The organism is Sulfitobacter noctilucicola, from assembly GCF_000622385.1.
Classification (GTDB): domain Bacteria; phylum Pseudomonadota; class Alphaproteobacteria; order Rhodobacterales; family Rhodobacteraceae; genus Sulfitobacter; species Sulfitobacter noctilucicola.
Genome location: NZ_JASD01000006.1, coordinates 108,267 through 162,162, shown reverse-complemented (window position 1 = coordinate 162,162; position 53,896 = coordinate 108,267). Strand labels below are relative to the sequence as shown.

The following is a 53,896-nucleotide window of genomic DNA, read 5'->3' as shown; positions in this document are numbered from 1 at the left end:
GCAGTACCTGCCAGATTGTCACCGCGACCCACTACAGGCGCGGGCGGCAAAAGCGCCGCTGCTACCGCATCGAGGAAACCGGTGGGCTCGTACGCTTGTCGAAGGCCTCGCTTGCGGGCTCGGAGCTGCTCAGCTCCGCGAAAGGTGCGACTAGCCCGGTGCTGGCGGAGTTCCTGGCGGGGCGAAATTAGGTGCTGCGCCGGACGGTTCATCGACCTTCCCGGCGACAGCAGATCCTGCGGCTTGTCTTGACAAGGCAATGCAAATGCATTACCTATCGCGGGCAGCAAAGACCCTTTTCTTCAGGAGACTGCCATGACAGCCCTCGCACAAGATGTCTCGAAACTCACGGATCGGTATCAGACGACCGTGCCGGCGGGTGTGCGCAAACAGCTCAAGCTGGGCAAGGGCGACCAGATTCGTTACTGCACCGAGCCGAGTGGCAGGGTCTATATCGAGCCCGTGCGCAGCGACGAGGAAGATCCCGTGCTCGGAGCCTTTCTCGATTTTGTCGAGGCCGATATCAAGGCGCATCCGGACCGCATTCGGGCGTTCGATGGGGCTTTGCATGACCGTCTTGCAGCACTGGTCGGAGACGTTGACGTCGATCTCGATGCGCCGCTATCGCTCGAGGATGAATGAGCGGCGATAGCGTGCCCGCCCAAGCGCCCCTTGTCGTAAACGGATGGTCGATTTATGCGCATCCGCTCTTTCTGGATCAGCTCGAAGGGCTGACCCTCGAGGTCGAGGCGCGTAAGGCACGCGATCCTAAGAGCTGGCGCAAGAAAAACCCGACGAAACGGCTGGCCGCCATCTTCAAGCTGGTCACCGAGGCCATACCGGCAGATCCGGGTGCCGCCGCCTTCCGGCAAGGCGGCACACTCGGCGATCACCGCAAGCACTGGTTCCGGGCGAAATTCTTCCAGCAGTATCGGCTGTTCTATCGGTTCAACAGCGATGCGAAGGTCATCGTGGTGGCCTGGGTGAACGACGACAAGACCCTGCGCGCCTACGGCAGCAAGACGGATGCCTATGCGACGTTCAAAGGGATGTTGGAAGATGGCAATCCACCTGACAATTTTGACGCGCTCTTGAAAGAAGCAGCGGCGGCGAACAAGCGGTTCGAGACGTCCCTTGAAGCGGTGCCCGATCGGTAAGTGGGGTCGAATGCCCGAAGGGGCGGATTCCCACGCTAAGGCTGCCAGTGAGTGGGCATTATGCGTTTCAATCGCCGTCATACTTGGGCCAAGTGAAATAGGCGACATTGGTGTGTCATATGGCTGGTACGATGAAATTCTCAGAAGTCCCTCCCTATCCGTACACCTGCCGTTCGCTGCATCGTGTACTAACTGGTAAGATGCGGGACTTTTCGGACCTCGCGGTCAGCGCAACCGACGACTGCTTTTCATATGCTGCAGCTGCCGCGAAACGCACCAAGGGCTGAAAGTAGTTGTTCGCTGCGCGATGGTTGGACGTCCGGTTGACGCGTTATAGACATATCGTAACCGCAGCAGCGTGAGGTCGGGGTTTGAAGGAAACCATGTAGTATAAGATCCCGTCGGAGATGGGGAAGTCGTGGAATCAGCTTTCCAATTTGGAACAGCCTGACTGCCTACGCGCTGCTATTTTGCTAAAGCAGAGCAGGTGGGGACAAGCGCCTTTAATTCATACTTACACGATATCATTTCAGCAAAAGGGCGTAGTCGCTCACCAACAGATGTAGTGGGTCAACATCTTCTTCGACATTGGCAAAGCGACCAATTGGCGCTCGGAAAATATTGTCGTGGATGTCGTCGTTCACTGTCGACACTTCGCCGATCAAGACATCACCACCTTCGCCCCAAAAGGCGTGCCAATCGCCCGGCATCAATGTCACGCTTTCACCGGGAGCGAGTTTGAGTTTTTCGCCCGCATGAAAGTCCCGAAAGATGCCGTCGCAAAGCACCTGTCCCCCCCTGTCAGCGCAAAAACCTCCCTTATTGTCAGAGCCGAAAAGCTCGATCACCAAAGTGGCTCCACCTCTGTTGATGATGTCTTCGGCCTTTTCGATGTGGGTATGCATGGGGCTGAGTTGATACTGCCGCGACACCAGAAGTTTCTCGGCGTAGCACATACCTCTGCCCCGCTGCAGATCTGCAAGACGTCCGTTGCGCAGGGTGAAGAGGAACAGACCCATTTGGTCAAAGTCTCCTGCACCGTAGTCTGTAATATCCCATCCGCATCTTGCATCAATCAACGCCGAAGCAGCGCTTTTGCGCGCCTGAAATTCGGAAGGGCTCCAATAGGCGAAGGGCGGGAGCGAAAATCCGAACGAGCGTATCATGTCGTCCGCCTGTGACATGATTTCGTTGATGCGTGATCGCTTCATTTCTTTTCCTTGACGGTGTCTGGATACATTTTCGATGGGCCGGACAATCTAAGACAGACCCGCGTTTGATTTGAGTAGGAAATGGGACCAGATCGGACCGCAAGCGGCACCAATTTCGCGCGCTTTTCGGCCCATCGTGCCTGCCTCGATTTGTGGCGGGATCAAACCACGAGTATCTTGGTTCGCGATATATCTGCGGGTCCGTTCGACCAAAGTCTGTTTGACGTTTGGTGGCAGGCCCCCATCGATCATAACAGCTTCAAAGTCGATGACCGCGCACGTAGAGAGCGCCGCTTTTGCCAGCTCTTGCGCGGTTTGCCTGATCCACGGCTCGACATAGCGGTCATAGGGGGACCAGTCGTCACTGTTCCACAGCCCGCTTGGGTCAAGGCCCACCTCGGCGAGGCGCGCCTCAAGCAGATGGATGGAGGCGATGTCGATCAACTGGCGGCTCTCACCATTGGGGCCCACGCTGCGCAGCGAACCCAGCGCACCTGCATTGCCCTGATGCCCCTCGAAAACCGAGTGATTCAGCACGATGCCCCCTCCGACAAATGCCGCCACAAAGAAGTAGGCGTAATCGCGAAACTCTTTACCGCGGCCATAGATATGTTCCGCACGGCAGGCAGCGGTTGCGTCATTGACGATATGCACGGGCAGGTCAGAGAAATGCGCAATCTCGGCATGAAAGTCGATGTGTTTCCACGCCGAGAATTCTTCCGCACTCGCCCCCACCATTTCATGCCAATTCCAAAGCTCGAACGGGGCGGCGATGCCGATCCCGCACAGGCGCTCTTGCAAGGAGGGGGAGAGGCCTTCGATCAATTCCGCGCTGGCCAGTCTCAGAAATTCGAACACATCAGCGGGGAGGGGGTATTGAAAACGGGTGCTGCGCCCATCGCGCACGGTGCCGTGAAAATCCATCAAGACGATCTTGGCGCTGCGCCGCCCGATGTTCACGCCCAGCGAAAAGGCCCCGTCCGCAGCCAGCGCCATAGGCACCGATGGTTTGCCCACTTTGCCTTTCACCGGTGTCCCACGGGTAAGCAGCCCGTCCTTTTCCAGCTTTCTCAGAATGACGGAAACGGTTTGGGGCGACAGACCTGCAACCCGCGCAAGATCACTGCCCGGCATTGGGCCATTGCGCTGTAGCATAGACAGCAACAGCCTCTCGTTGTGGTCGCGCAACCCTCTCTGGTTCACGCCGCCACTCAAACTTCTGATCTTTGACCCGTCCATACCCAGAGGCCTTACATGCATATCGTGCTGGGATGAAGGTGGCAGATTGAATTAATAAATCAAGTTTATTTATTTATTGACCTGTGCCGAAGAATCGGATTACCTCAGGGCAATTCCGCAGAATGCGGGACCTGTCTCCGGTTAATCGGAAAACGTCTGGGAGGACCTCATGAAGAAACTACTCGCAACAACGGCTGTCGCATTGACCGCATTGTCTGGCGCTGCTTTTGCAGATGGCCACAGCGTCACGGCATGTTTGATCACAAAGACCGACACCAACCCTTTCTTCGTAAAGATGAAAGAGGGCGCAGAAGCCAAAGCAGCCGAGCTGGGTATGACGCTGAAGTCCTTTGCGGGCAAAGTTGACGGCGACCACGAAACACAGGTCGCAGCCATTGAGACATGCATCGCTGACGGCGCAAAGGGCATTCTGCTCACGCCGTCCGACACATCGTCCATCGTCTCTTCGGTTCAGCAGGCGCGCGATGCGGGGCTGGTTGTCATCGCTCTCGACACGCCCTTGTCCCCGATTGATGCCGCCGATGCGACATTCGCCACAGACAACTTCCTCGCGGGGGAGCTCATCGGCAAGTGGGCCGCAGCCAAACTCGGTGACGACGCCGCAAACGCCAAGATCGCCTTGCTTGACCTTGCCGTATCCCAGCCCACAGTTGGCGTGCTGCGCGATCAGGGTTTCTTGCAAGGCTTTGGCATTAATCTGGTCGACCCGAACGTAAACGGGGACGAGACAGATCCGCGTATCGTTGGCAACGACGTAACCGCAGGCAACGAAGAGGGCGGCCGCAAGGCGATGGAGAACCTTCTGGCAAAAGACCCGATGATCAACGTGGTCTATACCATCAACGAGCCTGCCGCTGCGGGGGCCTATGAGGCGCTGAAATCCATCGGGCGCGAAAATGACGTGCTGATCGTTTCTGTCGATGGCGGCTGCCCCGGTGTCGCGAACATCAAGGACGGCATCATCGGTGCCACATCCCAGCAATATCCGCTGCTGATGGCGTCCAAAGGGATCGAAGCGATTGCCGCATGGGCCAAAGACGGCACCAAGCCCGCCTTGACCCCTGGCAAGGACTTCTTTGACACGGGCGTTGCACTGGTCACGGACGAGCCTGCCGAAGGTGTTGAAAGCATCGACACCGCAGAGGGCACCAACCTCTGCTGGGGCTAATTGCCCATCGGCCCTGAACGGGTTTTGATCAAAGAAAAGGGGCGGCGGTGTTCGCCCCTTTTTCAACGGTAAGGGAGGGATAAGATGTCCAATACAGATACCAAGACGGACGGGGTCGCAAAATTCGAGGATCCGCATCGCGGGTTGATCGGGACGGTTCAGCACGTCTTGCATACCAACCCTGCGCTGGTGCCATTGATCGTGCTTGTTGCCTCTATCGTCGTCTTTGGCCTTTTGCTGGGGTCGAAATTCTTCTCTCCCTTCGCGCTGACGCTTATCCTTCAGCAGGTGCAGATTGTCGGCATTGTGGCCGCTGCGCAGTCATTGATCATCCTGACCGCAGGTATTGATCTAAGTGTGGGGGCAATCGCGGTTATCTCCTCTGTTGTGATGGGGCAGTTCACCTTTCGCTACGGCCTTCCTGTTGAGGTGGCGGTGGCCTGCGGTCTGCTGGCTGGTACGGCCATCGGGTACGTCAACGGCTGGCTTGTGGCGGTGATGAAACTGCCGCCGTTCATTGTCACCTTGGGCATGTGGCAGATCGTGCTGGCCGCCAATTTCCTCTATTCCCAGAACGAAACCATCCGCAGTCAAGACATCGCCAACAACGCACCTCTCCTGCAACTGCTGGGGGCCAAGTTCAACATCGGCGGCGCAGTGTTTACGGTGGGTGTTGTCTTCCTCGTGGTGCTTGTGGCGATACTGGCTTACGTCTTGCGCCATACGGCATGGGGTCGCCATGTTTATGCTGTGGGCGATGATGCGGACGCGGCGGAACTGTCTGGTGTGAATGTCAAAGGCACGATCATCTCCGTCTATGCGGTTGCAGGCATGATTTGCGCCTTTGCCGGCTGGGCTTTGATCGGGCGGATCGGCTCTGTCTCTCCCACATCAGGGCAGCTTTTGAATATCGAGAGTATCACCGCTGTGGTGATCGGGGGCATTTCGCTTTTTGGCGGGCGCGGTTCGATCCTCGGCACATTCTTCGGCGCGCTTATCGTGGGGGTGTTCACGCTGGGGCTGCGCCTCATGGGGGCGGACGCGCAATGGACTTATCTGCTCATCGGCGTGCTCATCATTGCGGCGGTCGCCGTTGACCAGTGGATCAGAAAGGTAGCAGCATAATGGAACCTGTTCTCAAAGGCCGCGGCCTCGTCAAACGCTATGGCAAAGTAACGGCACTGGATCACTGTGACTTTGACCTGATGCCGGGTGAAATCCTTGCCGTGATCGGTGACAACGGCGCGGGGAAGTCTTCGCTGATCAAAGCGGTGTCGGGTGCGGTGATCCCCGACGAGGGGCAGGTTTACCTCGAAGGCAAAGAGATCAATTTCAAATCTCCCATTCAGGCCCGCGATGCCGGTATCGAGACCGTCTATCAGACGCTCGCCATGTCGCCCGCACTGTCGATTGCGGATAACATGTTCATGGGTCGAGAAATCCGCCGCCCAGGCATCCGCGGCTCGCTGTTCCGCCAGCTTGATCGACCGGAGATGGAGCGTCTGGCCCGTGAAAAACTGACCGAGTTGGGATTGATGACGATCCAGAATATCAACCAAGCGGTCGAGACATTATCGGGCGGCCAACGCCAAGGTGTTGCCGTGGCTCGCGCCGCTGCGTTTGGGTCAAAAGTGATCATTCTGGATGAGCCGACGGCGGCTCTGGGGGTCAAGGAATCGCGCAAAGTGCTGGAACTCATTCAGGACGTAAAATCACGCGGTATCCCGATCATTCTGATCAGCCACAACATGCCCCATGTTTTTGAAGTCGCCGACCGCATCCACGTCCACCGTTTGGGCAAACGTCTGTGTGTAATCAATCCAAAGGATTACACCATGTCGGACGCAGTCGCCTTCATGACGGGCGCAAAGGAAGCACCGACCGAGGCCGTAAAGGCTTGATCGACTATGCTGACATAACGCGACGGAATATCAGCATTCAAAAGTGCATGAGCGCATCGGTCTGCGGGCTATCAAGTTAACTTCCCAGTTCCAGGCCATATCCCATCGCTGCAGACCTCTGCCAACCTCCGCTTCGGTGAAACTGCGACATACCGACACCAAGCTCAGTCAGTGTCCTTTAAGGGCCGTGATCACTGGGCCAAATCTGCCTGCTTTCCGAAAGCGGACCTTAGCTGCGGCACAGAAACCCGTCAAAGTGGGCTCAGTCTTGCCGACTGCTGCGAGGTGTACGAAGAGCTGGTTTGAATTGGCGGACGGCAGTAGCCGCACGCCAACTTCGTTCAAATGTCGATTCGTTCGGCAATGCTTAGCGCATCTTCCAGCTCAACACCCAGATAACGTACTGTGCTATCGACCTTCGTTTGGCCCAACAAAAGTTGCACGGCGCGAAGGTTGCCCGTCTTGCGGTAAATTTCCGCAGCTTTGGTTCGACGCATCGAATGTGTACCGTAACCGCTGGGTTCCAGACCAATCGCTGTCACCCAGTCTCGCACAAGTCGACCATATTGACGCGTTGAGATATGCGGACGGTCATGAAAGCGGCTTGGGAACATAAAGCGGCATCCGATCATCTCGGGTGATCTTGCCCATGCAATGACGCTATCCCTCGTGTTTTCAGTCAGTTCGAACTGAACTGGCTTCTTGGTTTTGCTTTGGATCACTGACACCCGTTCACGCACACGATCCTCCTTGACCAAGTCTGTGACGGCGAGAGTGACCAGATCGCAACCACGCAGTTTGCTATCAATTGCGACGTTAAACAACGCAAGGTTGCGAAGATAACCTGCAAGTTCAAGCCGGGCACGTATAGCCCAAACTTGTTTGGGAAGTAGCGGTCGTTTCTGACCTATTATCCGCCCTTTGTTCCATGCTTTGTGTTTTGGGGTGACTGCGGGAAGTTGGACTCTTGGCATAATATGCCCTCCAATCCTCCCTCCAAACCCAGACATCAGCACAGCGCCGACAACAATAGCATAGCATCCTGCTGAACGGCTGGTGTCCGAAGTCGCTGGCAAGCGATGTTTCTGCAAATGCATTGGGCCGGTTCGAGCCCATTGTGCTCAATGCTTCGCCACTCTCCAGCGGCAGCTTCTCCAGATTAGCTGAAGCCTTCGGCTATGAGTGTTTGAAAATTTCGGTCTAGGCGTTCTTTCCACTTTTGTCTTTCTGACTTTGGCAATGTACGCAAATACCTTTGAATTTGGCGATAGCGCGCAGCACGTAGTGGATTACCTGCCATCCATAGCAAACCGTAAGCCATTGCAGCCAAGAGAAGTATAATTGTTAGGAACCCGAAACTGGACCAGAGCACGTTTCCCGAAAACAAAACCGATCCGACTATTATGAGTGGTGTTGCGAACAAGGCGAACAATTGACCAGGTGGTCCCAGTTTTCTCCATACAGGCTCTATACCGTCCGAAAAAAGGCCCAAACCCCCCAGAACTCCAAGAAATATAAGTGCACGGTCAACTGTGCCAGACCAAAAGCCAATTTGGAAAAGCTGTAAGACACAGACACACAAAGCAATGACAACGAAGCACAAACGAAGCGCAGCAAAGCACCTCAAAATCAAAAGTCCTTCTATTGGGACAGTACGATCAATTTCATCAAATTCAGGTGTCGTGTTCATGAAGAGCTAGCCTATATCCGGTATCCCAGTATTGATGGAAAATATGGCAACTTATTGTCAGTGCTTTGACAATTTATCTCTTCGATCACAACTCTGCTTGGCTTCTGGCATTGGTACAGCTCTGCTCATGCAGACCTTGAGCGGACAACATCGAAGGATCACTAAGTCCCGCAACTTGTAAATTCGACGCCTGATCTATGCTGCGACATCCACGAATGGCCGGTTGAACCGCTGCGCGGCAGCACGAACTTTTTCGCTCATGCTGCATTTTTCACGCTGCGAGCGCACGCAGCAGAAAATCACAATGGCCGAGTCGGGCTCGAAGGAGACTTTCACTGCACCCGTCCCCAAAGTCGGCTTTGCGGGACAATGCCGTCATTCGTTTTTCATATTTCGCTGACGCAGCATGGCTCCGCCCATGCGGCAGGCTTGTCGCTGCGTTGCAGCTCATGTTGCCAATGCGGTCATTCAATCTAGCTAAAATGTCGCAAAATCCAAACTCCACCTTTGCTGTCTCTTCGCAGCATGTTTCTGAGAACAGTGAGGCGCACAACAATTTGAACCACCTACAACATTGCACCAGTCCCCAAAATAATGACGGGATCTTTATCCACAGTTTACCGACGATCTTGAATTGATTCCTCGAGGGTCCAATTGTTGCGCTCTTGATCTTAAGATTTCACGATTTCGAAGCCCTAGTGACCAGGTTGGTTGGCTGCGACATTCTCGCGCAGCGATAAACCTCCAAGGCTAGAATTATCCGTTTGCGGGGTTCTAAGGGTAGGTCGGAATATTGACTTTCGCCGCCATGGAACCGACTTGTCGCTATGGTCCTGAAGATTACCTTGCGGCAGACGGTATACCTACTTCGACACCAACAACGGTTGTCCCTGCCAAGTTGCCCTGTGCAGACCCGGTCCAAGCAACGACAACGCCGGCTGCTGATCGCGTCATCCTTGGAAATCCTACCGACTCTCGCCCACGATTGATGCGGAGTGCTTGTGGCGAAGTACACCCGCTCTCCGGCGACACCTGACACATGACGATTGCTTCACCGCCATTCGCATACTCCAACCAAAGAGCAAGTGCTTTGCCGTCACCCATCTGCAAGACATCTACGCGACCTGCGGGTGTGCCGAGATCGAGTTGCAACGAGTCCTCAAACGATGCGCCCCCATCCCTGGAAAACGCAATTCGAGCCTTTGCCTCGCCATTGGCACCGGTGAACCACACGACTACCGCGTTCGTTCTCAACGCATCGATGGCAGGTCCGTTGACAGGGCATCCTGAGATTTCCCAGCCGTCAGCGTAGATTGTTTCGGGGTCGGTCCATTCTTCTTCAACCAACCTGACAACCGAAATATCGCGAATTTCTTCGACTGTTCGGTCCCTGTAGACCGCGATGATACTACCTGCTTCGTTGCGGACAGCCGATGTTTGACAGCACGTACAAGCGCGTGGGTCGAGCAAGCTTTCCGGTCCCATTGAACCGTCCGGCGCAATGTGACGTGCGCGGACCTGCATGGCATTCTCATAACTGTCGTCAGTGGCTTGAATATCGTATGCACGTCCATCCAGCCAAAGGGCTGTCAGACCCCCGCTGTCATCCGGGACAAGTGATACGAAGCCATGCTCGCGCTGTGACCGATCATCGTGAGGAATGAGCGGTGCTGTCCAGTTCCGGCCCTCATCGAAGGAGAAAGCGATCTTTACGTCGTATTGATAGCTGTCTGGACCATTCAATTCCAACCAATGCGCTGCAAGCGTCCCATCGCTAAGCCCAACGACGGACGGAAAGTCGGCCCAGTTTACAAACAGTGTCTCAGATTGATGAATTGTGCGCGCCTCCGTCCAAGACGTGCCATCGAACAGGGCCATCCGAACGGAGTTGTTACCTTCGGTCCAACTCATCACGATCCGACCATCGGGCAGTGTTGAAAGCGAGGGTTCACGTGCGTGATCCCCAACCGGTGCAACCAGTGGTGTGACTGCAAACACAGGGGCATCTTCAGCCGTTACAAAGGGTGCACCGAGCAGAAAAAGAGCTGTGCATGCGAACAAAAATCTAATCGGCCTCAACCTCCGATCCAACCGAAACGAGATAAGCCCAGACTGCCTTGGCATCCGTTTCTTTCTTCAATTTGAATGACATGCCAGATTTCGCCTTGCTGTCGTTCAGAAAAGTCGCGAGGAACTTCTTTGGATCTGCGATATAGGCTACGAAATCGCTCTCGTTCCAGACCAAGCCATTCTCGCCCGCTTCACGAATAGAGTCCCGAAATTTATTCCCAAACATTTCTTCGGTCCCTGCTGTTCGGTTGTACACACCATAAAGATTTGGCCCAACCGCGCCACCCTTTCGGATAACTTCACCATCCGTCCTGACGATTGAGTGGCAGGCCTTGCACTTGTTGAATACCTTGTCTCCGGCCGATGCGTCGCCGGTTACATGTCCATCGGCGAGAACACCTGTTCCAGACAATGCCAGTGCTAGCGCTGCGATAAATTTAGGTTTCATTCGTATCTCTCCACTTTGATGAATGTTACTGTCTACTCGATGGCTGTTATTGTCTTTGCCTCAGGTCGATAGCTCTCTGAGTTAATCCCGTTTTCCCTTTGAAGGGCGCGTATATATGCCACGATATGCAATACTTCTGCGCGTGTTACGCCCTCGACGGGTGGCATGTTACCGAACTTCCAATGATGCGCCCGAACGCCATTTTGCGCCGCAAGGACAAACGTCATGTCACCGTGGTGGCCCGGCTCATAAATTTTGTGTACGAGCGGTGGCGCAACGCCGTCCTGACCTTGCCCATTGACTCCGTGGCAGGCCGCGCAGGCTGCATCATAACCACGTTTGCCGATTTGCTCTTGCTCGGTGAAACTTGGGGGCAGCTTAACAGTTGCAAGCGCACCAGCAGGAAGTGCCATGCTTTCGTCCGTCTGAGTGCCCGTCTGGGAGTGGGTTGGCTGCAGGATGTACCATCCTGCCGCAGCAACGGCGATCAGAGCAAAAAATATTGCTGCCCATTTCATTCTATCAAACTCCTTCATTGTGTAGCGAGGGCTCCTGGCCCCTCGAAAGACAAAGTCGTTTTTCTGAGGGGCGATTGCTCGGATTGGCTGGCCTTTTCCAGCGCACTGTCATCTGCTTGGACCTTGCCGGATGACTGGCTCGAATTTGCGAAAAAGCCATTGATTTCCTTGTACCGGATCCGTGTATCCTCCAAGGTTTGGTAGTATCGGAAAAGCTCCTTCAACGGCGCAGAAAAGTCCTTGTGCGCCGCAAGCACGGCCACCAACGCGCCAAGTGTGATCCGACCCTCGATGACGAAATACCCGCCCAGAGAATAGAACAGGAACGGCGTGAGTGCGGTCAGGAAGTTATTGAGCGCCTTAATGAAGAATTTCAGGCGGAAGATTTTTCTGCGCACGTGCTCAAGTTCTCGAAAACGCGCGCTCGTAGGCAGCAATCCGATTGAATTTGAGTGCTGATCACGCAAATGGTCGCTGAGCTGTCTGCCGAGCAGCCGGACCTCCTTGATCCTTGTGCGCGACAGGGCGTTGACCTTCCGTTGCAGCTTGGGAAGCAGCACGAGTTGAATTGGCAGCACAGTCAGAGCAGCGGCACCCAATACGGGGTCTTGAACGAACATAAACAACAGAATCGTCAGAAGCGTACCACCTTGGAGTATCGGCAGGGTCAGCATATCGGCCGCGAAGCCGCCCACAGGTTCGACTTCTTGTGCGAGGATCGGGATGATTTCACTTTTGTCGGAGGAATCCGGGTCGCTGCGCCATTGCCGATACACCAGCAACCGGAAACGCCTTAGAAAACGCTCTGCCACATACCCTTTAAAGACGTTGAGACCATATTTGTTGAGCCCATTCAAAAGAATAGCCAGCAGATAAAGGCCGCAAAGAAGCATTAAGAAAACGAGCTGATCAACGTTCTGTCCCAGAACGACAACGGGGAAACGATCAGAATCCAGTGCGTTGTTCACAATCTGTTTTGGCAATTCTAGAGTCAGATAGAGAATTGGCATTGCAATGAGGCTAAGCATGATCATAAGTGCCTGCTGCTTTTTGGAGTAACGCAGGACGGAGCTGAAGAGGCTGCTATCAAGCCCCCGTATGGGCTCAGGATGAACCTTGGTCCCGCGTCGGCGTCTCCAGAGCTTCAGAATGCCGCGTAGTGCAAAGTAGGTGCCAACAAGGATCAGAAGCGCCGGAGCCAAGATCAGGATGAGATGGATAAATGGATGAACCCAGTCTGGAGTGGCATCGTTGTAATCGTAGCCGAAACCAGCAGCCACCTCGTGAACTAGCACATGATATCTATCCTTGAGCGACACCGGAATTCTTCAGCCCTCTGACTTGGGGGCAAGGTGATCGTGCACCATGATCACACCCCACATGCCCGCTTCGCGATGTCCGGGGAGAAGGCAGACAAACTCCAGATTCAAAATGTCTGTGAATTCCCATATTAGTTCGGCGCTTTGTCCGCTTTGTACCGTTACCGCGTTTGGATCGTCATGGCGCATGTCAGGATGGTCACGCATCCATTGCTTATGCTCTGCGACCTCGCTGAATGAGCCGAGAAAGAATTCGTGATCCAATGCACCCAAGTTGCTGATTACAAACCGGACGACCGTTCCACTTTCAATGTGTATGGCGTCCGGCTCAAAGATCATGTACCCGCTGGCGGTTTCCTTGATGGTCATCTCAACAGTCCTGTCGAACAAGGAACCATCACTGGGTTTCCCAATTGGTTCATGGCCCGGCATTTCGAATGCTCGCGTATGAGGCACTTGGCCTTTGCCGTTGGCGGCATCCACTGAAATGGCCGGGAACGCCAGCGACACGATAAAGGCACAGGTTCTGATGAACCGCTTCATAGTCAATTCCTCTACATTTCTTAGTTCTCTGGAATTGGTTTGCCTGCTTGGACCAGGCTGAGAAGCACAAGGGACCAGGGCGTGTGCCTCCGGCCCCTTGCGCAGTCATCACTTCATCTGTGTGACGGTCAGCTTGCCTTTGAGCCGTTCAGCGACGAACTCAATGTCCTGCCCTTCGGACATGTTGGCGATCGTCGCCTCATCGGCACGGAACACCATCGTCATCGCGGGCATATCGAGGTTGACCAGAGGGCCGTGGATGATTGTGACCTTGCCGGCCTTTGCGTCGATTTTCTTGATTTTACCAGTAGTGTATTCGATATCCGCCTGAGCCATTTGTTGACCGACTGTGATCGGGCCGTGCATGCCGGATTCGTAGTGGCCGGGGATCAGGCAGGCAAACTCGAACGTGCCTTCATTTGCAAACTTCCAAATGACCTCACCTGTGCCACCCTCGTCAAGGCGCACTGAGTTTGGGTCGTCATGTTCCATGTCCATCTTGGCCATGGCTTCCTTGTGCTCGGCATTGCCTTCCATGGTGTCGATGACGAATTCGTGCTCCAACTCCCCCTTGTTCATCACGTTAAAGCGGATGGTTTCGCCCTTCGCGATCTCAAGTGACGCGGGTTCGAAGATCATGTCGCCATCGTCGGTCTCCCGCATGGTGACGTCGATTGTCCGGTCGACCTTGGCAGGATCACCCGGCATGCCGATCATCATTTCCGCGTGCTTGTCGGCATGATCGTCGTCATGTCCACCGTCATGTGTGCCTGCGGCGAATGCCGGGGCGGAAAGCGTGAATGCCAGTGCGGATGTCAAAAGTAGGTTTTTCATTGTATTTCCTGTAGTTTTGGTTGATTTCAGTCTCGCAGGGCCGATCAGCCCTTCGACGTTGGTTTTGGTGTTAGCAGTGTCTTTGGACTGTTGTTTGAGGCAAACTCGGGCAATTCACCCGTCCATTCGTAAGCCTGCTCGCCCGGAGGGTTTTCATACCAACCGGGATCGGAGTAATCGTCCGCATCGATGCCGTCCCGCACCTTTACGACCGAAAACATGCCGCCCATTTCGATGGGTCCATGCGGACCCCACCCTGTCATCATCGGGATGGTGTTGTCGGGCAACGGCATTTCCATCACGCCCATATCCGCCATGCCTGCCGTGCCCATAGGCATGTATTCTGGCTGGAACTGGCGGATTGTCCGGGTGAGAGGTTTCTTGTTCACACCGATGAATGTGGGCACGTCATGTCCCATTGCGTTCATGGTATGGTGTGATTTGTGACAATGGATCGCCCAGTCACCAAGGTGGTCGGCCACGAACTCGTAGGCGCGCATCGCACCCACAGGGATGTCGATGCTGACTTCGGGCCATTGCGCTTCGGGAGGCACCCAGCCGCCGTCAGTACAGGTGACTTTGAAATCGTAACCGTGCATGTGGATCGGGTGGTTTGTCATCGTCAAGTTGCCGACGCGCACACGCACCTTGTCGCCCTTGTTCACGACCAAAGGGTCGATGTCGGGGAAGATCCGGCTGTTCCAGGTCCAAAGGTTGAAATCCGTCATCGTCATGATGCGCGGTACATAAGTGCCGGGATCAATATCGAAAGCGTTCAGCATGATCAGAAAATCGCGGTCCACCGGCATGAAGGTCGGATCCTTGGGATGGATAACAAACATGCCCATCATCCCCATCGCCATCTGCACCATTTCATCTGCGTGGGGGTGGTACATGAATGTACCTGATTTGATCAGGTCGAATTCATAGACAAAGGTTTTGCCAGGCGGGATACCCGGATGGCTCAAGCCCCCAACCCCATCCATGCCGGATGGCAGGATCAGGCCATGCCAATGCACGGATGTGTGCTCGGGCAACCTGTTGGTGACGTAGATGCGAACCCGATCGCCTTCGACTGCTTCGATGGTCGGACCGGTGGACTGGCCATTGTAGCCCCACAAATGGGCGATCATTCCATCGGCCAGTTCACGCTCTACAGGTTCGGCAACGAGATGGAATTCCTTAACCCCGTTGTTCATCCGGTGTGGCAGCGTCCAACCATTGAGCGTGACGACTGGGGTGTAGTCAGGCCCTGAATCGGGTCGCGGAGTGTAGGCAGTTTGCGCACTCTCCATCTGTGCTGCTTCTGGCAAACCCATGTTCGTGGTCTTGCCCCAGGCTTTCGAAGAAACCATGGCCGCACCCGCAGCGCCGGCTCCAAGTAATTGACGTCTATTCAACATATCAGTTCCTTTCAGTGTCCTGCGCCGCCACCAGCGGCAAGTGTTGCGCCTTCACCACCGGCACCACCGCTGCCTGCGCCGCCGCCGTAAATGGCTGCGGTCAGATCGGCTTGAGCCATGTAAAATTCGCGTTTTGCATTGGCTGCTTCCAGCGATGCGCCAAGTTTTTCGCGCACGTCCGTCAGCAGTTCGAAGGTGTTGGTGATCATGCCGTTGTAAGACAGCAACCCTTCCTCCTCGACGGTCTGGCGCAATGGAACCAGAACGTCTCGGTAGTGTCGTGCGATCTTGTAAGAAGCGTGATAGGCAGTTTCAGCACCTCTCGCTTCTGACCGAACATTGACCGCCTTCTCGGCAAGGACGTTTGCAGCTTGCAAATAGGCGAGTTCGGCCTTGCGCATCCGGGCCTTACCTGTGTCGTAAATCGGGATCGCAAATTCGAGTTCGACCTGCGGGGTGGTCTCAGTTTCCGTTTCGCCGTCCTCAGCTTCACGCTCGGTTTCAAACCCTGCGATGATTTCAAGGTCAGTGACCAAGCGCGTTTGGTCTGTCAGACCGAAAGCCGCTGCTTGTGCCTCAAGCCCCAGCTTTGCGACCCTCAAGTCCAAACGATTACGAAGCGCTCGTCCTTCAATATTGGTCACGCGACCTACAGAGCGCGGCAATGCTGGAAGCGCATCGGGTACGAAATAGTTAACCTCAGTCCCCCATAGACCCATGAGTTTTGTAAGGTCTTCTTTCGCCCTGGTGGCGTCGAGACGGGCCTGTGCAAGCTGCCCGGCCAGCTCAGCATTGAACGCCTGCTCACGAGCTTGGCCTGCTTTGTTGAGCGCGCCTGTTTCTCCCAACTTTCGGGCGAGTTCTGATCCGGCATCAGACGTGGCCTTGGCCCGCTTGAGATAGCTGACAGCCTCGAAAGCGGCGACAGCATTGATCCATGCTTGTCGCGTTTCATTTGCCAACGTCAAAGTATCATTTACCGCTGATAGCTGTGCCGCACGGAAGTTGACATCAGCCAATGCGACCCGTTGTCTACGCGTTTTGGCATCGAGAATATTCGTCGCAATCATGCCTTCGATAGCCCGGTAGACACCAAGTTCTGCGGCTCCAATGCCCAGCACACCAATCGAAACTACCGGGTTCTCCGGCGTTGATTGCTGCCAAGCTTCAGCAGCAGAAAGCCCTACATTCGCGTAGGAGGCTTGCAGCCCCTTGTTGTTGAGCAACGCGACCTGAACCGCCGTATCGGCCGAAATTGTTTTTCGATGAACCATGCCGTGAACCTGCTTTTTCAAAGCAACGTTCTCAGCTTGGGTTTGAGCGAACGCGGTGCGTTTGCCGATTGCGGCTGACGTCTGACTCGACACGGCGGCAAACCCAGCTTTCGGTTCAGTGTAAATACCCGGAATCGCAGTCGCACAGGCTCCCAATAATAGAGGAAAGCTGACGGCCATCGGAATTTTCAAAACGCGCATCAGTTGTCCTCCGATTGCTCTTGATTGACGCTTCGCCAATCGCGCGGGCCGGTGGGGCCGCGGTACGTGTAGCCAGCCAACGGATTCTGATAGCTGATGGGGGACGCAATGGCCGTGTTCGTAGCGGCTTGCTGCGCGGTGATATCGGGGAGAGGCGTTGGCTCGGACGCGCACGCGCCTAATCCGAGGGCCGAAGCCCCTAGGAAGAGTTGGATTTTCATGAATTTTACCTGACTGATGAACTTCGGGCTCGCGCATACTTAAACGCGAAACGAAGACCCTTAAGGGGTCTTAAATCAGATCAGGAATTGGGGAGGACGCAGAAAGCCAGCGGGCTCAATCGAGTCGGCCTGTGCATGCAGCGTAAGGTATTTTCCATCTGTCGGCTGGATTGCCGCGTCACCGGTGGTTTCGTCCAGAACGACCGAAAAACAAATGCCACTACAACATTGACCAGTCGATTCATCGTCACTGGTCGACGCCGAGGTGGATCCGCAACTGGAGTACGTTGTATGTGATGATATATCGCGGCTCGACCCATCGACTGCATCATTGTCATGCTGAGTGGCCGAAGCGTGGTGATCGCCGTGCATACCGGCACCCGCATGGGAAGCCGAAGGAGGCGCAAATACCAAAGTCAACACAAGTGCGAGGCACGTGAGTGCCTTGTACAATGCAGAAATGGGAAGGCCTCGATACATAGGGGGGGTATCCAACATAGGGAACCGTTTGTCAATACAGCCTGAAATTCGGTTGCCACTATGTGTCAACGGTTTGCTATCCATAGATAGGGATTTTGGAAACGTGTGCTTGAAACGCATCCTCACCCACCGTGCACTACGAACTCTAACCTTCATCCGGCCACCGCGAAACCACCGCCAGCCAGCAGTGACCTTCGCTTCCAGTTTGTCTCCGATGCCATCAACCTACGATCTGGATCAGCATGACAATGGCCATGCCCATCATCATCAGGTTTTCGGTCAGGCTGACGAAGCCAAGGGGGACGTTTGAGTTGCCGCCAACGCAGGCGCACTTAAGCTCCCGTTTGTCGATATATACGGCCTTGAACACGCTGATTGCGCCCACCGTGGCGATAAAGAGCGCTGCAGGAGCAGCAAGTGGGGTCAGCAACATGCCTGTCATCAGAATGCCTGCGCCCGTCTCTACCCACGGGTAGACATATGCATATGGCACCCATTTGCGTGCCAGCAGGTCGTAGTTGAGGAACATTGTCGTGAAGCTCTCAATATCGCGGAGCTTTTGCATGCCCAACAGGATCATCGAGACGGAGATAAACCAGCCGAGCGTCTGCCATGTAATCGCGCCCCGGAACCCGATGGAGAGTGCAAGTGCTGTCGCTGCGGCCACGGCGAATAGGTAGATCACAGGTTTGTAGGTCGTCGCATCCGGATCGTAGTCGGTCAGCTTCTGGCGAAGGGCATCATAGCCACCGACGCGCTCGCCTTCGATCCAGACCTGTGGCGTGGTGGGAACGTCGTATTCCTCCTTGAACGCATCCACCTCTGACCGTTCGCGGAAAACGCGATCATCAATATCGTACCCCTTTGACTTCAATAGCCAGCGCGCTTTCTGCCCGGACGGACACAGATGATCTGGCAAGGCCATGCGGTAAAGCACGGCCGTCTTTCCGGCCGCAGCGGCGGCGGGGTCGGTTGTGACGTCTGCGGCGTCGCGGGTGTCTTTTGGCATGATAATCTCCTTGCGATCAGCGTCCGCGAGAGTTGCGGACAAAATAGACGATACCGGCGATCAAAAAGGCGATAACAAGCAGGGCAATCAGCCCCATGCCGCCCATCATCCAGCCTGCGCCTTCGTGCATTTCACCATTCATCATCGCTCAGTTTCCTTCTTGGTTGCGGGGGGTGCCGGCGGGCGCATCCCCATTGGCTTCGATATCCGCGATGTAGATTTTCATTTCCTCGATCTCGCTGCGCTGCGCCTCGATGATCGCATCGGCCAGCGCACGCACGCGCGGATCGGATATATTCGCCCGTTCACTAGTCAGGATCGCGATGGAGTGGTGCGGAATCATCGCTTTCATCCAGGCGATATCGCCTACTGTGTCTTGCGACCGGACGAGGTAAACTCCGGCGGCAAAAGCGAGGGCTCCACCGACGAAGATCGCGATGTTGGTTTTCCGGTTGGAGTACATGCCGAGCATGAAGGCGAGCATGATGATCGCCATCATCCCGCCCATATAGAGCGCCATCCACATTCGTGTCTGCGAGAAGAAGACGCGATCCAGCGCGTAGGTGTTGAGATACATCAACCCATACATCACGACCGTCGAAGTGCCGATCATGGCGAAGAACCGGACATATCCGCCACCTTTGCCGGTATGGCTATCGTGGTGCGCGCCGTGAGAATCCATTGTAGTGTTATCCTTGCGTGCCATTGTCTGTCTCTCCTATATACCCATATGGGGTATATAACTAGAATGTCAGCTACTGGTTCCAAAAAAGTAAGGAGCGCCGTCGGATGAAGGCCAACAAAGAAAAGACACTTGACCGCCTGTCGCGGCTCGCAGGACAAGTGCGCGGTGTAGCGAAGATGGTTGAGAGCGACCGTTACTGCATGGACATTCTGGCGCAGACAGCCGCGATCCGGTCCGCCGTGCTAGGGGTCGAGAAGCTGATCCTCGAACACCACGCGCAGCATTGCGTCTCTTCCGCCATCGAGAGCGGCGACCCCGAGGAACAGCGGGCTAAGTTCGACGAGTTGATCGGGCTTTTGCAGAAAGCGTCCCGATAGGGTTTATCAATCAAGCGCTTTCCTGTGCCAGAGCATCGTGGCAAGCGCCAACGCCAGCACCACGTCGATCCCGAGACAGAACGGTCCCCACCATCTTGGCGCGGGGTTTGCGATCATCGATTCGGCAACCACGTCGAAAATTCCATGCGAAAGCAGCGCGGTGGCCAGTAACCACGATGAGGTACGTGCGCCGATAATCGCCAGTGCTGAGAATCCGGCCGCTAAGCCCGTATGAGCGACGATTTCCAGAGTGTCGCCGGATTGGATTGCGAAGACGTAACCGTCCGGTCTGCCCGCTCTGACGCCGTTTGAAAGAGAGTGATAGTGTCCATTTTCGATAATGGACATCTTGAGGCGGTTTATGGCTGGGAAGAAGGGTCAGAAGAAGCGGTTTTGGTCGGATGATGAGAAGCGCTCGATTTGTGCGCAGACGACGGTGCCGGGCGTGTCTGTGGCGCAAGTTGCGCGGCGGTACGCGATGAACGCCAATCTGATCCACAATTGGTTGAAAGACCCACGGTTTGCCCCGGAAGCCGACATTGCTGAAGCTGATTGCCACGGCGGCTTTCTACCAGTTGAGATCGAAGGATTGGTGTCTGTTCCAACGATCAATGACGAGTCCGGAGCTGATGCCGTGGTGTCGGCGCAGCGGGTTGATATCACGTTGTCGGATGGTCGGCGGATTTTGGTGGAAGGTCCGACGGCCTTGTCTGGCGTTCTGGCGTTGGTCGAGGGGTTGATGGCGTGATCCCGGTTCCGGTCAACACGCGGGTTTGGCTTGCAGCTGGTGCCACCGACATGCGCAAGCAGTTCAACGGTTTGTCGGCTCTGGCCGAGAGTGTTCTGAAGCAGGATCCCTACTCTGGACATCTTTTTGTGTTTCGCGGCCGCCGGGGCGATCTGGTGAAGATCGTGTGGTGGGATGGTCAAGGGGCTTGCATGTTTTCCAAGCGACTGGAGAAGGGCAAATACGTTTGGCCCGCTGCATCAGATGGCAAGGTGACAGTTAGTCCGGCGCAATTGTCGATGCTGTTGGAGGGAATTGATTGGCGCGCGCCGCAGCGGACTTGGCGGCCACTGACGGTCGGCAATTTGGAAGCAAATCCAGTATCATAGGATTCCCATCCGGTGTGCGCTCGGCTATAAGCCGAGGCATGTTCGATGCGCTAAAATCCCTGCCATCTGATCCTGGCCAGCTGCGTGTCGCGGCGGAGGGTTTGGTCGCTTTGGCCAAAGCCCAGGCTTTGGAGATTGAGAAGCTGAAGCATCAGCTGGCGGGGCACAATCGGCACTGTTTTGGATCAAAATCCGAGTCAGCCGACCAACTCAACTTGCAGCTTCGACTGGAAGAGGAAGAGACCGCCGCAGCCAGTGTCGTTGCCAGCGAAGACACCAGTGCTCCATCCGAGCCAAAGCAAAAACCGAAGCGCAAGCCATTGCCGCCAGAACTGCCACGCAGTGAGCAAGTATTGACCCCCGGCGAGACGTGCAAATGCGGCGGATCGTTGCGGGCCATCGGTGAGGATGTGACCGAAGAACTGGAGTATGTTCCCGGTCGCTTTGTCGTGAACCGGATTGTGCGCCCACGCATGGCCTGCAAATGCTGTGACAAGATCGTTCAGGCGGCTCTGCCCTCACGCCCCATTGAGCGCGGTCGCCCCGGTGCTGGCCTCTTGGCGCATGTGCTGGTCTCGAAGTATGCGGATCATTGCCCCTTATATCGCCAAAGCCAGATCATGGAACGCGACGGGATTGATCTCGATCGCTCCACTTTAGCCGGTTGGGTCGGGCAGTCCACAAAGCTTCTGGAACCGTTGGCTGATGCCATCGGTCGACACGTCCGTACGGGCGCAGCCATCTTCGCAGATGACACCCCGATTAAAATGCAGGCCAGAAAGAAATGCGCAACGGCGCGCATTTGGACCTATGTCCGGGATGAAAGACCCTGGGATAGCCAGGCGCCACCGGCGGCGTGGTACAAGTTCAGTACAGATCGGGAAGGCAGGCATCCTACCGAACATCTGGCCAACTACCAAGGCTGGGTCCACGCGGATGGCTATACCGGGTTCAACGATATCTTCGCCAAGGAGGCTGTTTATGAGATGGCCTGCATGGCTCATGTGCGCCGCAAGTTCGTCGATATTTTCCAGTCGCAGGGATCGCAGATCGCCGAAGAGGCCATCCGCCGGATTGCAGTTCTTTACGCGGTCGAAAAGACCGTGCGTGGCATATCGCCGAATGAACGGGTCGCGCTGCGCCAGCAGGACGCCAAACCCGTGTTCAACGAACTGGAAGCCTGGCTTGCCGCGCAACTGGACCGTATCTCGGGCAAATCTGAACTGGCCAAGGCGATCCGGTATGCCTTGGGTCGCATGAAGAAGATGCGCGGATATCTGGAAAACGGTTCCCTCGAACTCGACAATAATTGTGCGGAGCGCTCAATCCGCTGCGTGGCTCTCGGGCGCAAAAATTATCTCTTCGTTGGCTCCGAAGGCGGCGGCAAAGCCGCGGCAATTGCCTACACCCTCATCGAAACGGCCAAGCTCAACGGCGTCGATCCGCAAGCCTGGCTCACATGGGTTCTTGCGCGCATCGCTGATCACAAGATCACTCGACTGGACGAGCTACTGCCCTGGCGTTACGCTGCATCCGCAGCGTAACAGACGACGCTTAAACCCCGCCAGAGCGGCCAGACCAAACGGCTACCAATTAGGACCATGCCACGCGATTTGAACGAAGTTTTGGCGCGGAAGAAAGTTTTTGTCGCGGACCAAGAGCCGCTGAACCAGGAACGAACCGGGATGAAAGTTGGAAGCGGTTTGACCACGTGGGGAGCGTTCTTGAGCAGCAAATTACGTTCAAGAGTGGATTCAGCAACAAGCCTGAATTCACCGGTTTCGAGATACTTGATACCGCCGTGGATAAGCCGTGATGGCGCTGCGCTCGTCCCGGATCCGAAATCATCTTTGTCGATGATCAGGCACTTCAAACCTTGTAGGCAAAGATCCCTAAACACCCCCGCCCCATTAATACCCGCACCAACGATGAGGACGTCGTAGTGACCGGAGACATCCATTCTTACGGCGCGATTGGTCAATGTTTGGCGTCCTCTTCGATACTGGCCCAGACTGGCGCCATCTGCTCCGTACCTTTTTGGAAAACCTTATACTTGCGTTGCAGATAGGACGTACCATCCGCAGTAGGAGAATACTTCTTGCCCTCTGACGTCATGGCAAGCGAGGCCTCTTCCACACAATCATATGTTCCAACCGCCACTGCGGCGCACATTGCGGCTCCGAGTGCCGCCGCTTCATTAGTTGCGGCTACTTCTAGTGGCCGGGCGAGCGCGTCCGCAAAAAGTTGAGGCACGATTGGATTTCGGGTGACGCCCCCACCGATAACCCCACCATAGCAATCCCGGTCGCATGACTTGAAGCTCTTTGCAGAACGGCCAGCCTGACCGACGCGCGTCTGCTGTGCAGCCACTCTGGGTCAAGGGTTCAAATCCCTTATCACCCACCATAGCCTCACCGTTCCACACGAGTTGCGATGCGGTTTACACAACACCTGACCGGCGCGTGCGGTACGCCCGGACAGGCATGAAATCCGTGTCACACATCAACGCCCCGCCAGTGCGTCAGGCGGCGAGGTCTTTCTTGATCGAGGCGAGCGTGCCTGTGAGCAGTCTGGATGCCTGTACCTTCACAAAGGGATTGTCGTCGAGGCTCTTGAACATCGGCGAGCTGCCCAGCACCTTCTCAACCTGATCAACCGCGCCCATTGCCTTTTTCCGGGCAAGTTCGTGTACCTTGGCGTCATCGGTGGCGGTACCGGCCGTCAATGGCCCGGCCAGCGCCTTTTCCAGACTGTCGAGCGCGGACAGCAGTGTTTTGAACGCACCGTCCAGGCGGGTCGCGCCGGGCAGATCGGCACAATCGGTCTTTACCTTGGATTCGAGCTTTGTCACCTCACTGCGTGCGGCCGCAACGGCCTTGCCCCAGTTGGTGTTGCTCTTGACCAGTGTTTTCTTGATTTCCGAGCCTTCGCCTGTGTCGTCCGCAGTAAAGGCGAACTTGCGCGCGGCGGCGATCAGTTTCTTGGCGCCGTCCACGTCCGGCGGATCGCTTTCCATGGCGCGATCAAAGAGGTGCTGCAAACCGTCGATCTGTTTGAGACGCGCCGCATCACCGTTTGCGGCCTGGCGCGCGCCGTCGATCAGCCTTCCGAAGGATTTGACGATTTCGCCCGTGCCATCGTCCGCGCCGTCGTCCTCGACCGTTCCATCAGGCAAGACAAAGCGGAATTTGGCCCCGACCTTGTATTTCTTGAAATAGGCCTTGAGGCTGCGCATCATGTTGCCCGGTGGGTTGACCTGACAATAAAGCGTCAGTGCCCCTTTCTCGAATTCCAGGTTGCCGTAGGTCAGTTTGCTCGATTTGGCTTCGGTCTTGGCTTTTTGGGCCAGAACGTCAGGTTTTTTCACCTTGTCGACAAGAAAGGCAGGGTCCTCCTTGCCCAGTGCGACCGCAAAAAACGGCCCCTTCTTGGCCATGGCGAGGATGTCTTTCAACTCCTTGGTGATATCGTCGGGTGACTTGGCGTCGTCCTTTGGCATGTGAATATCTCCCAGGATTTTGCGATGGCCTGTATGTTGACTGGTGTCATTTCCTCATACTTGCACATTTATGTCTATTGAAAATTTGTTGAGAGGATCGTCTATTGCGATGGTAATTTCCTCGGCCGCCACACGATTGTGTCGGCGGTTTTGATTGAGCCGCGAGCAGCTATTTGGGAGGGACTGTCATGATTACACCGGATCAGGACGCCTGGTTGAAGGCAACATTCAACATCAACGTCAAACATGCCGAAGTCGATACAGACGTGACCACCGAGCAGGGAATGAAACCCAAGGCGCGCCTGGACGAGTACGAAGGGGAGTTCGAAAAGGCGGGCTGGCGCAACAAAGCGAACCCGGACAGCACGGTTTCCATGACCCGCAAGCTCACGGATGAGGAGGCGGAAAAGCAGACCTATTCCACGAACGCAGAAGGCAAGCTGGTCGACAAAGACGGGAATGAGATCAAGGACGACAAAAAGCGCCTGATGACGATGTCGCCCGACTCCGGCGACATCACGATCGGCAATGACGAGCATGTCATCTTGCGGGAGTTGAACCCCGACGGATCGCCGACGGATCGTTATCAGACCATGCCCAGAGCGCAAGCGCTGCAAATGGCCAAGGCGTCCGGCGGCACCAAACGGGTCGAATATCAGCACCACTCGACCGGGGCGCAGGGCAAGGATGTCGCTTCGGCCGGGCACATAGACACCAAAGACGGGAAGGTGACGCGCATCGACAACTCGTCGGGGCACTACCGCCCGGCCTTCGAACACCTGTTGCAGGCGGTCGAACACCTGCTCAAGACAGGCGCCATGCTGGATACGACCATCGTCGACAAGGATGGAAATGAGTTGGAAGACTCCAACCCCAAGGCGTTCAAGTTGTACCAGAAAACGCAAATCCTGATTCAGGGCCTCAATGCCGACAAGGCCGTACTGGTGAAACTGGCCGACGCCGCCGACAAGGGCGGTGACCCCGCCAAGCTGCAAGCCGCCAAGGAAACCTATGACAAGAAGGTCAAGACGATCACAGCCGCGCTGGATGCGATGAAGAAGATGGGGATCGGTCCGGCCAACAAGATCACGGGCGAGGTCGAATTCACTTATGCGGACGCCTCGGGTACCGCTTTGGAGTTTATCACTTCCGTCGAGGAAGAGAAACTGTCGACGAAGGAATTCCTGATGGGCAAGGGGGCGGAGCAGGGGATCGAGCGCCTGAACGAGGATGACGACGAAGAAGACGAGGACGACGTTCTGGGACGACTGGGGATCGAAGCCTATGGCGACAAGGGCTCCGGGATTGATGACACCACGACGAAGCCCGACCCCTCGTACCCCTACCAGAACGAACCCACCCCGCCACCATCCGAAGGCGTTGGGCAAGACGACAATCCCTATCCATATCTTACGTCCGGTCCCAATTCGCCTGACCATGAGGGCGGGAACGACACCCCTAAACCTGATCAGCCGGAAGAGCCGGCCCTTGGTGGGACTTCGTCCGATCCATCCGGTGGCCAGGATAATGCGGTCAGGCAAACACCCTTCCGCGACTTCGATGACAAAGAAGACATGCTGGAAGAGTTGAAGAGAGTGGCCGCAGAAAAGAAACTGCGCCCGGAAGATCGCGAGAACGCCGCCGAGTTGATCAAGGAGGGCGTCGCGCCCGACATCGACGAGGACAAATGGCAAGAAAGTGTCGAAGAGCTGTTGTCCACCGCCAAGGGTTTGCTGCGCGATGACGATGATGACGACGACGATGATGACGATGAGGAAGAGGACTTCTTCAAAATCGAGAACGGCAAGGTCGTCCGCGTCGATGCCGAAACCCTCTACACCACGGAAATCTGTGACGCCGAACCCGACATGGAGATCAGGGACGGTAAAGTGGTCCGCATCAGCGATAGCGGGGTGGCTTACATGGTGGATCCGGACGACCTATAGGTCGTGACGGCATCCCGCTCGATGCGCAAGCTGTGCGCATCGGGCCGACTGCCTGGCGGGATGTCTCTTGCCCTGTGCCGTTGCCACCGCTAACCAGACATCCCGCCAATTCTCGTCATAAAAGCCACCATTGCTTTCCATCAGATCGGTATCTTCAACCCAATAATTCTCGTTGGCGGCGTCCACCGCTATCTTTTCTGATGAGAATAGGTGTGCTCATTTTCGCAGAATCTGCGGCCAGACTTTCGGATCGACCCACTGTTTGCCGTCCTTCGGTGCGCCCCAAGGATTGCCGAATGCTTTCTCCGCTGGCGGGTCTTCGACGCTCAGGTCGCTTGCTTTGACCGCCCGCCTTGCGCGCTTGTGTTCCGCCTTTTTGAACGGCTTGTCGCTCTCTTTTGTGGTCATTCCGCAGATGGGTGTTTTGCGATAGGATCGGGACATCTCAGGTCTCCACGAGGTGCGGCATGAAACGGTGCCGTCCGGTTTCAATGAGCAGTTTTGCGAATGCCTCCCAGTCATGCAGATAGACGAGGTGGGTATCAGTCTTGGGGTCGACCAGAGCGGCGGAGCCTCGGCTGCTGTCACGCCAGAAGTCATAGAATGGGAGGCGCGCAATATCCGCTTCGCGCACCATTTTGTCGCCAGTGATTTCCAGCCCGAAATATGTCCGCTCCGGCTCACCCTCGTCCCGATCAAACCACGCCACCTGTTTCGGCTGCGGCATGTTGCGATGCCGTCCAGTCTCAATGAACATGCTGGCGAAGTTCTCCCAGTCGCGCAGGTTCACCAGCCACTCGCCAGTGGCGGTGTCCTGTATCTGCGAAGATCGCACGGCGCTGTCGCACCAGAACTGAGCGAAGGGCAGGCGCGCGATATCGGCAGGGCGTACACCGCGCCTGCTGATGACCGGGAGGCCGAAATAGGTTCTTTGGGTCATGGTGCGTGTGCCTCGTTTCCAGATAGGCGGTCGTAATGGACCGCTGACATCAGCACGAAGGCGGGTTTGCCATAGCTGGTGATCAGGATCGGGTGGGTTTTCGCCAGCTTGAGCAGCGTGCCTGTCTTGTGACGAAGCGTGCTGATCGTTGCTTTTGGCATGTCGTCCATCATCTCAGATCTCCTTTGCGTTGTGCTCGACGTCTTGCCAGTGCTTGTTCACAGGCAGCGTCTTCGCGCGACGGGCGATGTCCTCGAAGCGCACTGGCATGAAGTCCCAGACATCGACGCCTGCGTTGACGCTGTTGCGTGAGCCCTTCCAATTGTTGTGGACATGGCCGAAGATCTGGAGCGCGTCGCGACGGGCGTGGTTCCAGGTGATCATGGGGTAGTGGCACAGCGTATGCGCTTGCTTTTGCGGACCGTCCCGGACCTCGGCCAGATGTGTCACGCTTGTCCACGGCAATGCCTGCGTCGGCTCCAGATCGTGGTTGCCGACAATGAGGTGCTTTTCTGCGCCGGGCAGCTTGTCGAACAGCTTGCGTAGCCAGTCGGTGTCTTTGGCTCTTGGACCATGGGCAAAGTCTCCGATGATCCAGAGGGCATCTTTAGGTCCGACCATGGCCCAGAGGTTTTGCATTAAAACCGCGTCCATGTGGTTTGCGGAGCGGAAGGGGCGGTTGCTCCGAAAGACCAATGAAGATCGAGATATCTGGATGGTTGTCGGTGACAGCGCTTCTGCTATGCGCCATGCTCTGCTTCATCCTTCTGAGGTACTAGCTGGACACCCTAAAAGCGATGTTAGTTGGCAAAAACGGTCGTTATCGCCGGTGACAAAACCGTATGTGTTTTGACCTATGGCCTGCATGCAGTTTGTTTCATGGACACCCGATTAAGGCTGCAAACCGGGCCGCTATCTGATGATATTGGCCCAGTCTGATAGCACACTTCTTATGCTAAAGACTGCGCACCTATCAGGTGCATAGACGGTAACGCGAAGACTACGTAGAACGACGCGATTGCGACTATTGTGGTCGCCCAGGTTCCGCGTTGGCGCATGACGCCACCGACAGCCAAAAGCGCCACGGAGATAACGCCAAGTCCGGTCCCGGCCAGAAGCGGCACCCAGAACATCATCCGGGATGATCCTGCTCCATTTCGTCGTGCCGTTCGCGGATTTCCTGCGGCCAAGTCGACTTGATGTAACTGAGAACGGCGATGATCTCGTTGTCCGTTAGAACGCCATCATAGATGGGCATGTTTGATGCGTATTCAGGATCACCGATCAGAGCGCCCGTCCCATATTTTGTGAGACGGAACAGAGTGTCGCCGTCATGGTGCCACGTATGTCCGGTGTTATCGTGAGGTGGTGCCGGGAGCCGCCCATCCGAGCCAGGCGAGCGCCAGTTCGACTGGCCTTCAAGGTTGGCCCCGTGACAGGATGCACAGTTCGAGGCGTACACCGCCTCACCCGCCGCCACGATCCTAAGGTCGGTGTCCTTTAGGATGATACGGTCTTCAGCGGCCATGCTCATTACAGCTACGAACAGGGCCGACGCCAGAAGCATGCCGACGCAGCCTGCGATTACGAGGGACTTTTTCACAGACCCACCTGACGTGCGAAGTATGCTGCAGAAAAGAATTTTGAGGATGCAGGACAGCGTTGTATGCAGTCAATCCTGTCGTTTCCCACCCTTAGGTCTCCGGTTACTGCTGAAATCACAGCGACCAACGTCATGGGCATTAAGCAAAAGATGAACGATACGGCCATGTGAGATATACCTATATGGGGTATATGGTGCATTGCAAGCTTATGGGGTGCTACAACCTGTCGCGGTAGCTCAGTGCGCGTGCACATCGTTGCCGCGTGCCATCATCAGGTGATGTTTGCGGTGATGATCCTGGCTTGCCATCAACCCGAAGAAACCGAGCCCCTTGATCCTAGCGACAACAGCAGGATCGTCACTGGTGACACGCAGCTCCATTCCGTTTTCCAAAACCGAGACTTCTACTGCCCAACGACCGTCCCGCATGAGCTGCGCGGCGTGGGCCGGAACCATCCGGCGGAGCGTGGCGCGCGTTTCAATATCTCCTGTTGCCAACGCGGAAATGCCATCCGGCAATTCGGTTTCTGAGACGACGGTGTCAGTGATCAGCCGATCCATATCCACCAGATGCGCCCGCAGGCCCGTCAGATCGACTCGTGACCAGGCCGTTTCGGGATCGGCCTCCAGAAAGCGCACAACTTCAGACAGGGCTGCGAAAGCACCTTGACCTGGTTCAGTCAATCCAAAGGCGTCCGCCGGTTTATCCTGACCATGTGTCACATGATCCATGCCGTCGCCGTGATTGGACTGCATCGTTTGCGCCAGGGCGATGGCCGAACCACCGACAATACCCAAGACGGCCAAGACAATCTTCAATTGCATTTTCAATCCTCGCATATATTTCAATGCACCCTATCGAATGTGTTCGGAAACCCGTATGATTTCTATCATGTCTGATTGGCAAAGCATATTTGACGACGCGCCATTTCGCTCCCTTCAGCAAGGGGAATTTTTGTTCAGGCGGGAAGATTGCATCAGGTCAATGTATCTTGTCCGTACAGGCGCGGTCGCGCTGGAACGACCATTGGAAGATGGAACTACTCTGACCCTACACGTTGCTACGGCTGGCACTGCATTAGCCGAGGCGTCCCTGTTTGCTGAAACCTACCACTGCGACGCGATAGCGCTCTCGCCTTCCCAGATTGCAACCATGCCACGTGCAAATTTTCTGTCTGCATTGCGCGATCGACCAGATGCGGCTCTGAGCCTGATCAAAACCCATGCCCGAGAGGTTCAGGCACAGAGGGGGCGCATCGAAATACTGCGCCTGCGCCGCGTATCCGACCGACTGGATGCTTGGCTGGACGTGCATGGGAAACCTGAGAAAGGTGAATGGATCAGAGTCGCTGACCAGATCGGTGTGTCACCACCGGCCCTATATCGTGAACTGGCCCTACGAAGGCGATTACTCAAAGAGGCGTGAAATTTTTCGAAAGCAGTTATTCACTGCACGATCGCGGATTAATTGTATGGGCTCCGGGCTACTATTTGGCGGCGTCGAGATGCATGAGCACTATGTGATGGTGAGCGGCAAAGTGTGACTGAAATTTGGATAACCCCGGCTACCCGTAAACCCGCTTGTTCTAACGTTTCAGGCGGAGCGGGTTTTCTGGAATGGAGAGTGACAGCACAGTCTGCATCTTAACCACCTAATCCTCGGCTTCTGCCGCGCTGAACATGAATGGCAGATTTTCATACGGCATGGCGGCAAAGGAAATTGTGCTACCCCGACAAGTTGCATGCTACGAACTCACGCAGCGAGAAACCGCAAGGACCGGGTTGGGCTCGTTTGAGACCTTCGCGGCATCCCGCCCCAACGTCGGCAATGGTGTGAAGGGGCGTCTGTGCGCAGATGTTTTGGTCATCCCCATAATGTAGAGATCTCAAGAGTCTTATCGTCCGGGAAGTTTTGCTGTAACGTTCGATCATCGCGTGAACGGGGAATCCGAGTTGAAACAGCCTTCAGACCGCAAACAGGCTTGCGACAAAGTCAATCTGTCCAAGGTCCATTCTCCCTACCGCCGATCTCGGGTCGCTCTGAGCGTTGCAGCTATGCCGAGAGACCTAGGCGAATTTCTGGATAGGCGCCTCGAGGACCATTGCCGTGACCGCTGAGATGACGTCCCATGATGCCTGGTTTCGGTCCAAGGTGAAGGAGGCGCTGAATGACCAGCAGGCCGCGACACCGCATTCCTACGTGATGAATCTTGTGCAGGCGGTGATTGATGAGAAGCGCCGCCAACAGTCTTGAACAGTGCGTTCTGGTCTTACCTGGTACCTTTGTGCGTTTCGGGGTGTTTTGGTGGGTTGCCGCCGCTTCTTCTGTCAAAAAAGTGTTTGCCGATCGGCTGCGTGACTTAGCCTTTGATTCGGACAAGGGCGGGTCGCGCTCGTGATCTGAAATTCTGCACTCACTCTCGTTGCCCAACCTCCGTCATAGCTTTCGGCGGAAACCACAAAAAGTGTAGAGCGGGCTTTTTGTCCTTTGGAACTCAGACCCTGATCCAAAGGAAAATCCCCATGTCCAAACCCAGAACGGCCAACCCGGCTCTCGCAATCTCCGAAGCCGATCTCGCCTCTGCCCTCGCGCAAATCGGCGCGGAGGTCGACCACCAGCCCCTGCGCAGTTCAGCGCTCGCGCGCATCATGCGCGAGACGTTCCATGGCAGCGATGCCGGCGGTGCCTGGGACTGGCGCATGGCATATGACCTGATGCAGGCCGCGTCTGTTCAGGTGCTGCTGCGTGGGGATGGCGCGGTAGGTGATATCGCCGCTGCAAAGCTGCTTGCCTCACGGCTGCTGACGGAAACCCGCCGCTCCGAGCAGCAGATCCGGCTACAGCAGTTTTCCACGCCGCTGCCAATTGCGGCGCTGGCCTTGCGGGCCACGGCGATCCGCAAGGGCGAGACCGTTCTGGAGCCCTCGGCTGGCACCGGTGCACTGGCCGCTATCGCCGCCCGGGCCGGTGCCATGCTTTTGCTCAACGAGATCGACCCCTTTCGCCAGAGCCTTTTGCGCGCGGTCTTTGGTGGCGATGTGACGGGCCATGACGGCGAGCATATCGACGATCTGCTTCAGACGCCGGTTCTACCCGACGTCGTGGTGATGAACCCGCCCTTCGCCTCCTCGGTCGATCGCTCCCGAGACAAGCACATCGCCGCCAAGCATCTCATCGCGGCTGCAAAGCGTCTCGCGCCCGGCGGGCGGCTTGTGGCGATCATGCCGCAGGGGTTCACGCCCGAACGCGATGCTGCGCATTGGTCCCGCGCCTGCGGTCTCCTGACGCCGCGACTGGCGCTGACGATGCCGGGGCAGGTCTACCGCAAGCTTGGCACCTCTGTCGAAACCCAGCTCATGGTCTTCGACAAGGTGCAGGAGGACGGCGAGATGATCCGCGCCCCTGTGCGGGATCTGGAGGAAGCCCTTCCTTTCGTTGACGCCGTGGCCGCACCCCGGACCGAGATGCGCCCCGTACAACAGGCAGCGGCGATCCCTAACGGGCGGCCGACCGGTCCATCTTCTGCTCCGCGCAAGAACGCCGCTGCGCCTGTTGCCGCCTCCAAACCCCGAGCCAATGCCGTCCGTCCGCTCAGCTTCACAAGCTTTGAGGCCCCGCGCGACAACACGCCCATCTCGGACATCTATGCGCGTTACCGGCCGCAACGGATCGAGATCGCGGGTGCTCAGGAACATCCCACGCCGCTGGTCGAAAGCATCGCTATGGCCTCGGTTGCCCCGCCCATTCCCTCAAACACGGGCAGTGATGACTTGCGCCTGCCCGCCAGGCTGATCGAGGAGGGACATCTCTCCGAGGCGCAGCTGGAAACCATCATCATGGCGCATGATGCCTATGGGCGTGATCTGCCCGGTCGGTTCACCATCGATGACGACCAGACCAAGCTGACGCGCGCCGATGATGACCCGGACGCACGTGCCTATCGCCTCGGCTATTTCCTCGGCGATGGCACGGGCTGCGGCAAAGGCCGCGAATGCGCAGGGCTCATTCTCGTGAACTGGCTTGCCGGGCGCAGGAAGGCGATCTGGGTCTCCAAATCCGCCACGCTCATCGAGGACGCCATCCGCGACTGGACCGATCTCGGCGGCTCGCCAGCCGACATTCAGCCGCTTTCCAAATGGAAACCGGACCAGCCCATCACCGTGACCTGTGGCATCCTCTTCGTCACCTACGCCACGCTGCGGTCCGCGGGCAAATGCGGCACCACGCGGCTCAGCCAGATCCTCGACTGGATGGGCGCGGAGTTCGAAGGCGTGCTGGCTTTTGATGAGGCCCATGCCATGCAGAATGCGGCAGGGTCCGAGCAGGGCAGGGGGGCCAAACCCTCCCAGCAGGGCCTCGCGGGCCTGCGGCTGCAACTGGCCGCACCCCGCGCTCGCGTCTTCTATATCTCGGCCACGGGCGCCACGAGCGTGCACAACCTGGCCTATGCCGCGCGTCTCGGTCTCTGGGGGCAAGGCCCCGAATACCCCTTCCCGAGCCGCGAGAGCTTTGTGTCGGCGATGGAAGCTGGCGGTGTCGCCGCCATGGAGGTGGTCGCGCGCGATCTCAAGACGCTCGGGTTCTACACGGCCCGCGCCCTCAGCTTTGATGGCGTGGAATACGATGTGCTGGAACACGCGCTGACCCCGGCCCAGATCGAGGTCTATGACGCCTACGCCGGAGCGTTTCGCACCATCCACCACAATCTCGAGGCCGCGCTGACCGCGACCGGCGTCAACGACGCCTCGGGAGAGACCAATGCCTCGGCCGCACGCGCCTCGGCCAAATCTCGCTTCGAGAGCACGAAACAGCGCTTCTTCAACCATCTCCTGATGGGCATGAAAGCCCCGACCATCATCCACGCCATCAAGGACGATCTGGCGGCAGGCAAGGCTTCCGTCATCCAGGTGGTCTCGACGTGTGAGAGCCTGCTGAAACGCCGACTTGAGACAATGGACCCGGAGGATGAACTCGTCGAGGGTGCCTTGACGCCGCGCGATTATGTTCTGGGATACCTCGAACAGGCCTTCCCGATTCATGCGCAAAAGCTGGTCGAGATCGACGGCAATATGGTCGCGGAACCTTTGCGGGATGAGACCGGCGCGCTCGTTGTCTCGCGCGAGGCGCTCGCTCTGCGTGACGCGGCCATGATGGAGTTGATGACGCTGGCCCCGATCCCCTCGGCGCTCGATCAGATCCTCTGGGCCTTTGGCGACGAGGCCGTGGCTGAAGTCACCGGGCGCTCCATCCGCCCTTTGAAGGCCGAGGACGGCCATCTCTTCATCGAAAAGCGCGCCGCCAGCAGCAACTCATCCGAGACCCAAGCCTTTATGGATGGTGAGAAGGATATCCTGATCTTCTCCGATGCGGGCGGGACGGGCCGGTCCTATCACGCGGCGCAAACGGCGAAGAACCAGAAACGGCGGCGGCACTACCTGCTGGAGCCCGGCTGGCGCGCCGATGCGGCCATCCAGGGGCTGGGCCGCACGCATCGCTCGGCTCAGGTCAGCGCGCCCTTCTTCCGGGTCTGCACCTCGGATGTGCATGGCGAAAAGCGTTTCACCTCGACTATAGCCAAGCGCCTCGACCAGCTGGGGGCCTTGACCAAGGGTCAGCGCGAGACCGGCTCGCAGGGCATGTTCCGCGAGGAGGACAATCTCGAAAGCCCGATCGCGCGGGCGGCGCTGCGTGGGTATTTCGCCGATCTTGCTGCCGGGCGGGCCGAGGCGATGAGCTACGAGAGCTTCACCGACTGGACGGCCCTGCGGCTGATCGACAAGGACGGGGTGCTCCTTGAGGAGCTTCCCCCGATCCAGCGGTTTCTCAACCGGGTGCTTGCCCTTCCCATCCACATGCAGAACGCGCTCTTTGCAGAGTTCATGAAGCGGATTGCCGATCAGTCTGAGCGGGCGCGCGCGGCGGGCACGCTCGATTTCGGCGTGGAAACCCTACGCGGCGACAAGATAGAACAGGTCTCCACGGAAGATCTCTGGACCTGCCCGAAATCCGGCGCGGTGACGCGGATCATCGGGCTCGAGGTCACGGATCCGGTGCATGTGCTGTCGGCGGATGACGCCCTGTCGCGCAACCCTGACAAGCTGCCGATGGTCAACAGAGCGTCTGGACGCGCGGCGCTCATCTCGGCGCGGCCCATGCAGATGTATGACGAAGACATCGTCACGCTGATGCGCAAGGTTGTGCGGCCAAACGGGTCGAGCTACCTGGAGGAGGCGCGGTTTGAGTCATCGGCCTGGGAAGAGATCGACAGGCCCGAGTTCGCACGGCTTTGGGATGCCGAGGCTGCGTCCTTGCCGAAAACCACCACGACCAAGCTCTACCTGCTGACCGGGCTGCTGTTGCCGATCTGGAAGGACATTCCGACCACCAATGAGCGCATCTACCGCGTCACGCCGGACGGAGCGACCGCCATGATCGGGCGCACGCTCAGTGAGGAAGGCGCAGCCGCGTTGCGTGCCCGCTTCCTCGTCTCCAACCCGCAAACACCGCAAGAGATGCTGACCGCCGCATTGGGCACCACCGCGCCGGTCGATCTTGGCCGGGGGATGACCCTGACCCGTCGCCGGGTCGCAGGCGAGATGCGCCTCGAGCTGGGCGGTGCCGATCGGGGTATGATTGATGGACTGAAAGCGCTTGGCTGCTTCACGGAGATCATCGCTTTCCAGCTGAGGGTGTTCCTGCCGCACGGGGAGGGGATCGACACGGTTAGCATTCTGGCCCGGATCGTGGGGCAGGGGCCTGCCATCACGGCAGAACAAGCCGCCTGAAAAGTCAAAGCGGGCTTTGGGTCGGGCGTCGCAGATCTGGATTTGACCGGTCTGCGCTTTCCGGGCGCGGGCAGACCAATGCCACGCCCGGTCCCCCCCCAACTTCAGACAAGAGGACGGACCCATGACCAATCCCCAGATCGACTATGCCGCAATGGCGGCTCAGTGGCGTGCAGAGCGCGAAACCACCTTGACGGCATCCCGAACGGAGCTGCTTGCGCAACTACGCGCGCTTGGCATCAGCGAGGTCACCGCCGAATACGAAGGCTATGGCGACTCCGGCAATGTCGAGGATGTGACGGTGCAGCCTGCGGACGTCAAACTGCCGGAACCGCTTGCCACAGAGGTGGGCGATTTCGCCTGGTCGCTCGCCTATCACCATCACCCGGGGTTCGAGAACAACGAGGGCGGCTATGGCACGCTGACCTGGGACATCACCGCCGACAGTGTCACCTTGGATCATGCCGACCGCTATGTCGAATGCTCGCACAGCTATGACGAGGGGCTGTGAGATGGCCCATCCGCTTCATCATGCCGAAAGCTCTGCCCGGAAATTCGGCGGGGTGCCGTCTGACTATCAGGCTGTGCACGATTGGTTTGACGCCTCAAAAGAGCACCTCGCGCTCTTTACGCACCGAGCCTTGCGCCATCATGCCCAAGGCCTGTTCGAGGCCGAACGGGTTTTCGGCCTGACCCTGACCAATAGCGCGGGTCGGGACATACCCGTGCGCTGGATCGGCGAGCAGCATGTCCGCGAAGACTGTCAGGGCCGTATCCCGAGCATGGCGGACTGGCTGCGACGGATACAGCCCGAGCCATGGATGGCCAATGGCCACATCGACCGGCATTCCGGCGATGAGCCCTGCGGCGACCCAAGGGTCGCCTGGGCATCTGAAGTCGCCGCCGGACGAACCGTTCTTGGCCTGAAGGATTGGATGGCGGCGCGCGTGATGCAAGCGGCGCAGAGTGCCTGACAGGACCCGGCTTTTTGCCAATTGAATGCCGCACGGAAGCCCGGTTGGAAGATCGGGCTTCTTGAGTCGTTTCCCCACCATTCTTTGTAAGGAGGTTCGCATGACACTCGAAGACATCAAGGCGGCCGTCGATGCCGGCCAGACCGTGCACTGGGCCAATACCGGCTACGTTGTCCACAAGGACCGGCTCGGTCAGTACCTCATCACCTATCAGCCGAATAGGAGCTGCATCGGCCTGACCGACCGGAGCGGGCACCGGTTGAACGGAGAAGAGGCGGAGTTCTTCATCGCGCGATCAGAGGACAGCGCGGAAAATCCGGGCAGCCAATCAAGACCAGACGTGCAGGGGAGGGGCGTAGCACCCGGAGGCGCGGGGGCATTCCCACTCGGACGGCAGATCTGACCCGTGGGCGGGGCTGAAAGGAAAGCAGGCTTTCTGATTGGTGATCCCTCAAGGGGTCGAGAAAGCAATCCCGGATGCGCTGGCAAGAACGTCAGGCACCGGCCAATCCAAAAGGAACCATCCCATGTTCGCAGGAACCCTCACCCGCAATGTCGAGACCGCAGCCGCTCAGTACACCGGCATGATCCACTCGACGCGCTTTGACATCGCCATCCAGTTGGAGGCGCGGGCCAAGATGTCCGAACGTAGCCCGGATTTTGATGTGACGGCAGTCAACAAATCAGGCCGCAAGGTGCGCATCGGCACGGCCTGGAACGAGACCGGCAATACCAGCGGTAACCCCTACATCTCGATGCAGATCGATGTCGGCTTGGGCCCGTTCCGGGTCAACGCGGTGCAGACGAAAGAGGCGCGCGCGGCCCAAAGCGGCGAATTCGAGATCATCCCGCTGGTCTCGAACGGCCTGATGAAATCCGGCTCGCTCTCGGGAGAGCTCACCGCCATGGACGCCGACAACGCCTTCACCGGCTACATCGCCAACATGATGTTCGATCTGGAGTTCATGCTGATCGAGAACAGCTACAAATCCGAGGAGACCCACCCGGATTACCACATCGAGGTCAGCTCGCCCCGGGGCACACCGATCCGCGTCGGCTCGGCGTGGATGGCGAAAAGCAGCCGCACGGGCAATGACTACCTGTCGCTGCTGATCAACACGCCCGATGGCGATCTGCGCGTCAACGCCGTGCAGAACGAAGAACAGCTCGGCGGGCAGACCTTCTCGATCATCCCGTTCATCGACAGCGGTGAGCAGCCGCAGGACGCAGGCACGGGGCTGTCGTTGGTCGCCTAATTGGCACGCGAGGGCGAGCCGATCTGAACCCAAAGGGGAGCCGTGGGACCACGGTTCCCCTTTTGCTGTGCTGGTGTGGTTGAATGAACCCTGCCTACATTGCAGACGTTCGTGTCGCCTGCAGCTAATGCTACCGAAGAGCCCAGACTCACCGATGCTGCGGGGCGCGCGAATGTCGGCTTTCGTCCGGCGCGTCGCACCATGATGGAGTTAGTCAGCTTCCACCAAGTCACTCCGGGCATCGCGGATGATCATCCACGACGAATGCAGGAAAAGCCCCGCGATCGCGAACGCGACGATCAGGTCGGGCCATGCACTGCCAAGCCACGCGACCAGCCCGGCGGCGATGACCACGGCGAGGTTGCCGATGGCGTCGTTGCGAGAGAACAGCCAGACGGCTCGCATATTGGCATCACCCTTGCGGTGCTTTAGCAGCGGCAGCACCGCGAGGATGTTTACGATCAGCGCACCTACCGCGAAGGCTCCCATCAACCCGGCTTCTGGCGTGGTCTGGTTGAGGACACGCCAGAGCGTGCTGCCGACAACGCCAAGGCCCAGAAGGCCCAGAAACACGCCTTGGATCATCGCCGACCGCGCCCGCCATGTCAGGCTCCAGCCGATGGCGAGCAGGCCCAGAAACGTGATCGCACCATCGCCCAGAAAATCGAGCGCGTCTGCCTTCAGCGCCTGCGAACCGGACAGGAACCCGCCGAACATTTCGACTACGCCGTATCCGAGATTGAGCGCGACCACGATCCAGAGCGCGCGGCGATAGCTCGGGTCCTTGTAGGCCGGATCGGACGATGTATCGCCGTCCTCGATCTTCTCGAAACCGTAGCCGGTCGCGTCGAGCGCGGGCCGCACTTTCGGCAGATCGCCGTCCGCGATCCGCAATGTCATGATGTGGGTGGCGGCGGACACTTTCACGTCGCCTTCGGCCACGCCCGCAGACCGGGCCGCGCGCTCGATCTCGGCGGCATCTTTCGCGCAGTCCATGCCTTGCACCCGCATTCGGATCGGGGAGGAGGCTGTCGCCAACTTGCTGTTATCGGGCTGGCTCATGTGCGATCCTTTTTGTGGTAGCGGGCGAAAAGGTACGCTGCTAACGTATCAGTGGATAATGATATGACAGCGCAAAACATTCAAGACGATCTTTCGGCACCCGATACACTGGAACTGCGGGCAAAGCTCTTCCGGGGCCTAAGCGATCCCAGCCGTCTGACGATCCTCGATGCGCTGGTGTCGGACGAACGCAACGTGCAGGAAATCGTCGGGCATACGGGTTTGGGTCAGCCCAACGTCTCGAACCATCTGCGCTGTCTGCTGGAATGCGGGCTGGTCAGTCGCCGCAGCAAAGGCCGCTTCGTTCGGTATCGTCTGGCGGACAGGCGGGTCGCCGATCTCATCCGTGATGCAGGTCAGCTACTTGCCTCGACAGCCAACGGAGTTGATGCCTGCCAAAGCTATACGGACTAACCGGCGCGACCTGCTGCAATGTCCTATCGGTGCGCCAAACCTGAAGCAGCCATCTGCGCATCCGCAGCGAATGCACCCTTTGTCCCGCAAAGCCGACTTTGGGGACGGGTGCAGTGAAAGTCTCCTTCGAGCCCACTTTGACCTATGCTGCAGCGCGCCTGAAAGTCGGCTTTCGTTGTTCTTTTCACTCAACCGACAGCAAAGTTATGGGGGTTAGGTTTCGAGCGCGAGTCTTGAGAATGGCTGAGGTGTTCGAAATGGATCAGCCAAAGGTTCACAACGGCCTTCTCATAAATCACCGTTTGTGAGAAATGTTGGGTTGGGATTACTCAACTTCTTAAATGCAGCATTCCAACTTTCCGTGTGCCAGTTGACCAATTCTTGTTTTAATGCATCTTAGCGTGAATAATGCGGAGGGTATTAAGCGTGATTGACAAGTCAATTATTGATGAAGTGTCATCTTATATGACCGAAGAACGAGTAAATCGATACACTGGATTTTGCACCGCCGTTGTTGATCAATGCAATAGCATCAAGCAAGAACTTGGTCCTAATGTAGTTAGTCGCGTTTATTCACGCCTAGACAAGCAAGGTGGCGCTCAACTTAAATCCAGCCTGAAGATCGCGAAAAAGGTGATGGAGCGTCGCGCCGAGGGGCTTGATTTCAACCCTTGTGACGTAACTGATATCGTCGGCGCAACCATCGTCGTTCAGTATCCCGATCAGATCAACCAAGTGATTGGCAAACTGCGGGAAAGGGTAAACGCAGACGATATCACCATGAAGGTCGAGGTGATTGAACGGCCTGGATACTATGCCACCCATGTCGACCTCTATTCCGTGTTAGACTTCCGTGCTGCCTATTGTGAACTTCAGATCAAGACGATGCTGCATGACTCTTGGTCAGCCAAGATGCATGATCTTAACTATAAGCCTCAGGGTTCACTGGATAATAGGCTGGATCGCCTAATGTCTTCGCTTGGCAGCACCTTGCAGGCCATAGAAGTTCAAAGTGAAACCTTGCGCAACTTGATCCAAGAAAGGTGGCAGCAGGAAAAATTCTGGCGGCAACTTGTCGGTAAGCACACGATAGGCCAGTTGCGAGAGTTTTCTACAGATGCTGGTCTGTTCGGTGACGGAGCAAGGGCAGTTTTTGAAGAGATTGATCGACTTGAAGAAGAGGTAATCAACTGGAGGCATAACGATGATCCACTGGTGGCGATAACGCGGAAAGTAAGCTTATTGTCAAAGCCATCTGCCCGTGAGGCTTGGTGGATTGCGACCTACTTGGCGGTGTTGTCAAGGCGACCAAATAGCGAAGACTTTGCCATTGAACTTATTCAAGACTGGTTAGAAGAGGCTTCCAGATTGCTTACCGTAGACCCAAGCAATATTCATCATGCTGAAGTCTTTTTCGCTCCGTTGTCTTGCCAAGCCCTAGGCCACAACGAGGTCGCCATTGACCTAAGTGAAAAGATCATTGAACTCTTCGATGCCCTCGGCTTAGAGGACATCAAGTACGCGAAATTCAATTTAATACACTTCTTACTAGAAAGAGAGTACTTTCTGCCATCCAAGCCTGACTTACGAATGCGAACTGCTGAACGAGTGCGTAGCCTGGCAGAGGATTGCGAGACGATGCGAGCTGAAGACCCGTCGTCGTTTCATGACATGGAGGGAATGGAAAAAGTCGTGTTCGGCACTAGTGCTGAGGAAGTCCGACAAGGTATCGACCTCATCGAAATGGGCAAGGATACCTTGAACGAACGAGAGGCAGAGTATGCCTCTGAAACCTACGAACTTCACGCTAGGTTGGCGTGGAGACGACTAGGTGAAATAGAAAACGCTATCGGGTAACCCGCTGGGGATTCTTCCTGGTCCGCTTTTTGATGATCGGCGGAATGTATACTCGATTTGCCATGTAGTCTGCCTCATTTTTGGTGAACCTTACGGCTCTATACATTAATATTTAGTATACTCACCGTGGTGACGCAAGGGTGTCGCGCAACAGCGGCGGTTCCGTGAAGAATTGATATCATGATAGCGTAGCTTCGGAACATGGCAACAAAAGGGCAGGAAATGTCAGTCACTTACAAACTGCTTGCTGAAGATGGAAGCATTGCAGAGGCTACTTTGGAGCGGGAGTTTGTGCAGGGGCTGGTTTCTCTTCCTGATAATCCAACAGACTTCTTCAGGTTGGAGGGCGACGTGATCTTCCTTGAGCTTGCTGCACTGGTTAATTCACGAGCAAGGCAGCGGGGTATACTGAATGCAAACGAGTATATGCGCCAAGCAGCAAATGGTGACATGGAAAAGAGACAACCTATTTCGGTAAGCCCGCTCAGTGAAAATCTTTGGCAAGTTGTTGATGGCAATTCGACCGTGTTGAACGCACTCCTATCGGGGTGGAGTAAGGTTCCTTGCATTGTGAACAACGAGTAAGCTTGATCGATATTGGCGTGTCTTATGAAATCAGTTAAGAAAACTGCTACAGATTACTTTGTATTTAGCCATATATCGTTGATAGTATTTATTTTTTGAACTGTTATAAACTCCCTTCGTCGCCGCCATTCTGGCAACTATTTGTGGAGTTTTCTGGCATTTCGCAGCCAAGTGATATTTGGCATAGTTGCTTAAAGCAGACATCGGCACAACCGCAGCGAATTCACGTTTTGTCCCGCAATGTGGACATCTGACGAGCTTAAATGCTGCATGAACGACGAACGGCCGCTTTGGGGAAGCTGCAATGTAGCGCCTTGAGCCTCTGCGAACGGCAGCAATGGGCCGCGAAATCTCGATTGGTTATTCGTGGCTAATTTTCTTCGCGAAACCTTGCCTCGAGCAGGAGATCGACATGGTTAAAGTTCGGCATCAAGCGCCAGTCTGATATTTCAAAACCGCTAGTCCCAGCCATTTCTCCGAAACGTTGAATGGATGCTTCTAACATTGGGCAGTTTTCTTGCTTCGCTTCATTCAAGGTGAGAAGTCGGGTGAGGCGAACGCTCATAGAATTGAAGCGGCCAAGGGACGCTGTGAACTCAGCTTGACTTAGCAGAAAGAAGGCTGGCCCATCGATTATGAGGCGGGTCATAGCAGGCTCCGAGACAAGTTAATATCCCATCTTGTAGGGACTTCATTAACAAAGAGTTAACGCTATGGTCTTGCTTTAATGCATCTGTTTCGTTGAACGTTGTCCAACCACCCCATCGACCTCATCAAAATATTCAGCAATCTCCCTCACCGGATTCGCGAATGATTGGCGGGGATGCAACGTTCCAGCATCGATGCGCACATACTCCCGCCAGTTGTCAGTTTGTAGGTTGCTCCAGATGCGGTCCAACTCCGGCTTCATAGCTTCAGCGTTTACGACCTGATCATTGCTGAGCGGACTAAAGCGTGTGCGTACCTGCTCTTCGCGAAACTGCTCAGCGAAATGACCATATGTATTGCTGACGGTATTACTGCTTGCGTGCCCTAACTGTTTTGCCACAATGTCGAGAGGCACCCCACGTCGCACAAGGTCGCTCGCATAGGTGTGCCTCAGGCCATGGAACACCAGGTCACTGGGTAGGCCCGCTCTCGCAACGGCTCGCCGGAATAATTGGGTATGCTGCCTGCGCCATGGTTTACCCATGTCAGACATGAGAACAAAGTCCTGTGATCCCTTATCTCGGCAAAGACCGAGGAAAAATGCCATGCCTTCGTCTGGAAGAAAGACAAAGCGAGCAGGTGAACGTTTGAAAGCAGCGACACGCAATCCATAACCTTGCTGCGCGACATCACCAACCACGAGATTTCCGAGTTCTCCAACGCGACAGCCACTGTAAAGAGCAGCAAGTACGAGGTTGCGCAGAGCGGGCGTACACTCCGCTAGCAACCGTTGGCATTCAGAACGATCAAGGAAAATAGTTCTTGGCGTATGGTTGACGGCGACCCTCTTCAGACATCGCCATGGGCGTTCCGAGTTAATCTCCGAATTGTCCCAAGCGTGTTTGAAGGCCATCTTGAGGATCGTTACGAGAGAATTAAACGTCCGCTTCCGGCGTCTAAGTTCGTCTGGCGATAATTCCTCGACGCGCTGGCGTGGTTGTTTATTCCGAAACCCGTACTTAGGTGGTGTTTCCAAAACTTGTTTTGCCAGTTCCCTTAGATGGCGTGCGTTAAATTGCTCCAGTGGTATATGCGCATAACTCGGGACGATATGGTAATTAATCAGAACAAGGTTGTTGTAATGGCCCCCAGCGGATCGGGCTAAGCGTGTCCAGTCACAATAGTCCTTCATTGCGTGGCCAACAGTATAGATATCACCGATAGGGCAAATATTGACGTCACTGACCCGTCCAACTGGTCGTGAGGTGGCCGCCAGCGCCTTGACCTCGTCGGTGTCAAACCACTCAATAGCCCGTTCCAGCGCTTCGCGATATGTGAGCGAACCATTGCCGAACTCGAGTGCCGAACCAAGGCATCTTTGACGGTACTGCTTGTCCTTCGACAGTATTCGAGCCGTCCAGTTGCAAATCTTTGCATCAGGACGATGGATGCCAATGTGCCTCCCAGTGGAAAGAGTGTGCCAGTGAGGCGTGCTTCTTATTGCGAGCGCCAGCACTTTCTCAGCTGTCATAAAGCGGCAAGGATTGTCTAAGCCATCGCACTTGAGAAACCGAGTTACTTGGCGGGAATAGTTCATGAGTTGCTCCTTCATCTAAAGGAGGCAAATCTAACAGATTTCAAATCACACTGTGCACGAACCAAATGGAGCCAATGAAATATGCTGTGAGCGCAAATTCTTCATCAAGCGAATGACCGCTTTGGGCCGTTCGTGTCGTCGCGCCGACGCTAAGATGAGCAGATGCTGCGCCGCATCCGATGGCGGCAGTGAGCCCAGACTCACCGATGCTGCGAGTTGAACCAATGTCGGCTTTTTGAACTGCACGGCATATCACGGCATGTTGTTCAGACGAGCATCGTGGTCAAAGCTGGTTCGCGAGGCAGGACGATAGTCAGAAGGAAGCGACTGGCATCGCTCATTCGTGCCGCTCTTCGCCATGCCCCCGCCCGCCGAACTCGGACAGGTCGTCGCAAGCGTGGCGCGCGCATTCCAGCTCAAGCGTGGTGTGCTCGATGTCGAAGTGGTCGGTCAGTGCAGCTTTGATCCGCTCCTTCACGGCGTCTGCGTCGGACCAACGCCCCTCGGCGATGACGACATGCGCGTCCAGTGCTGCACAGTGTTCATCCATCTGCCAGAAATGCGCGTGGTGGATACCTGTCACTCCGTCGATCCCGCGCATGGCTTCAAGAACCGCATCCGTTTCGATCTCGGGCGGCGAGCCGAGCATCAGGATACGGATCACGGGTCCGATTTCCCGGAACGATTGCCACAGGATATAGCTTGCGATCAGCACCGTCACGAGCGGGTCGATCAGCCGCCAGTCGTAGAGCAGGATCAGCGTGCCCGCGACGATCACGGCGACAGAGCCGAGCGCGTCGGCCACGTTGTGCAGGAAGGCCGCACGGATGTTCACGCTGGATTTGGACATGGCGTAGGTAAGCGCCGCCGTCACCGCGTCCACGATCAGCGCGATGCCTGCGATGATGACGATCAGCCAGCCTTCGACCGGCTGCGGATCAACAAAGCGCATCGCGGCCTCGTAGAGCAGATAGAGACCGATCACGATCAGCGTGGTGTAGTTGATGAGCGCCGCCACGACCTCGACCCGGCCATAGCCAAAGGTCATCTCCGCATCCCTCGGTCGCCGCGCGATCTTCCGGGCCGCGAAGGCGATGATGAGCGAGATCGCATCGGAAAAGTTGTGCAGCGCGTCCGCGATAAGCGCCAGCGAGCCGGAAACCATGCCGCCCACGATCTGCGCGACCGTCAGGCCCATATTGACCGCGATGGCAGCGAAAACCCTGCGGTCCCCTGCCTCGGGATCGATGTGATGGTGATGGCCGTGCCCCATAGCGGTAACTCCTTTCGATTCGTATCGTTTCAGGATAGATACGATCTACAGCGACTGTAGGTTCAAGGGGCGACATGAAAGAATACTCAATCGGGCAGATGTCGCGCCATGCCGGTGTGAAGGTGACAACGATCCGCTACTACGAAAACCGGGGTCTAATACCGTCGCCTGCGCGCACGAGGGGCGGGCAGAGGCGCTACGACGAAGCGGCGCTCGAACGGCTTGCCTTCCTACGTCACGCGCGGGAACTGGGCTTCGGTCTCGATGACATCGCCGATCTCATGGCGCTGGCTGAAGCTCCGTCAGAGGATTGCGAACCGGCCCACGAGATCGCACGGAAGCAGCTCGCGGCTGTGGACAGAAGGTTGACCATTCTCGCGCAGCTTCGGGAAGAGCTGGTGCGGATGGCTGACGCGGATGATCCCGGCCATGCCGGAAAGTGTCGCGTCATTGAGGTTCTCGGCGATCACAGGCTCTGTATCGGTGCGCACGACCTGCCTGACGACGCTTCTCAAATGCTGTGAGTTACCGCCGCCGCGCCAGCTCGCGATAAAGCGCAGGCGGCGACACACCGATCTGATCCGCGACCCTGATCCACTCGCCCTTCTCCGGCTCTCCGCGAAGCTCAAGCCAAGCATCCAGCCTGTCGGAGACGCGCCGCAGGCGCAGGATCTCGATGCGCGCACGCTGTGCCTGAACCTCTCGGGCATGGATTTCGATGAGGCTCAGGGTCGCATCCGGCTTGTCTCGTAACGCATTCAGAAAATCTTTGCGTCTTACGGCGGCCACCTCGGCAGTCGTTCGCGCAACCGCATCGCAATGGTAGGTTTCAGCGAACAGCGACGCCTCGGCCAGCGCCCCGCCCGCCGTCGCGATATGTAAGGTCAGTGAGGTTCCGTCTGTCATCGCACGTTCCAGCGCTACCGCGCCCTTGCGTACCAGATACACGCGGCTGACCCGATCCTCCCGCCGGAACAGGGTCTCTCCTTGCTCAAGGGCCCGCACCGGCACGCTGTCGAATATGTACCGCCATTCAGACATGATAGAAATCATACGCGCATTCGGACACATCCAGTAGGGTACGATGAAACTCAAGTGAGGAACGGGAATGAAATTGAACGTGATCCTGGCGGCAACGGCCGTTTTGGGCGGCGCGGCCATTGCATTGGCACAAACGATGCACACCGATCATGATGCAGGGATGGATCATGCCGCACATGGTCAGGCTGAAACTGCCGACCGTGGAGTTCTGACCGAACCGGGTCAAGGCGCTTTCGCGGCGCTCTCTGAAGTGGTGCGTGTGCTGGAAGCCGCTGCCGACACGGACTGGTCTCGGGTCGAGCTCGCGGGGCTACGGGCACATCTGGTCGATATGGATCGGCTCGTGTCGGATGCTGTCGTGACGGAAACGGACCTGCCGGACGGGTTGTTGATGATGGCGACCGGCGATTTGGAAACGATTGCCACGCTTCGCCGCATGGTTCCTGCCCATGCCGCGCAGCTCGCACGGGATGATCGCTGGACAGTGGACGCAGCCGAAGTCGAAAACGGCGTCGAGCTGCGCGTTACCAGCGTTGATCCCGGCGTCGTTGCCCGGATCAAGGGATTGGGCTTCTTCGGCCTGATGGCGAGCCAGGATCATCATCGCGAACATCATCTGATGATGGCGTTCGGGGTCGATGCGCACGCGCATTGACGCTCGCGACAGGATGTATCGCGGCTTACGGCTTGCAAACATCCACATACCCCATGTAGGTATGCGGTATGGGTTTGATCCGGCTACTTCTTGTTGTCTTGGTTGCGCTGTCCGCTTCGATCTCCGGGGCGATGGATGCGGGCCATGCGGCTGTCGTGGAGCATAGTCACGTTGCGATGGATGAAGTGGCCGACGATCAGCCGGTCTGCTGTTCGGGAAGCTCTGAGCGCTCCCAGACCTGCCATGCGCTTCCCGCGCTGCTTCCCGGTGCAGGCCACCATAATGACGCCCCCGCGACCTGTGAGGATGTCTTCACCGCCGCACGTCTGATGATGACGGGCATCGAGCCGTCCAGCCTTCTCGATCCTCCGCGCGCGGCGTGATGCCTGCCGCGTCCCCCGTGTCGCGGCCATTTCGTTACAATCACACCTGAACGGGCTCTGCTCGTGCGTATTCCTGTCGAGAGGAAAAGACATGAAACCGATCAAGACACTACTCGCCTTCACCCTTGCCGCCGCCCTTTCGCTTGGCCTCGCCTCCTTCGGCGCGGTTAGTATGGCCCACGCGGATGACCATTCCAGCATCGCCGATCATGGCACGATGCACGTGACCAAAAGCCCGACCTGCGGCTGTTGTGGTGCCTGGGTCGCCTTGGCCCGCGAGGAAGGCTACGACATCGATGTCACGGACACCCGTGATGTCACCAGTGTGAAGCTGGACAACGAAGTGCCCGGCACGATGTGGTCCTGCCATACCGCGATGATCGACGGCTATGTGGTCGAAGGTCATGTGCCGTTCGCCGCCCTTGCGAAACTGCTGGAAGAACGCCCCGAGATTGACGGGATCGCGGTTCCCGGAATGCCCGGCGGATCGCCCGGCATGGGCGATGATCCGACCGCGCGCTATGAAGTGCTGGCCTTCGGTGGCGACGCCGGTGAGGGCGAGGTCTTCTACGAGGCCGGTCTGTGAACCGGACTATCGGGCTCGGTTTGGGGGCAGTGGTTCTTGCAGGAGCCGCTGTCCTCGCCTTCGGGTGGGGCACCTCGGCACCGGCCCAGACCATGCTGATGCCATCCGACCCGGACGTGGTGGCCCTTGGACAGACGGTTTATGCCGAGAACTGCGCCTCATGCCACGGTGCGAACCTCGAAGGTCAGCCTGACTGGCGCTCACCCGGTGCGGACGGACGGCTTCCCGCGCCGCCCCACGATGAGACCGGACATACGTGGCACCATGACGGCGACACGCTGTTCCGGCTAACTAAATACGGCACCGGCGCTCTAATCGGAGATCCTGGCTACGAATCCAACATGCCCATCTATGATGGCGTTCTGACCGACGACGAGATCATCGCCGTGCTCAGCTACATCAAATCGACCTGGCCGCAGGACATCCGCGCACGCCATGACGACATGGAGAACAGACAATGAAGCAGATTATTCTAGCCCTTGTAGCCGCATTGGCGATGGCGACAGCCGCGCTCGCACACTCGAAAGCCGAAGACACGACCCCGGCGGGCGGGGCAACAGTCGAGGCTGTCGAGGTCATCGAGCTGCGGTTCGATGATCCGATGCGTGTCACCGCGATCGCCCTGACCGGCCCTGACGGGGAACTGGACATCACCCGCGAAACCGGCCTCGATCCAGTGACGGAGTTTCGGGCCATGCCGCCCGAAGATATGCCTGCCGGAGCCTACACCGTGGATTGGCGCGGCCTGTCGTCCGACGGCCACCCGATGCAGGGCAGTTTCGACTTTACGGTCGCGGACTGACCGTTGGACGGGCTGGCCCCCATAGACACTTGGACTCTTCTGGCGATCCTTGCGAAATCCGCCGGATATGCGGCGGCGCTAGTCGCTATCGGAGGGCCGCTCTTCGTCGCGATCTTTAGATTTGCGCCGGATGACGTGCTGCGCCTGGCCCGGCAACTCGCCGTAGGGGCGGCGCTACTCGGTCTGGCGGTGTTGGCGCTCCGCTTCGGTATTCGGTCTGCCCGTATTTCCGGCATGGGTTTCGAAGGTGCTGTCGATCCCATGATGCTCGGCCTTGTCTGGGACAGTCCGCTCGGCACGGCGGCGCTCTGGCGCGGGGCGGGTGAACTGCTGATCCTTGCCGTGCTGATCGAGGGGACCATCGGTCTTGCAGCAAGCCTTCTGGGCGCATTGCTGGTGGCAGTGTCCTACACGCTGGTGGGCCATTCCCTTGGCGATCCGCGCTGGCTTCTTGCAGGTCTTGTTGGTGTGCATCTGCTGGCCGGGGCCTTCTGGATCGGCGCTCTGGCACCCTTGCATCGCGCGGCGGGCCGGACCGGGGGCGCTGCCCTGCTTCACCGCTTCGGCAGGATTGCCAGCGGGACCGTCGCGGTCCTCGTTTTCGCTGGCCTGACCTTTGCCTGGCTGATGATCGGATCGTTCAACGGTTTGTTCGGGACCGCCTATGGTTGGACGCTGATTGCCAAGATTGGCGTCGTTACCGCGCTTCTGGGGCTGGCCGCGAAGAACAAGCTCCAGCTCGTGCCTGCTCTCTCTTCCGGCGAGCCTTCTGCCTCTGGCAGGCTGCGCCGCTCGATCCGCATGGAAATCATTGCCGTTGCCCTGATCCTGCTGGCGACAGCCACACTCACCTCGATTACCACGCCCCCGGTGAACCTTTGATTGGAGCCCGTTCGATGACACAACCTTCACGACGTACCTTTCTGACAGGTACCGCTTCACTGGCTGGGGCAGCATTGCTGCCGAAGGCACTGTTCGCGGGGGCGGACCTGCCGGTTCTACGGGCTGCTGAGTCCACAGCGCAGCTCGCCCCAGCCGGATACCCGCGCACGCCGGTCTGGACCTACGCGACAGAAGGCGCAGGAACGGTGCCCGGCCCCGAAATCCGCGTCGCCGCTGGAAGCCGGGTCCAGCACCGGCTGGTCAACGACCTGCCGCAACCGACCGCCGTTCATTGGCACGGTATCCGCATTGAAAATGCGATGGACGGGGCGGCCCCCCTGACGCAAGCACCGGTCCCACCAGGCCAAAGCTTTGACTATGATTTCGTGGCCCCCGCTCCCGGTACATACTGGTATCATGCCCACAATCGCAGCACGGAACAGGTCGCGCGCGGGCTGGCCGGTCCGTTGATTGTGGAAGACCGGGAACCGTGGCTTGGTGAGCCGGGCGCTGCGAGCCGCGAGCTGACGCTGGTTCTCGATGACTGGTTGCTCGATGCGGACGCCGCGATTGTCGAAGACAGGTGGGATGATCTTCATGCCGCTGCCCATGGCGGGCGCATGGGAAATACCGTGACGGTCAATGGCAATGCTTATCCGGAGCTCACCCTGCGACCCGGCGAACGGGTTCGGCTGCGCCTGATCAACACCGCCACGGCGCGGATCATGCAGCTGGATTTGCCAGGGCTGTCACCGCGCCTGATTGCCTTGGACGGGCATCCCGTTCCGCCACGCGCGATGGAAACGATCCTTCTTGGACCGGCTCAACGCGCGGACGTTGTGATTGACGCACCTCTGGACCCGGACTGGCAAACCACGCTTCTGCTTGATCCCGGAAACGATGAGTGGGTGGACATCGCGACTTTCGCCGTTTCCGGTGAATCGCTCACTCCGGCCAAGGCTGACGTAAGACCTCTGCCCGCTTGGCGCACGCTTCCGGCACCAGTTCTTGCCAATCCCCAACGCGAAACGCTGCTGATGGAAGGTGGCGCGATGCGGGGGATGCGCGAGGCTGTCTATCGCGGGGACACCATGGACTTCCGCGAGTTGGCGTCGAATGGTATGGTGTGGGCTTTCAACGGCATCGCGCATGGCATGGATGCGCCGATGTTCCGCGCCGCCTTAGGCAGGACGGTGCATCTGGAAATGACCAACCGCTCCATGTTCCCGCACGCCATCCATCTGCACGGGCATCATTTTGAGGTCTTGCGCCGCAGCGGCGCGTTCAACATGCCGGGCGATGTTCGGGATACGGTTCTGATCGGCGCAGACGAAACGTTGGAAATTGCTTTCGTTGCGGACAATCCCGGCGTCTGGATGCTGCACTGTCACATGCTCTCGCATCAGGCGTCAGGCATGATGGGCTGGTTCGAGGTCGCGTAGTGTTCTGGATGCCGCTTCTGGCCGGAGTCGGTGTCGGTGGTGGGAGAGTTGCGCTTATGGCAATCGGCGGTGTGATGAACCAGCGGGGCACCTGGGCCACGACAATGGTCGCCATCGCGTCCTTCCACGTGGTATTTGCCATCCAGACCGGGAACACATTGGAAATCGTCGTTCATACCGGCCTTGCGGCAGGCTTCGCGGCTCTGGCAATAATCGGCGCGCTCACCTCGTCCTGGATACTAGCCGCAGCTCTGCTCGGGCATGGAATTTTCGATGTGTTCGCCGGATCGGTCGTCGCCAACCCCGCGCCCGGATGGTGGGGGCCGTTCTGCCTCGGGATAGACGTGGTTCTGGCACTGGCGCTCGCCGCGATACTCTGGCGCGGGCGGACGCTAGACTGAGAAAATCTACCGCGATGCTTTCTGCAAAAGCCCGATCAGTTCGTCGAATTTCGCACGCTGTTCCTCAGCATCGCCGCTCGCAATCGCGGATTCGACACAGTGTTCGGCGTGGTTCTCCAAGACCAGTTTTTCTACACCCAGAACGGCCGACCGGATCGCGGCGGTCTGTGCCAGGATATCCATGCAGTAGCGGTCGCTCTCGACCATCTTGGCGACACCGCGCACCTGTCCTTCTAGCCGCGACAGGCGGTCCAGCGTCTTTTCCTTGTTGGCCTTCATACGGCGTCGCTCCTTTTTTGGAACCTTTGGCTGACATTTTGGCAATATACCCCATATGGGTATATTGGAGAGGCAGACAATGGCACATCAGGACAACTCTACAATGGTTTCAGGCAACAAGCATCACGATAGCGGAACGGGCAAGGGCAACGGATATGGCCGGTTCTTCGCCATGATCGGCACCTCGACGGTGGTGATGTATGGCCTGATGTATCTCAACACCTACGCGCTCGATCATATCTTCTTCTCGCAGACACGGATGTGGATGGCGCTTTATATGGGCGGGATGATGGCGATTATCATGCTCGCTTTCATGCTAGGCATGTATTCCAATCGGAAGGCCAACATCGCGATCTTTACGGGCGCGGCGATCGCCTTCGCCGCCGGAATTTATCTCGTTCGGTCGCAGGACACGGTGGGCGATGTGGCATGGATGAAGGCGATGATCCCGCACCACTCCATCGCGATCCTGACCAGCGAAAGGGCGAACATTTCCGATCCGCGCGTGCGTGAACTGGCCAATGCGATCATTGAGGCGCAGCGCAGCGAAATCGAGGAAATGCAGCGATACATCACAGACATTGAAGAAAATGGGGATGCGGCCCCCGGCACACCCCGGACAGAACCCTAAGACAAAGGAAGCCAATAATGCCAAAGGACACTCGCGACGTTGCAGACGTAACGACCGACCCCGCCACCACCGCTACCGGAAAGACCGCCCTTCTCTACCGCATGGCCCTGCCGAACCATCTGTGTCCGGCGGGCCAAAAGGCGCGCTGGCTTCTGAAATCCAAGGGCTATGATGTCGATGATCGCCTGTTCCGCGAACGCCCAGAGGTCGATGCGTTCAAGGAAGAATACGACGTTCCCTCGACACCGCAGGTGTGGATCGAAGGCGAGCGGGTCGGCGGATATGACGCCCTGCGCCAGAAGCTCACCGATTATGATCCCGACGCGACGACCTACACGCCGGTGATCTACCTATTCGCGGTCGCCGCAGCGACAGCACTTGCGCTCTCCATCGGTTTCCTCGGGACGATCTCGTGGCAGACCCTCGGTTGGTTCATCTCCGTCTCGATGATCCTGCTGGGGATGCAAAAGCTCCGCGACATCGAGGGCTTCACGACCATGTTCCTCAACTACGACCTGCTCGCGCGGAAGTGGGTGCCCTATGCCTATGTCTATCCGTGGGTGGAAACCGGCGCGGGCGTTTTGATGACGGGGATGCTGCTGACCCCGCTTGCCGCCCCGGCTGCGCTCTTTATCGCCACAGTGGGTGCAGCCAGCGTGTTCAAGGCCGTCTATATCGACAAGCGAGAATTGAAATGCGCCTGCGTCGGTGGCAACTCGAACGTGCCGCTCGGCTTCGTAAGCCTGACCGAGAACCTGATGATGATGGGTATGGCCATTGTCATGTTAGTGTTGGCGGTTGTGTGAGGCTCATTCGATGAAAATAGACTAACTGCCGAAAGCGTGTTCAGAGGCCTGCCAGACAAAGGTTTTAGCATAAGCGGACGTTCAATCGCCAAAGCCGTAGGTCGGGTTTGTCCCGCAAAGCCGACTTTGGGGACGGGTGCAGTGAAAGTCTCCTTCGAGCCCAGAGCAGACCTTGCTGTAAGTCGCGGCGAAAGTCAGCAAAGAGCCCGACTCAGCCATTATGATTTTGTGCTGCGAGCGCGCGCAGCTAGGAAAATGCGGCATGAGCGAAAAACCTCATGCTGTCGCGCGGCGGGAGAAACCGCCATTCGAGGATGCCGCAGCATGGTTTAGGAGCCGAAATTACAGGTCGCGGGATATTGATGCCGTTCCAGATCTGCATCCTAAGGCCCGCTTTGATTGCTGATCGCTAGTTTTAAATCATCAACCAAAGCATCACGACGGCCATACCAACCATCATCAGGTTCTCGGTGAGGCTGACAAACCCTAGCGGGACGTTGGAGTTTCCTCCGACGCACGCGCATTTCAGCTCGCGTTTGTCGATGTAGACGGCTTTGAAGACGCTGATGGCTCCGATACTCGCAACCAGGAGCGCAGCGGGCGCGGACACCCAGGTCAGGATCATCCCGGTCATGAGGATACCCGCGCCGGTTTCTACGAACG

The 53,896-nt window shown here is 57.3% G+C and carries 64 protein-coding genes (2 of these 64 only partly in view); 32 read left to right on the top strand and 32 right to left on the bottom strand.

The features are described 5' to 3' along the window. From Z946_RS0103205 to Z946_RS0103195, 3 genes are all read left to right on the top strand, one after another. Positions 1–191: the 3' end of a DUF6927 domain-containing protein gene (locus Z946_RS0103205; protein WP_025054296.1), read on the top strand. Its footprint begins 463 nt before the window's first position; only the last 191 of its 654 coding nucleotides appear in the window; its start codon lies off the left edge, out of view; it ends in the stop codon at positions 189–191. Between the two features lie 124 nt (positions 192–315). After that, positions 316–642 carry a type II toxin-antitoxin system PrlF family antitoxin gene (locus Z946_RS0103200; protein ID WP_005668772.1) on the top strand — a complete coding sequence of 109 codons (327 nt, stop codon included), beginning with the start codon at positions 316–318 and terminating at the stop codon, positions 640–642. Further along, a complete protein-coding gene (locus Z946_RS0103195; protein ID WP_025054295.1) occupies positions 639–1,157 on the top strand; it encodes a type II toxin-antitoxin system YhaV family toxin in 519 nt (172 codons plus the stop codon). Before Z946_RS0103200 ends, Z946_RS0103195 begins: the two co-directional genes overlap by 4 nt. Before the next feature lie 524 nt (positions 1,158–1,681). Here Z946_RS0103195 and Z946_RS0103190 read toward each other — a convergent pair. Together Z946_RS0103190 and Z946_RS0103185 are read right to left on the bottom strand one after the other, a co-directional pair. Then, positions 1,682–2,368 (bottom strand): D-lyxose/D-mannose family sugar isomerase, encoded by a 687-nt coding sequence (locus Z946_RS0103190; protein ID WP_025054294.1) that lies wholly within the window; start codon positions 2,366–2,368, stop codon positions 1,682–1,684. Between the two features lie 48 nt (positions 2,369–2,416). Then, entirely contained in the window at positions 2,417–3,607 is a 1,191-nt protein-coding gene (locus Z946_RS0103185) for an ROK family transcriptional regulator (RefSeq protein WP_025054293.1), read from the bottom strand. 169 nt (positions 3,608–3,776) lie between these two features. On the opposite strand from Z946_RS0103185, the gene Z946_RS0103180 reads away from it, so the two are divergent. The 3 genes from Z946_RS0103180 to Z946_RS0103170 all read left to right on the top strand — a co-directional run bounded on the left by Z946_RS0103180 (position 3,777) and on the right by Z946_RS0103170 (position 6,697). Then, positions 3,777–4,796, top strand: a complete 1,020-nt coding sequence (locus Z946_RS0103180; RefSeq protein ID WP_025054292.1) for a sugar ABC transporter substrate-binding protein — start codon at positions 3,777–3,779, stop codon at positions 4,794–4,796. An 84-nt stretch (positions 4,797–4,880) separates the two neighbouring features. After that, entirely contained in the window at positions 4,881–5,921 is a 1,041-nt protein-coding gene (locus tag Z946_RS0103175; protein WP_025054291.1) for an ABC transporter permease, read from the top strand. After that, positions 5,921–6,697 carry an ATP-binding cassette domain-containing protein gene (locus Z946_RS0103170; RefSeq protein WP_025054290.1) on the top strand — a complete coding sequence of 259 codons (777 nt, stop codon included), beginning with the start codon at positions 5,921–5,923 and terminating at the stop codon, positions 6,695–6,697. Before Z946_RS0103175 ends, Z946_RS0103170 begins: the two co-directional genes overlap by 1 nt. 341 nt (positions 6,698–7,038) lie before the next feature. Here Z946_RS0103170 and Z946_RS0103165 read toward each other — a convergent pair whose 3' ends face one another. The 13 genes from Z946_RS0103165 to Z946_RS0103105 form a co-directional block, all read right to left on the bottom strand. Next, positions 7,039–7,671, bottom strand: coding sequence for a tyrosine-type recombinase/integrase (locus Z946_RS0103165; protein WP_025054289.1), 633 nt, complete (start codon positions 7,669–7,671; stop codon positions 7,039–7,041). A 185-nt stretch (positions 7,672–7,856) separates the two neighbouring features. Then, complete coding sequence (locus tag Z946_RS20390) at positions 7,857–8,387, bottom strand: hypothetical protein (RefSeq protein WP_037969032.1); 531 nt, start codon at positions 8,385–8,387, stop codon at positions 7,857–7,859. Positions 8,388–9,227: 840 nt separating this feature from the next. Further along, positions 9,228–10,385: a sialidase family protein gene (locus Z946_RS0103160; protein WP_037969058.1), complete on the bottom strand. Its 1,158-nt coding sequence runs from the start codon at positions 10,383–10,385 to the stop codon at positions 9,228–9,230. A 67-nt stretch (positions 10,386–10,452) separates the two neighbouring features. Next, positions 10,453–10,905, bottom strand: coding sequence for a c-type cytochrome (locus Z946_RS0103155; protein ID WP_025054287.1), 453 nt, complete (start codon positions 10,903–10,905; stop codon positions 10,453–10,455). Positions 10,906–10,937: 32 nt separating this feature from the next. Beyond that, the gene (locus tag Z946_RS0103150; protein ID WP_025054286.1) at positions 10,938–11,423 is read right to left on the bottom strand and encodes a c-type cytochrome; all 486 of its coding nucleotides are present in this window, start codon (positions 11,421–11,423) and stop codon (positions 10,938–10,940) included. 14 nt (positions 11,424–11,437) lie between these two features. Beyond that, positions 11,438–12,742, bottom strand: a complete 1,305-nt coding sequence (locus tag Z946_RS0103145; protein WP_025054285.1) for an ABC transporter ATP-binding protein — start codon at positions 12,740–12,742, stop codon at positions 11,438–11,440. 9 nt (positions 12,743–12,751) lie between these two features. Beyond that, on the bottom strand, positions 12,752–13,285 hold the full coding sequence (locus Z946_RS0103140; RefSeq protein WP_025054284.1) for a cupredoxin domain-containing protein: 534 nt from the start codon (positions 13,283–13,285) through the stop codon (positions 12,752–12,754). 108 nt (positions 13,286–13,393) lie between these two features. After that, a complete protein-coding gene (locus tag Z946_RS0103135) occupies positions 13,394–14,119 on the bottom strand; it encodes a copper-binding protein (RefSeq protein WP_025054283.1) in 726 nt (241 codons plus the stop codon). Positions 14,120–14,163: 44 nt separating this feature from the next. Then, positions 14,164–15,522, bottom strand: a complete 1,359-nt coding sequence (locus tag Z946_RS0103130) for a multicopper oxidase family protein (RefSeq protein ID WP_152540548.1) — start codon at positions 15,520–15,522, stop codon at positions 14,164–14,166. An 11-nt stretch (positions 15,523–15,533) separates the two neighbouring features. Continuing rightward, positions 15,534–16,997: a TolC family protein gene (locus Z946_RS0103125; protein ID WP_025054281.1), complete on the bottom strand. Its 1,464-nt coding sequence runs from the start codon at positions 16,995–16,997 to the stop codon at positions 15,534–15,536. Between the two features lie 921 nt (positions 16,998–17,918). Then, positions 17,919–18,707 carry a MauE/DoxX family redox-associated membrane protein gene (locus tag Z946_RS0103115; protein ID WP_025054279.1) on the bottom strand — a complete coding sequence of 263 codons (789 nt, stop codon included), beginning with the start codon at positions 18,705–18,707 and terminating at the stop codon, positions 17,919–17,921. Between the two features lie 16 nt (positions 18,708–18,723). Continuing rightward, complete coding sequence (locus Z946_RS21880; RefSeq protein WP_260168806.1) at positions 18,724–18,852, bottom strand: hypothetical protein; 129 nt, start codon at positions 18,850–18,852, stop codon at positions 18,724–18,726. Between the two features lie 3 nt (positions 18,853–18,855). Next, positions 18,856–19,413, bottom strand: a complete 558-nt coding sequence (locus Z946_RS0103105; protein ID WP_241461295.1) for a DUF305 domain-containing protein — start codon at positions 19,411–19,413, stop codon at positions 18,856–18,858. Positions 19,414–19,496: 83 nt separating this feature from the next. Here Z946_RS0103105 and Z946_RS0103100 point away from each other — a divergent pair, with 83 nt between their 5' ends. Beyond that, a complete protein-coding gene (locus Z946_RS0103100; protein ID WP_025054277.1) occupies positions 19,497–19,769 on the top strand; it encodes a metal-sensitive transcriptional regulator in 273 nt (90 codons plus the stop codon). Positions 19,770–19,775: 6 nt separating this feature from the next. On the opposite strand, the gene Z946_RS20385 is transcribed toward Z946_RS0103100, so the two are convergent. Further along, a complete protein-coding gene (locus Z946_RS20385; protein ID WP_025054276.1) occupies positions 19,776–20,117 on the bottom strand; it encodes a hypothetical protein in 342 nt (113 codons plus the stop codon). A 13-nt stretch (positions 20,118–20,130) separates the two neighbouring features. Here Z946_RS20385 and tnpA point away from each other — a divergent pair, with 13 nt between their 5' ends. Genes tnpA through tnpC form a run of 3 tightly spaced genes read left to right on the top strand, consistent with a single transcriptional unit; the run spans position 20,131 to position 22,429 of the window. Then, positions 20,131–20,517, top strand: a complete 387-nt coding sequence (gene tnpA / locus Z946_RS0103090; RefSeq protein WP_025054275.1) for an IS66-like element accessory protein TnpA — start codon at positions 20,131–20,133, stop codon at positions 20,515–20,517. Beyond that, positions 20,514–20,885 (top strand): IS66 family insertion sequence element accessory protein TnpB, encoded by a 372-nt coding sequence (tnpB, locus tag Z946_RS0103085; protein WP_025054274.1) that lies wholly within the window; start codon positions 20,514–20,516, stop codon positions 20,883–20,885. Before tnpA ends, tnpB begins: the two co-directional genes overlap by 4 nt. 38 nt (positions 20,886–20,923) lie before the next feature. After that, complete coding sequence (gene tnpC, locus Z946_RS0103080) at positions 20,924–22,429, top strand: IS66 family transposase (protein WP_025054273.1); 1,506 nt, start codon at positions 20,924–20,926, stop codon at positions 22,427–22,429. On the opposite strand, the gene Z946_RS0103075 is transcribed toward tnpC, so the two are convergent. The 3 genes from Z946_RS0103075 to Z946_RS0103065 all read right to left on the bottom strand — a co-directional run bounded on the left by Z946_RS0103075 (position 22,408) and on the right by Z946_RS0103065 (position 24,384). Continuing rightward, positions 22,408–22,866: an FAD-dependent oxidoreductase gene (locus tag Z946_RS0103075; protein ID WP_241461294.1), complete on the bottom strand. Its 459-nt coding sequence runs from the start codon at positions 22,864–22,866 to the stop codon at positions 22,408–22,410. The two genes, tnpC and Z946_RS0103075, sit on opposite strands and share 22 nt — an antisense overlap. Then, positions 22,863–23,255, bottom strand: a complete 393-nt coding sequence (locus tag Z946_RS0103070) for an FGGY-family carbohydrate kinase (RefSeq protein ID WP_025054271.1) — start codon at positions 23,253–23,255, stop codon at positions 22,863–22,865. Before Z946_RS0103070 ends, Z946_RS0103075 begins: the two co-directional genes overlap by 4 nt. Before the next feature lie 151 nt (positions 23,256–23,406). After that, the gene (locus tag Z946_RS0103065; RefSeq protein ID WP_025054270.1) at positions 23,407–24,384 is read right to left on the bottom strand and encodes a hypothetical protein; all 978 of its coding nucleotides are present in this window, start codon (positions 24,382–24,384) and stop codon (positions 23,407–23,409) included. Positions 24,385–24,572: 188 nt separating this feature from the next. On the opposite strand from Z946_RS0103065, the gene Z946_RS0103060 reads away from it, so the two are divergent. After that, the gene (locus tag Z946_RS0103060; protein WP_025054269.1) at positions 24,573–26,330 is read left to right on the top strand and encodes a hypothetical protein; all 1,758 of its coding nucleotides are present in this window, start codon (positions 24,573–24,575) and stop codon (positions 26,328–26,330) included. 216 nt (positions 26,331–26,546) lie between these two features. Here Z946_RS0103060 and Z946_RS0103055 read toward each other — a convergent pair whose 3' ends face one another. From Z946_RS0103055 to Z946_RS0103020, 6 genes are all read right to left on the bottom strand, one after another. Then, positions 26,547–26,774, bottom strand: a complete 228-nt coding sequence (locus Z946_RS0103055; protein WP_025054268.1) for a hypothetical protein — start codon at positions 26,772–26,774, stop codon at positions 26,547–26,549. A 1-nt stretch (position 26,775) separates the two neighbouring features. Continuing rightward, positions 26,776–27,270: a hypothetical protein gene (locus Z946_RS0103050; RefSeq protein WP_025054267.1), complete on the bottom strand. Its 495-nt coding sequence runs from the start codon at positions 27,268–27,270 to the stop codon at positions 26,776–26,778. Continuing rightward, complete coding sequence (locus tag Z946_RS21320) at positions 27,267–27,443, bottom strand: type II toxin-antitoxin system Phd/YefM family antitoxin (RefSeq protein WP_081780766.1); 177 nt, start codon at positions 27,441–27,443, stop codon at positions 27,267–27,269. The genes Z946_RS0103050 and Z946_RS21320 overlap by 4 nt, the downstream gene beginning before the upstream one ends. Before the next feature lies 1 nt (position 27,444). Continuing rightward, positions 27,445–27,924 carry a metallophosphoesterase gene (locus Z946_RS0103040; protein ID WP_025054266.1) on the bottom strand — a complete coding sequence of 160 codons (480 nt, stop codon included), beginning with the start codon at positions 27,922–27,924 and terminating at the stop codon, positions 27,445–27,447. 478 nt (positions 27,925–28,402) lie between these two features. Then, the gene (locus Z946_RS0103030) at positions 28,403–28,873 is read right to left on the bottom strand and encodes a c-type cytochrome (protein ID WP_025054264.1); all 471 of its coding nucleotides are present in this window, start codon (positions 28,871–28,873) and stop codon (positions 28,403–28,405) included. Positions 28,874–29,110: 237 nt separating this feature from the next. Next, the gene (locus tag Z946_RS0103020; RefSeq protein ID WP_025054263.1) at positions 29,111–29,698 is read right to left on the bottom strand and encodes a hypothetical protein; all 588 of its coding nucleotides are present in this window, start codon (positions 29,696–29,698) and stop codon (positions 29,111–29,113) included. On the opposite strand from Z946_RS0103020, the gene Z946_RS0103015 reads away from it, so the two are divergent. From Z946_RS0103015 to Z946_RS0102985, 7 genes are all read left to right on the top strand, one after another. Continuing rightward, entirely contained in the window at positions 29,646–30,299 is a 654-nt protein-coding gene (locus Z946_RS0103015; protein ID WP_081780764.1) for a cyclic nucleotide-binding domain-containing protein, read from the top strand. The two genes, Z946_RS0103020 and Z946_RS0103015, sit on opposite strands and share 53 nt — an antisense overlap. A gap of 681 nt (positions 30,300–30,980) precedes the next feature. Further along, entirely contained in the window at positions 30,981–31,127 is a 147-nt protein-coding gene (locus Z946_RS21575; RefSeq protein ID WP_156505811.1) for an antitoxin PaaA2 family protein, read from the top strand. A 269-nt stretch (positions 31,128–31,396) separates the two neighbouring features. Continuing rightward, positions 31,397–35,659 carry a strawberry notch family protein gene (locus tag Z946_RS0103005; RefSeq protein ID WP_025054262.1) on the top strand — a complete coding sequence of 1,421 codons (4,263 nt, stop codon included), beginning with the start codon at positions 31,397–31,399 and terminating at the stop codon, positions 35,657–35,659. Between the two features lie 124 nt (positions 35,660–35,783). After that, positions 35,784–36,170 (top strand): DUF6878 family protein, encoded by a 387-nt coding sequence (locus tag Z946_RS0103000; protein WP_025054261.1) that lies wholly within the window; start codon positions 35,784–35,786, stop codon positions 36,168–36,170. A gap of 1 nt (position 36,171) precedes the next feature. After that, the gene (locus Z946_RS0102995; protein WP_025054260.1) at positions 36,172–36,633 is read left to right on the top strand and encodes a DUF6915 family protein; all 462 of its coding nucleotides are present in this window, start codon (positions 36,172–36,174) and stop codon (positions 36,631–36,633) included. Between the two features lie 100 nt (positions 36,634–36,733). Then, complete coding sequence (locus tag Z946_RS0102990) at positions 36,734–37,036, top strand: hypothetical protein (protein WP_025054259.1); 303 nt, start codon at positions 36,734–36,736, stop codon at positions 37,034–37,036. 124 nt (positions 37,037–37,160) lie between these two features. Further along, the gene (locus Z946_RS0102985; RefSeq protein ID WP_025054258.1) at positions 37,161–37,889 is read left to right on the top strand and encodes a DUF736 family protein; all 729 of its coding nucleotides are present in this window, start codon (positions 37,161–37,163) and stop codon (positions 37,887–37,889) included. 210 nt (positions 37,890–38,099) lie between these two features. On the opposite strand, the gene Z946_RS0102980 is transcribed toward Z946_RS0102985, so the two are convergent. Continuing rightward, on the bottom strand, positions 38,100–38,951 hold the full coding sequence (locus tag Z946_RS0102980) for a cation diffusion facilitator family transporter (RefSeq protein WP_007803328.1): 852 nt from the start codon (positions 38,949–38,951) through the stop codon (positions 38,100–38,102). Positions 38,952–39,014: 63 nt separating this feature from the next. Here Z946_RS0102980 and Z946_RS0102975 point away from each other — a divergent pair, with 63 nt between their 5' ends. The 3 genes from Z946_RS0102975 to Z946_RS0102965 all read left to right on the top strand — a co-directional run bounded on the left by Z946_RS0102975 (position 39,015) and on the right by Z946_RS0102965 (position 41,807). After that, a complete protein-coding gene (locus tag Z946_RS0102975; protein WP_025054257.1) occupies positions 39,015–39,365 on the top strand; it encodes an ArsR/SmtB family transcription factor in 351 nt (116 codons plus the stop codon). A 465-nt stretch (positions 39,366–39,830) separates the two neighbouring features. Continuing rightward, positions 39,831–41,222: a nucleotidyltransferase family protein gene (locus Z946_RS0102970; protein WP_160170263.1), complete on the top strand. Its 1,392-nt coding sequence runs from the start codon at positions 39,831–39,833 to the stop codon at positions 41,220–41,222. Positions 41,223–41,444: 222 nt separating this feature from the next. Further along, complete coding sequence (locus Z946_RS0102965; RefSeq protein WP_025054255.1) at positions 41,445–41,807, top strand: ParB N-terminal domain-containing protein; 363 nt, start codon at positions 41,445–41,447, stop codon at positions 41,805–41,807. 370 nt (positions 41,808–42,177) lie between these two features. On the opposite strand, the gene Z946_RS0102960 is transcribed toward Z946_RS0102965, so the two are convergent. From Z946_RS0102960 to Z946_RS0102950, 3 genes are all read right to left on the bottom strand, one after another. Beyond that, entirely contained in the window at positions 42,178–42,456 is a 279-nt protein-coding gene (locus Z946_RS0102960) for a hypothetical protein (RefSeq protein ID WP_025054254.1), read from the bottom strand. 75 nt (positions 42,457–42,531) lie between these two features. After that, a complete protein-coding gene (locus Z946_RS0102955) occupies positions 42,532–44,052 on the bottom strand; it encodes a tyrosine-type recombinase/integrase (RefSeq protein WP_025054253.1) in 1,521 nt (506 codons plus the stop codon). A 337-nt stretch (positions 44,053–44,389) separates the two neighbouring features. Then, positions 44,390–45,325 carry a cation diffusion facilitator family transporter gene (locus Z946_RS0102950; RefSeq protein ID WP_025054252.1) on the bottom strand — a complete coding sequence of 312 codons (936 nt, stop codon included), beginning with the start codon at positions 45,323–45,325 and terminating at the stop codon, positions 44,390–44,392. A gap of 74 nt (positions 45,326–45,399) precedes the next feature. Between Z946_RS0102950 and Z946_RS0102945 the strand changes: the two genes are divergently transcribed. Next, entirely contained in the window at positions 45,400–45,849 is a 450-nt protein-coding gene (locus tag Z946_RS0102945) for a MerR family transcriptional regulator (RefSeq protein WP_025054251.1), read from the top strand. A 1-nt stretch (position 45,850) separates the two neighbouring features. On the opposite strand, the gene Z946_RS0102940 is transcribed toward Z946_RS0102945, so the two are convergent. Then, positions 45,851–46,366 carry a Crp/Fnr family transcriptional regulator gene (locus Z946_RS0102940; protein WP_160170262.1) on the bottom strand — a complete coding sequence of 172 codons (516 nt, stop codon included), beginning with the start codon at positions 46,364–46,366 and terminating at the stop codon, positions 45,851–45,853. 67 nt (positions 46,367–46,433) lie between these two features. Between Z946_RS0102940 and Z946_RS20375 the strand changes: the two genes are divergently transcribed. The 8 genes from Z946_RS20375 (at position 46,434) to Z946_RS20965 (ending at position 51,517) form a co-directional block, all read left to right on the top strand. Continuing rightward, complete coding sequence (locus Z946_RS20375; protein WP_025054249.1) at positions 46,434–47,021, top strand: hypothetical protein; 588 nt, start codon at positions 46,434–46,436, stop codon at positions 47,019–47,021. Between the two features lie 68 nt (positions 47,022–47,089). Beyond that, positions 47,090–47,404, top strand: coding sequence for a hypothetical protein (locus tag Z946_RS0102930; protein WP_025054248.1), 315 nt, complete (start codon positions 47,090–47,092; stop codon positions 47,402–47,404). 91 nt (positions 47,405–47,495) lie between these two features. Continuing rightward, complete coding sequence (locus Z946_RS0102925) at positions 47,496–47,990, top strand: DUF411 domain-containing protein (protein WP_025054247.1); 495 nt, start codon at positions 47,496–47,498, stop codon at positions 47,988–47,990. Continuing rightward, positions 47,987–48,451: a c-type cytochrome gene (locus Z946_RS0102920; protein WP_025054246.1), complete on the top strand. Its 465-nt coding sequence runs from the start codon at positions 47,987–47,989 to the stop codon at positions 48,449–48,451. The genes Z946_RS0102925 and Z946_RS0102920 overlap by 4 nt, the downstream gene beginning before the upstream one ends. Beyond that, a complete protein-coding gene (locus Z946_RS0102915; RefSeq protein ID WP_025054245.1) occupies positions 48,448–48,792 on the top strand; it encodes a copper resistance CopC family protein in 345 nt (114 codons plus the stop codon). Before Z946_RS0102920 ends, Z946_RS0102915 begins: the two co-directional genes overlap by 4 nt. A gap of 3 nt (positions 48,793–48,795) precedes the next feature. Continuing rightward, the gene (locus Z946_RS0102910; protein ID WP_025054244.1) at positions 48,796–49,674 is read left to right on the top strand and encodes a copper resistance D family protein; all 879 of its coding nucleotides are present in this window, start codon (positions 48,796–48,798) and stop codon (positions 49,672–49,674) included. A gap of 14 nt (positions 49,675–49,688) precedes the next feature. Next, positions 49,689–51,116, top strand: a complete 1,428-nt coding sequence (locus Z946_RS0102905) for a multicopper oxidase family protein (RefSeq protein ID WP_025054243.1) — start codon at positions 49,689–49,691, stop codon at positions 51,114–51,116. Positions 51,117–51,124: 8 nt separating this feature from the next. After that, positions 51,125–51,517, top strand: a complete 393-nt coding sequence (locus Z946_RS20965; protein ID WP_152540545.1) for a hypothetical protein — start codon at positions 51,125–51,127, stop codon at positions 51,515–51,517. A 6-nt stretch (positions 51,518–51,523) separates the two neighbouring features. Here Z946_RS20965 and Z946_RS0102895 read toward each other — a convergent pair whose 3' ends face one another. Continuing rightward, the gene (locus Z946_RS0102895) at positions 51,524–51,796 is read right to left on the bottom strand and encodes a metal-sensitive transcriptional regulator (RefSeq protein WP_025054241.1); all 273 of its coding nucleotides are present in this window, start codon (positions 51,794–51,796) and stop codon (positions 51,524–51,526) included. A gap of 79 nt (positions 51,797–51,875) precedes the next feature. Here Z946_RS0102895 and Z946_RS0102890 point away from each other — a divergent pair, with 79 nt between their 5' ends. Together Z946_RS0102890 and Z946_RS0102885 are read left to right on the top strand one after the other, a co-directional pair. Continuing rightward, the gene (locus tag Z946_RS0102890) at positions 51,876–52,427 is read left to right on the top strand and encodes a DUF305 domain-containing protein (RefSeq protein ID WP_241461293.1); all 552 of its coding nucleotides are present in this window, start codon (positions 51,876–51,878) and stop codon (positions 52,425–52,427) included. Positions 52,428–52,444: 17 nt separating this feature from the next. After that, positions 52,445–53,233, top strand: coding sequence for a MauE/DoxX family redox-associated membrane protein (locus Z946_RS0102885; RefSeq protein ID WP_025054239.1), 789 nt, complete (start codon positions 52,445–52,447; stop codon positions 53,231–53,233). A gap of 415 nt (positions 53,234–53,648) precedes the next feature. Here the strand turns inward: Z946_RS0102885 and Z946_RS0102880 are convergent, their stop codons facing one another. Further along, positions 53,649–53,896: the 3' end of a MauE/DoxX family redox-associated membrane protein gene (locus Z946_RS0102880; RefSeq protein ID WP_025054238.1), read on the bottom strand. The gene runs 538 nt beyond the window's last position; only the last 248 of its 786 coding nucleotides appear in the window; its start codon lies beyond the right edge, outside the window — the gene reads right to left on this strand; its stop codon occupies positions 53,649–53,651.

What these genes read in the sequence shown, in the direction of transcription:
- Z946_RS0102950 (WP_025054252.1), bottom strand. Translation starts at nt 45,325, where the DNA reads ATGGGGCACGGCCATCACCATCACATCGATCCCGAGGCAGGGGACCGC.
- Z946_RS0103155 (WP_025054287.1), bottom strand. Translation starts at nt 10,905, where the DNA reads ATGAAACCTAAATTTATCGCAGCGCTAGCACTGGCATTGTCTGGAACA.
- Z946_RS0103190 (WP_025054294.1), bottom strand. Translation starts at nt 2,368, where the DNA reads ATGAAGCGATCACGCATCAACGAAATCATGTCACAGGCGGACGACATG.
- Z946_RS0102895 (WP_025054241.1), bottom strand. Translation starts at nt 51,796, where the DNA reads ATGAAGGCCAACAAGGAAAAGACGCTGGACCGCCTGTCGCGGCTAGAA.
- Z946_RS0102945 (WP_025054251.1), top strand. Translation starts at nt 45,400, where the DNA reads ATGAAAGAATACTCAATCGGGCAGATGTCGCGCCATGCCGGTGTGAAG.
- Z946_RS20375 (WP_025054249.1), top strand. Translation starts at nt 46,434, where the DNA reads ATGAAATTGAACGTGATCCTGGCGGCAACGGCCGTTTTGGGCGGCGCG.
- Z946_RS0102995 (WP_025054260.1), top strand. Translation starts at nt 36,172, where the DNA reads ATGGCCCATCCGCTTCATCATGCCGAAAGCTCTGCCCGGAAATTCGGC.
- Z946_RS0103105 (WP_241461295.1), bottom strand. Translation starts at nt 19,413, where the DNA reads ATGGCACGCAAGGATAACACTACAATGGATTCTCACGGCGCGCACCAC.
- Z946_RS0103150 (WP_025054286.1), bottom strand. Translation starts at nt 11,423, where the DNA reads ATGAAATGGGCAGCAATATTTTTTGCTCTGATCGCCGTTGCTGCGGCA.
- Z946_RS0102940 (WP_160170262.1), bottom strand. Translation starts at nt 46,366, where the DNA reads ATGTCTGAATGGCGGTACATATTCGACAGCGTGCCGGTGCGGGCCCTT.
- Z946_RS0103060 (WP_025054269.1), top strand. Translation starts at nt 24,573, where the DNA reads ATGATTACACCGGATCAGGACGCCTGGTTGAAGGCAACATTCAACATC.
- Z946_RS0102915 (WP_025054245.1), top strand. Translation starts at nt 48,448, where the DNA reads ATGAAGCAGATTATTCTAGCCCTTGTAGCCGCATTGGCGATGGCGACA.
- Z946_RS0103165 (WP_025054289.1), bottom strand. Translation starts at nt 7,671, where the DNA reads ATGCCAAGAGTCCAACTTCCCGCAGTCACCCCAAAACACAAAGCATGG.
- Z946_RS0103050 (WP_025054267.1), bottom strand. Translation starts at nt 27,270, where the DNA reads ATGACCCAAAGAACCTATTTCGGCCTCCCGGTCATCAGCAGGCGCGGT.
- Z946_RS0102925 (WP_025054247.1), top strand. Translation starts at nt 47,496, where the DNA reads ATGAAACCGATCAAGACACTACTCGCCTTCACCCTTGCCGCCGCCCTT.
- Z946_RS0103115 (WP_025054279.1), bottom strand. Translation starts at nt 18,707, where the DNA reads ATGCCAAAAGACACCCGCGACGCCGCAGACGTCACAACCGACCCCGCC.
- Z946_RS20385 (WP_025054276.1), bottom strand. Translation starts at nt 20,117, where the DNA reads ATGTCCATTATCGAAAATGGACACTATCACTCTCTTTCAAACGGCGTC.
- Z946_RS21320 (WP_081780766.1), bottom strand. Translation starts at nt 27,443, where the DNA reads ATGATGGACGACATGCCAAAAGCAACGATCAGCACGCTTCGTCACAAG.
- Z946_RS0103185 (WP_025054293.1), bottom strand. Translation starts at nt 3,607, where the DNA reads ATGGACGGGTCAAAGATCAGAAGTTTGAGTGGCGGCGTGAACCAGAGA.
- Z946_RS0103140 (WP_025054284.1), bottom strand. Translation starts at nt 13,285, where the DNA reads ATGAAGCGGTTCATCAGAACCTGTGCCTTTATCGTGTCGCTGGCGTTC.
- Z946_RS0102885 (WP_025054239.1), top strand. Translation starts at nt 52,445, where the DNA reads ATGCCAAAGGACACTCGCGACGTTGCAGACGTAACGACCGACCCCGCC.
- Z946_RS0102985 (WP_025054258.1), top strand. Translation starts at nt 37,161, where the DNA reads ATGTTCGCAGGAACCCTCACCCGCAATGTCGAGACCGCAGCCGCTCAG.
- Z946_RS0102970 (WP_160170263.1), top strand. Translation starts at nt 39,831, where the DNA reads ATGACCGAAGAACGAGTAAATCGATACACTGGATTTTGCACCGCCGTT.
- Z946_RS20965 (WP_152540545.1), top strand. Translation starts at nt 51,125, where the DNA reads ATGCCGCTTCTGGCCGGAGTCGGTGTCGGTGGTGGGAGAGTTGCGCTT.
- Z946_RS0103040 (WP_025054266.1), bottom strand. Translation starts at nt 27,924, where the DNA reads ATGGACGCGGTTTTAATGCAAAACCTCTGGGCCATGGTCGGACCTAAA.
- Z946_RS0103000 (WP_025054261.1), top strand. Translation starts at nt 35,784, where the DNA reads ATGACCAATCCCCAGATCGACTATGCCGCAATGGCGGCTCAGTGGCGT.
- Z946_RS0103180 (WP_025054292.1), top strand. Translation starts at nt 3,777, where the DNA reads ATGAAGAAACTACTCGCAACAACGGCTGTCGCATTGACCGCATTGTCT.
- Z946_RS0103100 (WP_025054277.1), top strand. Translation starts at nt 19,497, where the DNA reads ATGAAGGCCAACAAAGAAAAGACACTTGACCGCCTGTCGCGGCTCGCA.
- Z946_RS0102890 (WP_241461293.1), top strand. Translation starts at nt 51,876, where the DNA reads ATGGCACATCAGGACAACTCTACAATGGTTTCAGGCAACAAGCATCAC.
- Z946_RS0102990 (WP_025054259.1), top strand. Translation starts at nt 36,734, where the DNA reads ATGACACTCGAAGACATCAAGGCGGCCGTCGATGCCGGCCAGACCGTG.
- Z946_RS0103200 (WP_005668772.1), top strand. Translation starts at nt 316, where the DNA reads ATGACAGCCCTCGCACAAGATGTCTCGAAACTCACGGATCGGTATCAG.
- Z946_RS0103170 (WP_025054290.1), top strand. Translation starts at nt 5,921, where the DNA reads ATGGAACCTGTTCTCAAAGGCCGCGGCCTCGTCAAACGCTATGGCAAA.
- Z946_RS0103125 (WP_025054281.1), bottom strand. Translation starts at nt 16,997, where the DNA reads ATGCGCGTTTTGAAAATTCCGATGGCCGTCAGCTTTCCTCTATTATTG.
- Z946_RS0103015 (WP_081780764.1), top strand. Translation starts at nt 29,646, where the DNA reads ATGGCCGAACCACCGACAATACCCAAGACGGCCAAGACAATCTTCAAT.
- Z946_RS0102980 (WP_007803328.1), bottom strand. Translation starts at nt 38,951, where the DNA reads ATGAGCCAGCCCGATAACAGCAAGTTGGCGACAGCCTCCTCCCCGATC.
- tnpC (WP_025054273.1), top strand. Translation starts at nt 20,924, where the DNA reads ATGTTCGATGCGCTAAAATCCCTGCCATCTGATCCTGGCCAGCTGCGT.
- Z946_RS21880 (WP_260168806.1), bottom strand. Translation starts at nt 18,852, where the DNA reads ATGATGAATGGTGAAATGCACGAAGGCGCAGGCTGGATGATGGGCGGC.
- Z946_RS0102960 (WP_025054254.1), bottom strand. Translation starts at nt 42,456, where the DNA reads ATGACCCGCCTCATAATCGATGGGCCAGCCTTCTTTCTGCTAAGTCAA.
- tnpA (WP_025054275.1), top strand. Translation starts at nt 20,131, where the DNA reads ATGGCTGGGAAGAAGGGTCAGAAGAAGCGGTTTTGGTCGGATGATGAG.
- Z946_RS0103005 (WP_025054262.1), top strand. Translation starts at nt 31,397, where the DNA reads ATGTCCAAACCCAGAACGGCCAACCCGGCTCTCGCAATCTCCGAAGCC.
- Z946_RS0102930 (WP_025054248.1), top strand. Translation starts at nt 47,090, where the DNA reads ATGGGTTTGATCCGGCTACTTCTTGTTGTCTTGGTTGCGCTGTCCGCT.
- Z946_RS0103130 (WP_152540548.1), bottom strand. Translation starts at nt 15,522, where the DNA reads ATGTTGAATAGACGTCAATTACTTGGAGCCGGCGCTGCGGGTGCGGCC.
- Z946_RS0102955 (WP_025054253.1), bottom strand. Translation starts at nt 44,052, where the DNA reads ATGAACTATTCCCGCCAAGTAACTCGGTTTCTCAAGTGCGATGGCTTA.
- Z946_RS0102975 (WP_025054257.1), top strand. Translation starts at nt 39,015, where the DNA reads ATGACAGCGCAAAACATTCAAGACGATCTTTCGGCACCCGATACACTG.
- Z946_RS20390 (WP_037969032.1), bottom strand. Translation starts at nt 8,387, where the DNA reads ATGAACACGACACCTGAATTTGATGAAATTGATCGTACTGTCCCAATA.
- Z946_RS0103020 (WP_025054263.1), bottom strand. Translation starts at nt 29,698, where the DNA reads ATGCAATTGAAGATTGTCTTGGCCGTCTTGGGTATTGTCGGTGGTTCG.
- Z946_RS0103055 (WP_025054268.1), bottom strand. Translation starts at nt 26,774, where the DNA reads ATGTCCCGATCCTATCGCAAAACACCCATCTGCGGAATGACCACAAAA.
- Z946_RS0102905 (WP_025054243.1), top strand. Translation starts at nt 49,689, where the DNA reads ATGACACAACCTTCACGACGTACCTTTCTGACAGGTACCGCTTCACTG.
- Z946_RS0102965 (WP_025054255.1), top strand. Translation starts at nt 41,445, where the DNA reads ATGTCAGTCACTTACAAACTGCTTGCTGAAGATGGAAGCATTGCAGAG.
- Z946_RS0103175 (WP_025054291.1), top strand. Translation starts at nt 4,881, where the DNA reads ATGTCCAATACAGATACCAAGACGGACGGGGTCGCAAAATTCGAGGAT.
- Z946_RS0103065 (WP_025054270.1), bottom strand. Translation starts at nt 24,384, where the DNA reads ATGCCAAAGGACGACGCCAAGTCACCCGACGATATCACCAAGGAGTTG.
- Z946_RS0103195 (WP_025054295.1), top strand. Translation starts at nt 639, where the DNA reads ATGAGCGGCGATAGCGTGCCCGCCCAAGCGCCCCTTGTCGTAAACGGA.
- Z946_RS0103135 (WP_025054283.1), bottom strand. Translation starts at nt 14,119, where the DNA reads ATGAAAAACCTACTTTTGACATCCGCACTGGCATTCACGCTTTCCGCC.